This window comes from Pseudarthrobacter cellobiosi, assembly GCF_023913755.1.
GTDB classification, from domain to species: Bacteria; Actinomycetota; Actinomycetes; order Actinomycetales; family Micrococcaceae; genus Arthrobacter; species Arthrobacter cellobiosi.
Map to the genome: position 1 here is coordinate 114,821 of NZ_JAMXBJ010000046.1, position 56,011 is coordinate 170,831.

Sequence of the window (56,011 nt, forward strand, 5' to 3'; positions counted from 1 at the left end):
CCCGCCTGGACGCCCTGCTGGACCAGGTTGCGGCCGATCCGATGAGCATCGACAAGGACGACACCTACTGGACCGGCAAGGCCCTCGGTCGCGCCGCCCGCATCGTGGAGATCGCCGACCAGCTCGACCGCACGGCCGTGCGCGACACGGCATTGGCCCAGATGAAGGAGACCCTCACCAACTGGTTCACTGCCTCACCCGGCGAGACCGAACAGGTCTTCTCCTACAACTCCAACTGGGGCACCCTCGTCGGGTTCCCGGCGTCGTACGGCTCCGATAAGGAGCTCAACGACCACCATTTCCACTATGGCTACTTCGTCGTGGCGGCTGCCACCCTGGCACGGTTTGAACCGGAGTGGGCAGCCGATGCGGCCTACGGCGGCATGGTGGATGAGCTGATCGCGGATGCGAATAACTTCGAGCGCGCCGATACCCGCTACCCGTACCTGCGCGACTTCGACATCTACGCCGGCCACGACTGGGCCTCCGGCCATGGCGCCTTCGGTGCCGGAAACAACCAGGAATCGAGTTCCGAGGGACAGAACTTCGCCAACGGCCTCATCCAGTGGGGAACGGCCACCGGCGACACCGCCACCCGCGACGCCGGAATCTACCTCAATGCAACCCAGACCGCCGCCATCCAGCAGTACTGGTTCGATGAATCCGGCGCCATGCCCGACTCCTTCGGGCACACCACCGCGGGCATGATCTGGGGCGACGGCGGAACCTACTCCACGTGGTTCAGCGCCGAGGCCGAGATGATCCAAGGCATCAACACCCTGCCGATCACCGGCGGGCACCTCTACCTGGGCCTGCGCCCGGATGACGTTGTGTCCAACTTCGCCGAAATGGTCGACGTGAACAACGGCAACCCGACCGTCTGGCAGGACATCCTGTGGTCCTACCTGGCCCTCGGGGACGGGCTGGCAGCGCTTTCGGCACTGGATAACGACCGTGAATACCCCGAGGAGGAAGGGGAGAGCCGGGCCCACACCTATCACTGGATTGCCAACCTTGCAACGCTTGGAAACCTGGACAGCAGCGTCCACGCCGATGACCCGATGGCCGCCGTGTTCACGAAGGACGGCGCCAGGACCTACGTGGCGAGCAACATCACCCAGGAACCCCTCAAGGTCACCTTCTCCGATGGCACCGTGCTCGACGTCGCCGCCGGCAAGACAGTGACGTCCGGTGCGCAGACCTGGAGCGGTGGCGGAGCGCCGAGCGGCACGGAAGAGCCCACGGACCCCACGGACCCGCCCGCCCCGACCACCACCACGTTCTACCTCGGCACCGACGGATCGTTCCTGTCCCAGCCCGGCACCGCGCCGGTGGCGACACTCGCACCCCGCAGCGGACCCGACGCCGTCGGTGATCCGACAACCGGCCTCACCCTAACGGCCGAAAACCTGAACGGCACTTTCGCGGGCAGCAGGACCGCGTTCGATATCGGTGTGGACACGGCAGGTGTCGGGAACGGAACGCGCATCAGGGTCTCATATGACCTGACCGGCGACGGCACCTTCGACCGGATCGAAACCTACAACTATTTCCCCACCGACCCGGTGGCGGGATTTGAGCGGTACACCTCGGAGCTCGGCTTCACCTCCGTCGAAGGGGAGCTTGGAGCCTTGGTGGATGGTTCCATGAAGGTTGAGCTATGGAACGTCCTGGGCACTTCGCCGTCAACCATCGACTTGGCCACTTCGGTGGTCAAGGCACCCTTTGCAGGGCTCACCCTGACGGGCGGCGGTTCGGAGCCCGAGCCGGAGCCTTCAGGTCTGCCCGGTAGCCCCGCCGAAGTGAAGCTGACTCCTGTCAGTGGTTCCGCTATTGATGTCGTCTGGGCGGCCCCGACCGTCACCGGCACGGCTCCGGTCACTGACTACCGGCTGCAGTACCGTGCCACCGGTGCCACTGAGTGGGTGCCGGTGTATGACGCCGTAACGTCCACGCCGGGAGCCCGGATCCAAGGACTCAACCCCGGGACTGAATACCAGGTCCGGGTGCAGTCAGTCTCGGCAGCGGGGCTCGGCGAATTTTCCCAGCCGGTGGCGGCCAGCACCTCCCCGGCACCATCCGCCCCCCGCGGTGCGGTAATAAAGGTCCAGGGCAAGTCTTTGCTGGCGTCCTGGACCGCACCTGCCTCCGATGGCGGGTTTCCCATCACCGATTACCTGATTGAGACATCCACCGACGGCGTGAACTGGAAGACCTTCGGCGACGGGGTCAGTACCGCAACCAATACCAAGATCACGGGACTCCTCGGGAAAACCGAATACCTAGTGCGGATCGCCGCGGTCAGCGAGATCGGCACCGGAGCCTGGTTGACCACCAAGGCTACGACCAAGTAGCCCCTACAGGCAGCCAGCCGGCGGCCGCTGCGACTCTCTCATTATGGAGAGTCGGAGCGGCCGTTCGTTTGCAGACATAGTTCCGTACCCCCGCCCGCCGCCAAGGCAGAAAGGAAACCCCACGATCCTGACGAAATTCGCCCTCGTGCGCCAAGGCCGGTCCGACGGATGGGCAGCCTGCAAGGATCCACGGACACGTCGCTCAACGACGACGGCCGCCGTCAGACGCGTGACGACTCCCCTGACCGGCATTTGACTGTCACACAGGTTTGGATCGGCCCCGGTACGACCGGGGTGGATAACCCTTGCCGCAACACCCAAGCACCTTCAGGAGTTGCATTGGCTTCGGACAAAGACACCGCAGTTGAGGCCGCGGCGTGCGGGAAAGGCGGCCGTGTGGAAGCACTATGTTCGGCTCACGAGGCAAAGGGAGCATCTCCTCGGCACTGAATATTTCCTGTCCACTTCTCTCATAAAGTGACCGCTCACCGACGACGTTCCGTTAATCCGCTCGCTCGATCCTCGTCATAGGAATCTGCTAGAACCGCCATATCTAAGTGTGATTTGACCGCCAATGCCACCTAACATCCACAATTGGGTACGCCCGCATCTCGACCGCGAAACAGGACCTCGACCGGCAGATCGACGCACTGCGCAGCGAAGGCATCCCTGCCCGGCACATTTACGTGGACAAGAAATCCGGATCCACCGCAAACCGGCCTGGACTTCATGAAGCACTCGACCAGGCCCGCGACGGGGACGTGATCGTGGTGCACACCCTGGACCGGTTGGGCCGCACCGTCCGCGACACCCTGAACCTCATCCACGACCTGGCCGGTCGCGGCGTCGGAGTCCGGAACCTGGCTGACCCGATCCGGGTTGATTCCGCCAAACCGGAGGATCCCATGTCGCAGCTGGCAGTTGTGATGCTCGCGCTCTTCGGCCAAATGGAACGAACCTACGCGATCGAACGCGCAGCCCACGCGCGTGCCGTTGCTGCCGCTAAAGGCAAGAGGATCGGCCGCCCCAGCGTGGTCGATCCAGCGAAACTCGCCTACGCCGCGCACCTTCGCGACCAGGAAAATCAGTCCATCTCCGAGATCGTCAAAGCCACCGGTGTCAGCGCTCCAGCCTCTACCGTTACCTGCCGCCCCGACCACCGGAGACGCTGACCGCCGATGACCAGCCGAAAGCCTAAAAGTCCCTGACGTCGGCGGCGGTTCGTGCAGGCGGCTTCAGACAGAATGACGGTTGGTGCACGCGACTTCGAACAAAACGACGGTTTGTGCAGACGACTTCGAGCGCTTCCGTGTCAGGAGTCGTCTGCACAAGGCCCGTACTTCCACGGGATCCAGTGCAGACGACTTCTGAAACTGACAAACGGCCTGCGCTGGCTTTCCCGCCGCGGCAACGCCTCCGGGCAACAAGTTCGGTAAGTTAGGAACTGTGAAGATTGCTACCTGGAATGTAAACTCCCTCCGTGCCCGCGCCGACCGTGTGGAGGCCTGGCTGCAGCGCAGCGATTGCGACGTCCTGGCCATCCAGGAGACCAAATGCAAGGACGAAAACTTCCCCTGGGAGCTGTTCGAACGCATGGGCTACGAGGTGGCCCACTTCGGTGTGAACCAGTGGAACGGCGTGGCCATCGCGTCCCGGGTTGGCCTGGAAGACGTGGAGCGCACGTTCCTGGACCAGCCTCCGTTCGGGAAGGCCGGCAAGGATCCCGTCCAGGAGGCCCGCGCCATGGCGGCGACGTGCGGCGGCGTCCGGGTCTGGAGCCTCTACGTGCCCAACGGCCGCTCCCTGGACGACGAACACATGCCCTACAAGCTCAAATGGCTCGAATCCCTCAAGGGCCATGCCCACGGACTGGTCGCGGCGAACCCGGATGCCCAGGTTGCGCTGATGGGTGACTGGAACATCGCGCCCCTGGATGAGGACGTCTGGGACATCGGTCTCTTCCTGGCCCAGGGCTACACCCACGTCAGCCCGCCGGAGCGGGCGGCCTTCCACGCTTTCGCAGAGGCCGGCTTCACCGACGTGGCACGCCAGTACACGCCCGGTCCCGGCGTCTACACCTACTGGGATTACACCCAACTGCGCTTCCCCAAAAAGGAGGGCATGCGCATTGACTTTGTCCTTGGCTCCCCCGCGTTGGCGGCCCGCGTCACGGGCGCGTCGATCGACCGCGAGGAACGCAAGGGCAAGGGCGCCTCGGACCACGCCCCCGTTCTGGTGGAACTGGCGGACTGATGGCTGCAGCCGGGGCCCAGGAAGGGAAACTGTAATGACGGGAAACCTCTACCGGGGCCAGGCCGGGCTGCCGTTCTCCTCCACCCTGCGCGTCTACGAACCGCTGGAAGCCTTCCCGGAAGGACAGCGGGAGGCCATCCGGACCGCCGGTGCCCGCACAGCCTCCCGGGCCGCCGTCGAAAACGCCGAACTGCTGGCCTCGCTGGGCCGGATCACCCGCTCCGGTGGTGACCCGTTCCCCACCGGGCGGACGGACCTGGTCCGCGTCACCAGCATTCCCGGTGTACCCCCCGGGCGGACGCCGCAGCCAGGAACGCCCGACGCCGGTGCTGCCGCCGGCCCCGGTGGTGCTGCCGGCCCGGGTGCCGAGGCCGGGGTGGGTACCGAGTCAGGCTTGGGTACCGGGATAGGCGCCGGTTCCGACCTTGGGCCTGACGCTGGGGGCGACGGCGGGCGTGACGCTGGGTCCGGGCGCGTCCTGCTGTACTGCCCCAGCCAGCTGGTCCTGCGCGCCGGCCTCGCCGCCAATGCCCTCATGGAAGGCATCCACGGCCCGCTGGCCGAGATGCTGATTCCGGAAGAGCAGCGGGACAAGCACCAGGAACGCATTGACCAGGTCAAAGCACGTGACGGCGCCATCCGCGTGCATACCCGCGCCTCCACGTGGGGCATCCCCTTCAGCTGGTTCTCACTGTTTATGGAAGGCGACCATAAGGACGTGGTGGAATCAGGCGGGCGCATCCTCACCGTCAGGGTGTGGGCTCCCATCACCGAAGCCATGGAGCGGGCCCGGTACGCCGTAGCCCACCTGGCATTGGCCGCCCCGGACCTGGACATGCTGGACGACCTCGCCCAGCTGACCGAATGGCTGGAGCTGTTCCACATCAATTCCATGGTGGAACTCGACTATGGCGCCGTGGCGGACAAGGTGTACCCGGACGAGTCGCCGATGGACATCAGGCTGGGCATCGAATGCCTGGCAGAAGGCGACATGACGGGCGCCGCGGCGGCCTACCGCAGGCTGGCCTCCCGCTGGATTCCCATCCGGCAACTCGCCCGCGCGTCCTGACCGAGGCTTCCTGGATCAGATGCGGCGCAGCGCCTCCTCAGGAAGGAGGCGGCGCCGTCGTACGCCTGATGATGAGTTGGTGGGGCGCGACGGCGGACCGGACCGCCCCGGCTGTGCCGTCCAGTTCATCGATGAGCATCTTGGTGGCCAGCTCGGCCTGTTCGTCGGGCCGTTGTCCCACTGTGGTCAGGCCCATCGCGTCGGCGAAATCGTGGTCATCGATGCCCACCACCGAGAGGTCCTCAGGGACCCGCACGCCTACGCGTGTGGCCTCGAAGATGACGCCCATAGCCATTTCGTCGGAGGCGCAGAAGATGGCGGTTGGTTTGGGGCCTGACCGGGCCCAGAGGCGCCGGAAGGCCTCCTGGCCGCTGCGGACCGTGAAGTCTCCCCATTCGTCCCACTCGGGGCGGGTGGGCAGCCCGGCTCCTGCCATGACGTCCTTGAAAGCCAGGATCCGCACGCGGGGAACGTCGAAGTTAAGGTCCGTTTCGTCGTCGCCGTGCAGGAGGGCAATGTCGCGGTGACCGAGGTCGATCAGGTGCCGGACGGCGGTGGATGCAGCGGCGTAGTCGTCGATGCCGATGTACGCGCACTCCTCCACATGACCGCCCACCACGATCAGCGGGATATCAATCTTCTGGAGGTGGTCCAGTTCGTCGTGGCTCAACGCCATACAAAGGACAAGCAAGGCGTCAATCTGCTTGTAAACCATGGTCTTGCTGAACAGGCGCTCACGGTTGCTGCCGTGACCGCCCAGGTTAAAGAGGGAAAGGTTGTAGTGGCGGGCGTGAAGTTCGCGGTCCGCGCCCTCGATGGCCTTGGAGAAGAACCAGCGGCTCACGAACGGGGCCAGCACGCCGATGGTCTTGGTGCGGCCGGTGGCCAGTCCTGACGCCGACGACGACGCCACGTAACCCAAAGCCCCCGCCACCTCGAGGATCTTCTCCCGGGTAGCGGGTGAAACCCTGGGCAGCCCGCGAACGGCCCGGGAAACGGTGGCGGTGGATACGCCGGCGGCCGCTGCCACGTCCTCAATGCTGACGCCGCTGTGGCCACCCCGTTGAGACCTTTCAGCCATGCGTGCCACCGTTTCCCCTCATGGGCTCAAACTTAATATCCGCTATGCATTTGCCCCCAAGCCATGCTAGGTTGCGGGCCGTCCGACGTCACAGTGTTACCTGCTTGCCTCCCCTTGCATCCGGTCAGCCCTTGAGGCCGCCGGCCAGGAGACCCCGGACAAAGTAGCGCTGCAGGCCGAAGAACACAGCGAGCGGCACAATGATCGACACGAACGCAGCCGCAGGGTTCAGGTAGTCCCTGTTTCCCCGGGTACCGGAGATCTCGGCGAGCCGTTGGGTGATGGGCGCTACGTCTGCCGTTCCACCGGAGAACACCAATGCCACCAGCAGGTCATTCCAGACCCACAGGAACTGGAAGATTGCCAGGGATGCCAGAGCCGGCACGGACAACGGCAGGATGATCCGCCAGAAAATGGTGGTGTGTCCTGCCCCGTCCACCTTCGCGGCCTCGATAACTTCGCCCGGGATCTCCGAGATGAAGTTATGCAGCAGGAAGATGCCCAACGGGAGCCCGAACATCGTGTGGGCGATCCAGAGCTGGGTATAGGAACCCGGCGGAATCTGAAGCACCTGGGTGAACAGCGTCAGCAGCGGAATGAGGGCCATCTGCAGCGGGATGATCTGCAGCGCGAAAACGATAATGAACGCCCATTCGCGGCCTTTGAAGTTGCCCCACGCGAACATGTAGGCCGCCATGGAGGCGAGCACCAGGACAAAGACGGTTACCGGGATGACAATCGCCAGGGAATTGACGAAGTACTGCGAAAGGTTTGCCGACTGCGATCCCGCCGCTGCCGTGACATCGACGTAATTCTTAAAGGTGAAATCCCAGTCCGCAAAAAAGTTCCACCAGCCATCCGAACGCGGGCCCACCTGCTTGGCCGCCGGACGGATGGAGGACACCAGGAGACCGAACGTGGGCACGGTCCAGATCGTCGCAATGATCACGGCGGCCGCGGTGGCCCACCGTGAGGTCAGCTTGGTCTTGACCCGCCGCATGATCGGCGCGGAATCCTCCGGGGTCGCCGGACGGACCTTGTCTTTGCGTGACTGGGTCCGGGAAGTGTTGGCCGCCTCATCCGGCGCTGGCATCACGGTCATCGAATTTCCCTTTGCTGACGGAGTACGCGGGCGTTGTAGACCACGATTGGCAGGACGAGGAGGAACAGGATGAGGGCAAGTGCTGCGCCCCTGCCCGGTTCGCCGGCACGGAAGGCCTGCGTGTACATCTCGTTGGCGACCACTGAGGTGTCATAGTTGCCCGCCGTCATGGTGCGGACAATGTCGAAGACCTTCAGCGTGGCTATGGTGATGGTTGTCAGCACCACCACCAAAGCACCCCGGATGCCGGGAACGGTCACATTGCGAAACTGCTCCCAGGCGTTGGCTCCGTCGAGGCGCGCGGCCTCAACCAGTTCCATCGGAACGCCCTTGATGGCAGCAGAGAGGATCACCATGGCAAAGCCTGTTTGGATCCAAACCATCACGATGATGAGGAAGACGGTGTTTTCCGGGGCATCGAGGAGGAACTGCTTGGGATCCATTCCCAGCATGACCCGCAGAGCGTTAATAACGCCCGTCTGTTCGATGCCGGGGCCGCGGTAGTCGTAGACGAGCTTCCAGATGATGCCGGCGCCAACGAATGAGATGGCCATCGGCATAAAGACCAGGGCTTTGAGGACCTTTTCGCCGCGGGCTTTGTCGATGAACACCGCGTAAGCGAGGCCGAAACCGGTGGAAAGGAACGGCACCAGCACCGTCCAAATGACAGTGTTTCGCAGCGTAACCAGCGCCTCGGGCTGCGTGAACATCCAGACGAAGTTATCGACTCCGTTTGGTTGTCCGGAGGCATTCGTGAATGCCAGGAACGACGTCTGAACTGCGGGATAGACCAAGCCCACCAGCATCAGGATTGCCGCTGGCGCCAAAAAGCCAACGATCGTCAGTTTGTCTTTGACTGATTTGGGAGCCCTGTCCACAATCAGCATGATCAGCCCAATTAGCGCGGCAAAGACCGCTAAGGCGATAAAAACTTGAAGAAACTTTCCTCCAAGAAACTCCATTGCCCAACCTCCGTGGTGTGCGTGGATTAGTTTGTTCGGTATCAACATTGCGCCCTTGGGACTTGTTGTCCCAAGGGCGCGATGCGAGGAGGTTAGCTCTTAGGCCAGCTGCCTTCGATGCTGTCGGCAACCTGCTGGGCGGGAGTGCCGTTGATCCATGCAACGATGCCCTTCCAGAAGGAGTTGGAGCCTACGGCGCCGGGCATCAGGTCAGAGCCGTCGAAGCGGAAGACGGTGTCCGGATCCTGGAGCAGGGCGATGGACTGCTTGTCGAGTTCCGTCTGTGCGTTTGCCGGGTCAAGGCCCTTGTTGGCGCTGATGCTGCCGCCGAGTTTGACGCGGTTGTTGGCGAACTCGGCACTGGCCAGGTAGGCCTGGAATGCCTGGACCTCGGGGGTGTCCTTGTAAGCGCCCACCATCTCGCCGCCGCCGGTGATTGCCTGGCCCTTGCTGGCGTCAACGGGAGGCGTCATGAAGGCCCAGACGTCGCCCTCGGGAGCCACAACGGTCCCTTCCGGCCAGTTGGCTGCCTGGAAGTTGGCCTGGTGGTGCATGGCGCACTGGCCATCGAGGACAGGCTGACCTGCCTGCGCGAAGCCTGTTGTCAGGATGGAGCGCACATCGCCGAAGCCGCCGTTGACGTACTTAGAGTCAAGGAGGATCTCGCCGGTCTTGTTCATGGCATCCACGATCTTGGGATCGTTGAAGGGGATCTCATGGGTCACCCACTGGTCATACACTTCGGGGCCCTGGGCGCGGAGGACAACGTCCTCGACCCAGTCGGTGCCGGGCCAGCCGGTCGCTTCGCCGGATTCGAAACCTGCACACCAGGGCTTCATGGCGCCGTCATCAGCGATCTTCGACGACAGTGTCATCATTTCGTCCCAGGTCTTTGGAACTTCCCAGCCCTTGTCCTTGAACGTATTCGGGGCGTACCAGACGTAACCCTTGACGTTCGCGAGCATCGGTGCCGCGTAGAAGGTCCCGTCCACCGTGCCGTACTTCTTCCAGTCAGCGGACCAGTTCTTGTCCACAAGATCCGAGACTGCCTTCGGAGCCGGCTTCAGGCCGCCTGCCTTGGCCTGATCGGCCAGGAGGCCTGGCTGCGGGAAGATGGCGAGGTCCGGGGCGTTTCCTGCCTTGGCCCGGACACCGATCTGGGTCTCGAATTCCTTGCTGCCCTCGTATTTGATGGTTGCGCCGGTGCATTCCTCAAACGTTGCCCAGGCGGTTTCCAGGTTGGTAGCTTCGATGTCCACGATGGTGGAGTAGACGGAGACGGTCTTGCCGTCGTGCTTGCCGTAACTCTCGTAGGCAGAACAGTCGCTGCCGGTGGTGGTGCCGCCACCGCCACCGCCGGGACTACATGCCGTCAGGGACAGCGCCAGAATTCCGGTGGCAGCAACCGGAAGCAGGTATTTGCGGTTTTTCATGCTGAGGACTCCTCGGTGAGTTACAGAACTTCAACAGGTGAGACTAAGGTGACCGACATCTTCACGTGGTGTGAATCACACACTAATCAGGCTCCGGCAAGGAATGCAAGCGTTTACATGCGGTTGTGTCCGAAAAGATATCTAGGCCCAGTCCACGGGCGTTTGACGCCGCAGCGTTGTCGTTCGAGGCGCTAAGATGCCCTCGACTCAGTGTTCTCATGCCCGCAGGCTGCACAAAGGAATGGGCGCCGCGCTCCCTGGGGAGCGCGGCGCCCGATAAGGCCTTTTTGGGGCATGCCCCACTGATTTGGCCTACTTGCCGCCCTTGAACAATCCCGCGATTCTGGCGCCGAGGCTCTTGACGAACTGCTTGACGTTGTCAATGGCTTCGCCGGCGAACTTCCTGGCCTTTTCAGCAGCGCCTTCGATTCCGTGTTTGGGTGCTTCGGTGCCGGTTACTTCTTCGCTCATGTTGTTCTCCTTTAGTTGACCGGCATTCCAGCCGGCCGGTGAGACCCTCCGCCAGGCGAGGACCGCCGGGCAGGGATGACCAGCTGTCCCCGCATCACCTTACGGCCAGGAAGCGCGCACCATTCACCAACAGGGTCGTTTCGGGTCACTTGGCCACCTTGACATGACGCGGAGGGCATCCATGCCCTATGGGTCGTCCCCTTCAGAGCAGCTAACGGACGCGTTCGGCCCGGCTGAACCGTGTCCTGGCCCCGGCACCGATGTGGATCAGGACCGGCGTCTGCTTGCCCACGACTTGGTCCAGGGCGTCCACCAGGGCAGAGACCTCGGCCGCCAGAAGGTGCGGCGCCACGCCCTGGCGCGGCTGGAGCCGGATTTTCAAGGCGGGGCTGCCCTGGACATCGTAGGTTGCCACCGTGGCACCCGCCAGGTCGGGCCGTTCAGCCAAGGCGTGCTTCAACGCCTGCTCGGCTACTCCCCCGCTGATCCGCACATCCCCGGCCACTGTCCCGGGATCGTACTCGGCCACCAGCAGGTTGCTCCGGCCTTTGCCCTGCTGCGCGATCCAGGCAACCATCAGGCCGATCAGAACCACCAGGGCAAGCGCCATCACAATCCAGAGCCAGCTTTCCGGACGTCCCGGAAAGCGGGTGTTGTCGAAGGACTGGTTGACGCTGCGCCAGGCCGCGCCGGACCAGGCATGCCACCAGGTTCCCACGGGCGGAACCGTGGCCAGCAGGACGAGCAGGATGCCCACGGCGAGCAGCTTGAGACCGAGGAGGCCCAGCAGGATCCTGTTGAGGAGCGAGGGTGTGGCCGTCATGCTCCAATTACTCCTACGGTGGAAATGTTGACGCGGACGTCAGGCAACGGGACCAGTGACATCCCGCTGAGTTCGGCCTGGACCGCGGCCAATACCATCGCTTCGGCCACGGGAACCCCTGACGTGGGGCGCACGTTCACGATGACCTGCCGCCGGGACACCACCACCATGACCTGTTCCGGGGTGACATTGGCGGCGAGCCGTGCGCTGCGCGCCAGGGCGGAGGCGATGACTTCGTCATCGACCACCACAGCGGACGAAGATCCGGTGCCGTTCAGCACGTGCCGGGCGAGTCGTCCCGGCAGGATGGCGTTGAGTAGGAAAAACAGTCCCACCATGGCGACGACGGCGCCACTGGCACCGAGTAGCAACGGCGGGATACCCGCCGGCAGGGCAACGATGCGCTCCGCCGCCAGCTGTGGTTCGATCAGCCAGGCCGGCTGTCCAATGGCGTGCACGGCCGCTTCGAGAAGACCGTAGCCGGCCAGCCCCATCACCAGGACAGCCGCCATTGTTGCCACCGCTGCCCGGGTGGAATGCGTTTCCCGGTAGACGACCCTGCGCATATCAGGTTGCGCCTGGGCCCGGGCGCGGCTTGCTGGCCTCGAATCCGCCAGGTCCCCGTCAACTGATCCGCCGCTCACTGGACCCTGCCTCCCTCGATCGGCTTAACGCCACTGATACGGATATCTACCCTGCTCAGACGGGCGCCGCTGAGGGCCGTGACCGTCGAAAGGATCCTGGCTTTAGCATCGACCGTCCGGTCCCAAATGGATCCGCCGAACGCGGCGACCCGGCCTGCGTCCCTGAGCACGGTGGCCAGCGGCGGGATCCTGATAGGTGACACCAGCGACAAAGCCAGCAGGCCGTCGTCGTCCGTCCAGTCCGCCCGGACATCGTGGGGATCCACACCGAGGGCCTCCGCGGCCGCCGTCCTGGCAAGGCTGGTCAGGGCCTGCGTGCTGATGCGGTTGTGTCCGCTCAGGACCTGCCCGGGGACGGAAGGTGCCACTGACGTCATGACGAGGAGCGCCGGCCGATGATGGCATCCAAGACGCCGCGCAGGTCCAGTTTCCCTTCCGCAGCGCGGCCCAGGAGGGCGCCGATGGCCATAAAGAGGAGCGAGACCAGGAAGCCCCACAGCCCGAACTGGAAGGACATAAACGCCACGAAGGCGCCCATGGCGATCCCCACAACGGTCAGATTCACAGCAGTGCCTCCCTCTCGGCGACGGCAGGGGCTCCGGCCTTCACCGGCGGCGCCACGTAGACATCGGTTACTTCGACATTGACTTCAATGACCTGCAGGCCGACGAGTTCCTCGACCGCGCGGTAAACGGCTGATCTGACCTGATCGGCCAGGGAATGCAGGGGCGTGCCGTAGGAGGCCACCAGGCTGATGTCCACTGCCACCTGTGTCTCGCCGACCTCTGCGCGGACACCTGCAGCATGGTCCGAACCGCCGACGGCGTCCCGGATGGCTCCCAGCGCCCGGGACGGGGCCGAGCCCAAAGAATAGACACCGGGCACGGCACGGGCCGCAATGCCGGCAACTTTTGCCACGGCGGTCTCAGCGATCACGGTGCGGCCATGCCCGGGTACGGGCGCCTGGCTGGCGGCATTGTGGCTGGCAGCCAACTGGCGCTCGACGCCCGCATCGGGTTGTGGGTTCTGGTATTCCATCAGGCACTCCCCTTCTATTGCTCCCAACCCTATCTCCTGCGTGCGCAGGGGTGCCCGCATGGATGGTCCGGGTTGCCGATGGCCCGGGGTTAAAGAAGAAAACACCAGTTCGGAAGAACTGATGTTTCCCGGGGTCCGCATGCCGCTCGACGAGCGAGCTGGCGGCTACTTGCCGTATTCGATCGCTAGGCCCATGAGGGAATGTATCGGGCGTACTTCTTCGCTACGCCGTAGCTCACATCCTGTTTGATGAGTCCTTGTTCGATGGCAGCGCTGATTATTTGTGAGGTAGTCGAGGACTTGTCAGGTCCCAGCCCAAACCGCTTGCGCAGTGACGCATTGGTCATGTGGTCGCTGGCCAAATACCGCAAAACGCGTTCCAGAACGTGGTGCATTCCCGGAATCCTGATGGCCCCACCAGCTGCCGGGTTAAAGAAGAAAAGCACCAGTTCCGAAGAACTGATGCTTCCCAGTGGTGGCTCCGACCGGCGTCGATCCGGTGACCTTTCGATTTTCAGTCGAACGCTCTACCAACTGAGCTACAGAGCCTAGGTGACATGTCACCTTGACCGCCGGAATTTCTTCTGGCAATCAGAGCGACCCTGACGGGACTTGAACCCGCGACCTCCGCCGTGACAGGGCGGCGCGCTAACCAACTGCGCTACAGGGCCTTGATTTTTCTTGCTTCGCGGCATCGCTACCGCTTTTTTCAAGGCTTCCAGCTTACCAGACCTTTTAAGCCTGCCAGACCACTTCCTTGCGTACCCCCAACGGGATTCGAACCCGTGCCGCCGCCGTGAAAGGGCGGTGTCCTAGGCCGCTAGACGATGGGGGCCAGAACCCGTTCGGCACAAAATAAAAGGCTTCGAGCCGAGGCTCTCAGTCTTTCGTTTGCAGTTGCTCCGAACTGGACTCTAAAACTATAGGGCCTCGGCGGGAATAACTCAAAATCGGCTCCCAGACACCTGACCGAAGCCGCCGATACAGGCGAAGATGGACAGATGGATGCCGTCGCCGCGCTCAATGAAATTGCTTTCTGGTTGGAACGGGAACGCGCTGCCGCCTTCAAGGTCCAGGCTTTCCGGAAGGCGGCCGGGATCATCGCCGGGCTTGACCCTTCCGACGTGACGGCCCGGGCCCGTGACGGCAGGCTCAAGAGCATGAAGGGCATCGGTGACAGGACCTACCAGGTGGTCCGGCAGGCAGTGGACGGCGAGGTGCCCGAGTACCTTGAGGGCCTTCGCCAGCGCAGCGCGGCGCCCCTGGCGGACGGCGGGGCCGAGCTCCACGCAGCACTCCGCGGCGACCTCCACAGTCACAGCGATTGGTCCGACGGCGGCTCACCCATCCAGCTCATGGCAGACGCCGCGCGCCTGCTGGGCCGCGAGTACCTGGCCCTGACAGACCACTCTCCGAACCTGACCATCGCCAACGGGCTCAGCGCCGAGCGCCTGACCGAACAGCTCGACGTTGTGGCTACCGTCAACGCCGCCGCCGCAGTTGACGGCAAAAAGGACGGATTCCGGCTCCTGACCGGCATCGAGGTGGACATCCTGGAATCCGGCGAACTGGACCAGTCGCCGGACATGCTGGAACGGCTGGATATTGTGGTGGCCAGCGTCCACTCCAAGCTTCGGGCGGACCGCGACACGATGACCCAGCGGATGCTCCAGGGCATCCAGAACCCCCAGACCAACGTGCTCGGCCACTGCACCGGACGCCTGGTGGAGGGCTCCCGTGGCACGCGGCCGCAATCGGACTTCGACGCCCGGGAGGTCTTCGCGGCGTGCGCGGAATCCAACGTGGCGGTAGAAATCAACTCCCGCCCCGAGCGGCAGGACCCGCCGGATGACCTGATCCAGCTGGCCCTCGACGCCGGCTGCCTGTTCTCGATCGACAGCGACGCCCACGCTCCGGGCCAGCTCGACTTCCTCCAGTACGGGGCTGCCCGCGCCGCGCATAACAACATTCCCGCGGAGCGCATTGTGACCACCTGGCCCCTGGAGCAGCTGCTGGAGTGGTCGGCCCGGGATTGGCAGAAACTCGACTAGACGTGACCGATTCCCGCCAGCTGCCGGCGTCGCCCCGGGGATAGATTGGCAGCATGGCTTCAAGCACCCCTCCCAGCGCAGCAACAACAACGGCGCTTCGCCCACCACCTGGCCGAACAAATGCGCTCGGCGTCGCCGCCGTGGTGGTCACCGTGGTGCTCTGGGCTTCGGCGTTCGTGGGGATCCGGGCCATCGGCCCCACCTTCTCCCCCGGATCCCTGACCCTGGGCAGGCTGGCGGTTGCCGCCGTCGTGCTCGGTGCACTGGTGCTGCCGCAGCTGGCCAAGAGCAGAGGGCTGCCGCAAGGCCGCGAATGGTGGCCCATCCTGGGGTACGGCGTGATGTGGTTCGGCGGCTACAACGTGGCCCTGAACGCGGCGGAACACCTGCTGGACGCCGGGACCGCCGCGCTGCTGATCAACGTCAACCCCATCCTCGTTGCCATCATGGCCGGTTTCTTCCTGAAGGAGGGCTTCCCGCGCTGGCTGATTATCGGGAGCCTGGTGGCGTTCGGCGGGGTGGCGCTGATCGCGCTCGGATCCGGCTCAGGTTCCGGGGAACGTTCGACGGCGGATGTGGCGGGCGTGCTGCTCTGCCTCCTTGCCGCCGTGCTCGCCGCCGTCAGCGTCATCATCCAGAAGCCGGTGTTGCGGAAGTTCCCGGCGGGCCAGGCCACCTGGTTCGGCATCATGGTGGGGGCGGTCTGCTGCCTGCCCTTCAGCGGCCAGCTGGTGTCCGAACTGCAGTCCGCCCCGCTGCCGGCAACACTGGGCCTGGTGTATCTGGGCGTCTTCCCCACCGCCATTGCATTCACCACGTGGGCCTACGCGCTGTCGCTGATTGACGCCGGAAAACTGGCGGCCACCACCTACCTGGTGCCGGGCACCACCATCCTGATCTCCTGGCTGGTCCTCAGCGAAGTCCCCGCCGTGCTGGGCCTCGTAGGCGGGGTGGTCTGCCTGGTGGGTGTGGGCCTGACGCGCCGCAGGTCCCGGTAGGAGCGGTCCATTCAGCGTCAGGAGCGCTTCACTGCCGTGCCCGCGATGATCGGCGTGGCCAGGGCAACAGCCGGAGCCTCCAACCTGCTGACTTCCGTGAATTCGAACCCGGCTTCGCCGATGGATGCCACCGTGTTCCGGTTGAGGTGGCACCCGGGCGCCACGCAGCGGCCCCACAGACCGTCCAGCCTGTCCTGCCAGCGGGCCGCACGGCCCTGTCCGCGGACATGTTCCAGCACCGCAAGGGTACCTCCGGGTTTGAGCACCCTGCGGGCCTCCAACAGGGCAAGCCGCTGATCCGGCACCGAGCACAGCACCAGGGTGAAAACGACGGCGTCAGCTGTCCCGTCCGGCAGGGGCAGGTGCTCCGCATCAGCGTCGGAAACCTCCACCGGAACGGGCGACTCCCCCAGACGTGCCCTCAATCTGGCCCGCATGTAGGGATCCGGTTCCACAAGGATTACGCGGTCAGCATGGCGGAAGTGCCGCAGGTTGGCCCCGGTGCCAGCGCCGACGTCCACCACTGTTCCCGCCAGCGCGGAGAGCAGACGCGCCCGGCGCGGAGACAGCTCCCTGCGCTCTACAGAGGCCGACAACGTGTCGTACATGGCGGCAAAAACGCGATGGCGGACGGACATCCGGCTCCTCACAGGCGGTCAGGGATCGGATTCAGTATGCGCGCCAACCCGGCTGCGGACTAGAGTCTGCTTATGCCCGTCAACCTGCCGCCCGGCCTGCCCATCATCCCCGATGGCCCGCAAGAGTCCGGTCCGTTTGAGATGTCCGCTGACGATTTCGAAGCCGCCGTCACGGATGCCCTGGGCCTGATCCCCGCCAAGCTTGCGGCCGCCATGGACAACGTGGCGGTGTTTGTCGAGGACGACTACGTGCCCGGCCCGGGCGAGGACCCGGACACCGTTCTGCTGGGCCTCTATGAGGGTGTTCCCTTGACGGAGCGGGATTCCTGGTGGGACGCCGGTTCGCTGCCGGACCGGATCACCATCTTCCGCCAACCCATCCTGGACATCTGCGGGTCCCGCGACGAGGTGATCCAGGAAGTGGCCGTGACGGTGGTCCACGAGATCGCCCACCACTTCGGCATCGATGACCGGCGGCTGCACGAGCTCGGCTGGGACTAGCCTTGTAGGCATGGGACACGACCACAGCCACACACACGGGATCACGGCAACAGGACGGCACCGCAAACGGCTCATCGCCGTCCTGACCATCACCCTTGCGGTGGTGGTGGTCCAGGTGATCGGCGCGGCACTGTCCGGATCATTGGCCCTGCTGGCGGACGCTGGCCACATGCTCTCCGACGCGGCAGGCGTGACCATCGCGCTCCTGGCTGCCTGGATCGCCGGACGCCCGGCGAGTGACCAGCGGACCTACGGCTACCAGCGTGCAGAGGTCCTGGCCGCCCTGGCCAACGCCCTGATCCTGATTGTCATCTCGGTGGTCATCTTCACCGAGGCCATCCGGCGGATCGGCTCGGCGCCCGAGGTCCACACCGACATCATGCTCTTCGCCGCTATCCTGGGCGCGGTGGCCAACCTCGTTTCGCTGCTGATCCTGCGCGGCGCGCACCAGGACAGCCTGAACGTCCGGGGCGCCTACCTTGAGGTGCTGGGTGACCTGCTGGGCTCAGTCGCTGTCATCGTTGCTGCCCTCGTCATCATGTTCACCGGCTACCAGGCCGCCGATACGATCGCCTCCGTGCTCATCGCCCTGATGATCCTGCCTCGGGCCTGGAGCCTGCTGCGGGATGTGGTGGACGTCCTCCTGGAGGCAACCCCGAAAGGCGTGGAGGTGCAGATGATCCGCGAACACATCCTCAGCGTTGAAGGAGTAGTCGACGTCCATGACATCCACATCTGGACCATCACGTCCGGCGTGCCGGTGTTTTCGGCCCACGTGGTGGTGGAGGACGGCGTCCTTAATGCCCGCGGCGCCGACCAGCTCCTGGACAAGCTCACCACCTGCCTGGGCTCCCACTTTGACACCGAGCACTGCACTTTCCAGCTGGAACCCGCCAGCCACTCAGAGCACGAATCGCGCCAGCACGCCTGACCCTTGCGGCGGACGACACAGGGACGGCCTCCGACACGCCGGTCCAGATGTGCCGGAATCGCACTCTTGTTGTTTATGTTATTGATGTGACCAGTGTTGCCAAAGTGCACACGCTCACGTAGCCTCGGACTGCTGGGAGATCAGCAGAGGGGCCCCTTGTGCCGCCACCAGACCTCGCTCCCCCAGCCTTACTGCGTGCGAGGTTCTGCGAATGGGTTTGACCGGATCCGGCCTGAAGGCCGCCGTACTGTGCACCGCCGTCGTACTTTTCGGCACCCTGACCCTCCCCGCCCAGGCAGCGCCGCTACCGCAGGCTCCAACACTCCAGCGCCCGGCGTCGCCGGAACTTCCCACCCCGGGGGACATTGCCACGGCTAAGGCGAGTGAACGCGCGACGGCGGATCAGGTCGCCGTCATCGAGCGCCTCCTGGCCGACGCCACCAGCGCCCAGCAAGCCACGTTTGCCTTGTCGCTGCAGGCCAACAACGCCTACGGCGAAGCCTTGGTTGAACTGCAGGACCGCAGGATGACGGCGGAAGCGGCCACGGCCAAGGCCGCCGCTGCGACGCACGAGCAGGACAGGACCCGGAAGCAGGTAGGCCAGCTCGCCGGTGACCTCTACCGCAACGGCGGGCTGAACCCGACGCTGGGCACGTTCGTCAGCGGCAACGCCGAAGCCCTGCATCAGGCCGCGACGCTGCAAGCCATTTCGGCCAGCCGGAGCCGCGCCTTCGAAGCGGCCGCATCCGCAGCGTCCGCGGCGCAGTCCCTGACGGCCGCCGCCGACGACGCCAACCGGGCCTCCGATAACGCCGCCCAGAAGGCCGAAGCCCGCAAGGAAGAGGCCGAACAAGCCAACGCCACCCAGGCCAAGGCCGTAGCCGAAGCCGCGGCGCAACGGACAATCCTCGTGGATCAACTCGCCCAGCTGCGGAACACCACTGTTGCCCTCGAATCGGCACGCATTGACGCCTTGGACCGGCAGCGCGAGGACGCCAGGCTCGCTGCGGTGACGGCGGCTGCTGATCGGGCTGCGGCGGCGCAAGCAGCAGACCGGCCTGCCGCCGGACCGGCCGCCGGCGGGAACCTGCCGGCCGCGCCGGCTCCCGCTCCAGTTCCAGCACCGGCTCCAGCACCCGCCCCTGCACCCGCTCCAGCTCCAGCTCCCGCGCCTGCACCGGCTCCGGCACCCGCGCCTGCACCAGCTCCGGCTCCAGCACCCGCGCCGGCTCCAGCCCCATCGCCGGGCGGTTCCAACGAGACTGCCATCTCCGTGGCGATGTCCAAGGTGGGGGCGCCGTACTTCTACCAGTACGGCGGGACCGGCCCCAACGGCTTTGACTGCTCCGGCCTCGTGCAAACGGCGTTCGCCGCCGCGGGCAAGTACCTGCCGCGCACCGCTGCGCAGCAGTACGCGGCAGCTCCCGTTCACGTGCCGATCTCCCAGGCGCGGCGTGGAGACCTGCTGGTCTGGGGCTCAGCGCCGGGCTTCTATCACGTGGCGATCTACCTGGGGAACGGCCAGGTGGTGCAGGCGCTGAATCCGGACGAGGGCATCGGCGTGACCCAGTTGAGCTGGATGGCCGGGATGCAGCTCCACCCTTACGCAGCCCGCTACTGACCGGGCCTGGGCTCCGGCCCGGGATTCCAGGCGCAGCGCTCCAGTCTCAGGGAGGAATGGCCCCAGGAGGAAGGCGCAGGCATGAAAGCTCAGGGCATTCAGCCTCAGGACAGAACGTCCTTGGTGACGAACCGGCCATAGGCGAGCGCCCCGAAGACGGCGATGTAGCCCGCCTGCAGCAGCGCGTTGCTGGCAAAAGAGTCCCACAGCATCGGTTGGCGCAGGACGTCCGCGAAGCCGAACCAGTAATGCGTAAACAGCCAAGGGTGCAGCCATTCCAGCTGCGGCAATTGGTCCAGGACCTGCGAGACGACTGACAGCACCACAGTGGCAGCCATGGCGCCCACCGGGACCACCGTCAAGGTGGACAGGAACAGGCCGATCGCCGAGAGTCCGGCCAGGGACACCGCAAGGTAGGCAGCAATCAGGACCAGCCGCAGCGCGGCCTCAGGGGGCTGGACGACGTCGCCGGACAGGAGCGTCACCGGCCCAACAGGGAACAGCGAAGCTCCGATCGCCGCCCCGGCAAGGGCCACCGTGACGGGGGCGGCCAGGCAGAACGCCAGCGCTCCCGCGTATTTCACCAGCAGCAGGCGCACGCGCCCGGCGGGCGCCACCAACAGGTACCGCAGCGTGCCCAGGCTGGCCTCGCCGGCGATGGTATCGCCCGCCACGACGCCAATGGTCAGGGGCAGGAACAGCGGCACCGACACCAGCATCGCCGTGACCGCGACAAACAGCCCGTTCTGGCTGATCCGGTCCAAGAAGGCAGGTCCCCTTCCGGGCGGAACGGATGACGAGAGCCGGACGGCGACGGCGATCAGCACCGGTATCGCGGCAAGGGCCACCAGCATGGCCGCGGTCCGGCGACGCTGGAACAGCGTCTTCAGCTCAGACGCCAGCAGGGACAGGCTCGACGGCGCACCTGGAGCGCTCATGGGCCCGGAACCACTGCCGGTTTCGGAACCACTGCGGGCATCAGGAACGCTGCTGGCTGAAGGAAAACTACTGGCGTCGGAAGCACTATTGGGCAATGTCGAACCCCTCCCCCGTCAGCGCCACAAAGCGCTCCTCCAGGCTCTCCCGCTCAACGGAAAAGCCCCGCACGCGCACCCCGGCCGACACGAGCTCCGCCACAATGTCCTCCGGGGCCTCCAGCCGGGACGCAGCCGCGACGGCGGTCAGCACGTCCCCGTCCGGTTCAGGTGTTCCGGCCTCAGGGCTTCTTTCCGGGGACATGCCCAACCGCAGCAGGACCTCACTGGCCGTCCCGGCGTCGGGCGTTAACAGGCGGATCCGGGTTTCGCCGGCCTGGCGGAGCTCCGCCAGCGGCCCCTGGGCCACCAGCCGCCCGGCGCTCATGATGGCCGCGTGCGTGCAGATCTGTTCCACTTCTGCCAGGAGGTGGCTGGAGACGAAGACGGTGGCGCCGTCGGCGGCCAGCGACCGGACCAGGCTCCGCACTTCCCGCGTTCCCTGCGGGTCCAGCCCGTTGGTGGGCTCATCGAGCACCAGCAGTTCCCGCGGCGACAGCAGCGCGTTGGCGATCCCCAGCCGCTGCTTCATGCCCAGGGAGTAGGCGTGGACCCGCTTGCCGGCGGCGTGTGAGAGGCCCACGCGCTCAAGCGCGGCAGCAACGCGGGCGGCCCTGGTAGCGGGCGCCGCATGCCGGCTGGCGGCATCCAGGCGGTGCAGGTTGGCGGTGCCGGAAAGGAACGGATAAAACGCCGGCCCCTCCACCAGCGCACCGACGCGCGGCAGGACCTCATGCAGCCGCTGCGGCATCTGCAGGCCCAGGACGCTGACGGTTCCGGCCGACGCCGCGGCAAGGCCCAGCAGCATCCTGATGGTGGTGGTTTTGCCCGACCCGTTGGGGCCCAGGAACCCGAACACGGCGCCGTGGGGAACTGCGAGGTCCACGTTGTCGACCGCCAGCTGGTGGCCGAAACGCTTGGTCAGGCCTTGGGTCTCGATGGTCAGCCCGGCTGTCCCATTCCCTGCGGAAGTGGTCCGGGCGGCGGCTATCCCGGCGGCAGCCGTCCCCCCGGCCGCGGTCACGCCGCGCCGGCGGCGGCCTGCAGCCGCTCCGCCGGGACCATCCCCACAAAGATCCTGCCGTCGTCGGTCAGCAGGATGTTGACCAGTGCCGTGGACAGGAGCCGTCCGCCGGGAACGACGACGGCGGCCTGGGACAGGAGCGGATCTTTCAGCAAGGATTCAGTCCACGCAGCCCCTTGCCCGTTGGGTGCCGCGGGGAACCCGATCACCGTTTCCCAGCCCCGGCCGGTCACCGTTGGCCGGGGTGCATCGCGGTGCCGCAGGCTGGCGTCGCTGCCGGGAACCTTGTCCGGGGCGGGGAGCCATTCCGGCCGGGTGGACTGATCCGGCGGAACCTGATCCGGAGGTGTAGGCTGGCCCGGCGCGGCAGGCTGGTCCGGGGCTTGCTGATCGGGCGCGGCGTCCGGGACTACGCCGGGAGTAACCCCGCCGGGAGCGGGCGGGAGGGCTGGCATGCCGGGCTGGAGCGGGAGCGGTGGTACCTTCAGCTCCTTGACCGTGGCGCCCGGCGGGGCAACAAAAGTAAACACCGAGTCGTCCGGGGCCGCCAGGGACAGGCTGGTGAAGCCGGCCTCAAAGGCCGGTTCCGCCTGGCCGCGTGCCATCACAGTTACGCGCAGCGGCATTCCTGTCTCGCCGTCGACGGCGATGACAACCTTCTCCAGCAGTGTTCCCTGCGTCCTTGGCGCCAGTGCCAGGCTGTAAGCGGACCGGCCGGCGACTTCGACGTCCGGGCCCACCGTCACCTCGGTGGAGTTGTCCACGACGGCGAGGAACTTCCGGGCCAGATCCTCGGGCGTCGGCATTACGGGCGGGCCGGGCAGGTTCTCGCCGGGCAGGATGGGCAAGGGCAGGTCGGGCTTCGGAAGGTCCGGACCGGGCAAGTCCCGGCCCGGCAGGTCGCCGGGCGGTGCGGGAGGTTCAGGCAGGGCGGGAACTCCGGGCACAGGCAGCGGCAGGTCGCTGGCGAACGCCGGCAGGGCCAGGTGGGCGGCGGTGTTGTCCTTGGAGTTGTAGAACCACACGTCGTTGTCGCGCCGGATGACGTCACGTTCAGCGAGCCGGTCCATCACTTGGACCCGCATCTTGGTTGGCCCGTCCATAAAGATCCGGGCGGTGTGCTCACCGGTCAGGAACTCCAGGACCGACGCGGCCCCGCCGGCCGACACCGGTCCGGAGCTGGGACCGGCGGTCGGCAGTTCGGGCAGGCCCAGCTCGGCGGACTGCTGGACTGTTCCGGAGAATGACTTGGTGTTGTGCTGGCCCAGGAGGGTCAGGACCTCAGCCGGAGACTTTTGTGGCAGCGGATCGCCGGCCCGCGCCGGAATGGATCCCACCAGCACACCGGCGGCGATCACTGCAGGTACAGCTGCGGCAGGCACCCAGCGCAGCCATGCGCGCTTCATGCCAGCCCCGCTTCATCCTTGGAGCCCATACTTCAGGTTACGCCTGGGGACCGCCGCCGCACACGTCCCTTCTGGAAGTCAGGCCGAGGGGCACTCCGGCTACGACGGCACCACGGTTCCGGCGCCGCCGTCGACCGTTATTTCCTGCCCGGTGAAGAGCCGGAGCGTGGCGTCCGGGACGCCCACCACCGCCGGGATGCCGTACTCCCGCGCCACCACGGCCCCGTGCGAATTGGGTCCGCCCATCTCCATCACCAGTCCGCCCGCGGTGAGGAACAACGGCGTCCAGCCGGGGTCCGTGGACGGCGCCACCAGGATTTCTCCCGGTTCCAGATGCGCACCCACCGGGTCGAGGATCACGCGGGCGGCCGCTGTGACAACACCGGCCGACGCCGGGCTCCCGCTCAGTGCCCCCGGCACCTTGGATGCCGTCACAGCGTCGCCGGATGGAATGGCTTCCGGCTCCGTGCCGTCCGACAGCAGCACCCGGGGTATGTGCCGCCGTTCAAGTTCCACGGCGTAGTCCGCGCGCCGCTGCGCCACCAGGTCCCGGAGGTCAGCTGCTCCCGAATCGAGGCCGGTCCGGGCTTCATCCATGTCCAGGAAGAAGATGTCATCCGCCTCGGCTACCACCCCTGCCGCAGCCAGCGCCGCGCCGGCCAAGGCCAGTTGCTTCCGCACTTCGGCGAGGCCCACCACCAGCTGGTACTTGGGCAGCTCGCGCAGTCCGGCGAATAGCCTGGCCCGACGCAGCGCGGCCCGGACCACCGTTCCGCGCAGCCGGCCGCGGCTCCGCGCCTCCGCGACGAGGCGGCCAATGCAGGCGTCCGCTTCCTCGGCGGCGTTGCTGAACTGGACATCCGGCGCCAGCGCGGAACCCTCAAGCCGGAGATAGTTGGCCAGGACACCCAGGATATGGGTGGGATCATCAGACCAGCGCGGCATACCGACATCGATCTCGGCCACCGCCCGGTGACCGTACTGGCCCATGAACCGCGCCAGCCCGGACTGCAGCACCGCGGGCAGCTGGCCCGCGCGGAAGTCTTCGGCCAGCTCGGCGGGTTTCCGGTCCGTCACGGCGGCGCGGGAACCGCCGTCGTCCTTAATCACCTGGGCGAGGCGCCACAGCTCCAGGTCCATCTCCGTGGTGACGTTGTTAGGCAGCCCGCGGAGCACAACCTGCAGGTCATCCCACCGGCCGCCGCCCAGCAGTTTTCCGGCGAGCGCCAGGGCAGCGAACCCGAGAGCCGGAAGCGGCAGGATGGACGGCACCACCGAGAAGATGCGCGTGCCGAGTACGTGTTCAGCGTGGTCCAGGCGCTGCAGCGGGGTGAGGCCGGCGGGCGGTTCGAGGGAGCCAGCGAACTCGCGCGCCCGTCGGTTGGTCCTGCGGAGGGCCGCGTCCGGGCGGAAAACGGCCCGGAGCAGCGTCTCCGGCACCCTGGCATGCACCGCCGCCGGGACCACGTGCCGCAGCAAGCCCAGCGGCGTCCTGCGCGTCACGGAAAACCGTGGGTCCTCGAAAACCCTGCGCAGCACCGTGGCCGAGCGAGCTTCCATCACGTCAAAGACGCGGGGAACGATCCGCCGGCCGGTGGTGCTGCGGGCTACGGCGGTCAGATCAAAGTAGATCCGTTGGGCCGCCACTGCGTAAGGGGACGGACCCTTGCGCGGCTCGGGCACATCGAACTGCGCCGCGCGGGCCACCGAGGAGGCAATGAGCCGGAAGGCTGCCAGACCCATGGGCGTGATGGGGCGGGTCAGGCCCTGCGCCAGGCTGAAGCAAAGGTAAACGCGCGTGCCCGCCCCGCCGGCGGCAGTGCCCACCCCGGCCGCCCGTTGCGGGACGGGGAACAGTGTGGTGATGGGCCGCGACTGGGTCAGCCAGAAATGACCATCGCCGGCAATGGCCCATTCAATGTCCTGCGGCGAGCCAAAGTGACCCTCCACCCGGTGGCCTAAGGCTGCAAGCTCGGCGGCCTGCTTGTCCGTCAGGCACGCCGCGGCCCCGCCGTTGCTGATGGCCAGAGTCCGTGTGCCGCCGCCGGGGATGGGTCGGACCGCGATCCGTTTGTCGCCAAGCCGGCGTTCCAGCACGCGCCCGGCGAGTGGGTCAACGACGAAATGGTCCGGGTTCACGGCCCCGGACACTACCGCTTCCCCCAAGCCCGGGCTGGCATCGATCACGGCCTGTTTCCGGCGGCCCGTCAGCGGGTTGGCCGTGAAGAGCACACCGGCGGCAGTGGCGTCCACCATCCGCTGGACCACCACGGCGAGCGCCACTGCTGCCGGGTCAATCCCCCGGCTTGCCCGGTAGCTGACGGCCCGGTCCGTCCAGAGCGAGGCCCAACAGTCACGCACGGCTTCCACGACGGCGGCGGCACCCACCACATTGAGGTAAGTGTCCTGCTGGCCGGCGAAGCTCGCCGACGGAAGGTCTTCCGCAGTGGCCGAGGACCGGACGGCCACCGGAACGTTGTCCCCCAGGGCTGCATAGGCCTGTTCGACGGCGGCGGCGACCTCGGTGGGGACCGGGGCGTTTTGGATAATACCCCGGGCCCGGGACGCCAGCGCAGCCAAGGCGGGGAGGTCGCCGTCGGGCGTTGCCTGAAGAGCAGTGTGGACGTCGGCGAGCAGACCGTCCGTTCGATGCGCGTGGCCCGCGGTCGCCTCGCGGTAGGCCTCCGTGGTGAGGCAAAAACCGTCCGGCACGGGCAGCCCGGCGGCGAGCAGCTCCCCCAGGTTGGCCGCTTTGCCACCCACCAGGGGAACCATTGCTGCGGTTACCGCCTCCAATCCGAGGATGGGAGACGAACTGCCGGTGTCAGGCATTTTCATGCCTCCTGCTGCGAAGGTGATGGGTCAGGCTGCGCCGGGGATCGGTCCGAACTGCGCCCGGTCCGCCAGCCGCGGATCGTCGCGGTCCGGAACCACCAGGACCGGGCTCTTGGCGTGGTGGAGCACGCCGCCGGACGTGGAGCCCAGGAGCATGCCGGTGAACCCGCCACGGCCCCGGGTGCCCACAACCACCAGTTCTACGTGCCGGCTGGCCTCAACGAGAACATCCACGGCCGAACCGTCCAGCAGTTCCGACTCCACGGAAAGGTTGGGGTAATGGCTTTTGAGCCAGGCCATCCCGGCGTTAAGTTGGACCCGGATGTCATCGAAGAGGGCTTTGCGGTCCATGGGGGCCGGAACCCAGGCCAGGGAGCCGCTGAACTGCGGCACCGCACAGATCACGCGCAGGGTTGCCCCGAGCCGTTCAGCCTGGTCCGCAGCCTCCAGCACGGCGATGCGTGCCTGTTCGGACCCGTCCACGCCCACCACCACAACGTTCTCGACCTGCTTGTGCCCGGGCTTGGCCTGCTCGGCCCTGATGCGCTTGTCTTCGGTGGTTTCGCCCAGCCGGTCCGAACACACCAGCGGCACCGTGACCGTGGGGCACTTGGCGTGTGCCGGCAGGGCGCTGCTCACCGAGCCCAGCAGGCGTCCCACAAATCCGCCGCGGCCGCGGGTGCCGAACACCAGCAGATCCGCTGTCTCGGACATTTCCAGGAGCACGCCTGAAGCGTCGCCGTTCTCCACGGAGCCGTCAACTTCGATGTTGTAGCCGGAAACCTTGTCCAGCGCCTGCTTGACGATTGCTTCAGCGCCCTCGCGGATCACGGAATCATCCACGGTGGCGTACCCGCCGTCCAGCCCGGACGCCGCAAAGATCGGCACTGAATACGCGGTGACAATATGCAACGGCCGACGGCGGCGCTCGGCTTCCCGGGCAGCCCACACCAAAGCGCACTGGCCGTGGTCGGAACCATCCACCCCCACAACAATTCCCACCGGAGCAGCCGAATTTCCGGCCCGGTCCTGTTCCGGATCCGGATGCATCTCTTGTGCGCCCATCGGGCCGCCTCCTCGCGATACTGCCTTATGTTGCGGCTATTCTGCCAGAAGCGGCGCCCTCCGCCCGCACCGGCCGCGATGTGGGCCCCGACGGGCTGGAGAACCCTGCTTCCGCTTCTCACTATTCTCGGTCCGCAGACACTTAGCAAGCGGCTGCGGACCGCTGGATGGCGGGTTATCCACAGCCCATGGCAAACGGAGTGGCAACCGTATTCAACGATAAGAAGAATGTTTGTGTTTGGGCTATCCACGGCCCTGAATGTTCTGTAGTCTTCGAGGCACTGCCGGTCCGCCGACGCCCAATTCAGGTGCGTCCCGGGCCGGTGCTGCGGCCGGACTTTGGGGGTAACGGAACGCATGCGGGGCAACGCTGCCTGCATCCGAAAGCCTTTGAAGGAGGAAAACTGTAGTGTCAAGCATGCCTGTGAATGGCGGGACCGAACGGACCACCACGGTGATCATCGGCACGGGGCTCTCAGGCCTGGCTGTTGGCGCAGAACTGCGCCGCCGCGGCGTGGACGCCATTGTGGTGGACGGGCTCGACATCCTCGGCGCCGGACAACCGGCCAACACCGCTTCACTGCAGCGCTGCGACGCAGCAGACTCCGACTCTCTCCGGGAGCGCAACGAGATCCTCCGCCACCTGCGCAACTACGCCGCCAGCCACCACATGGATGTCCGCAACACCACCCGGGCGGTTCAGCTGACCATGGTGGGCGGCGCACCAGGCGGAAATACTGCGGGAACAGCCGCGGGCTCCCCGTCCGGCAAGTGGGAAGTCCATACGCCCAACGGAATCCTGCTGGCTGACAACATTGTGCTGACCCGGTGCGCGCACAGCCAGTTGCGGCGCATGCTCAGCGACTTCGGCATCACGGTTGGCCGCAACCTAGTGACAGCCATGCGGCAGATCGGCATCTACCTCGTGGGAGTGGGCGAGCTCATCACGCCCTCACCCAAGGAAGTCCTGCGTCAGGCGAAGACCGTGGGCCAAGCCATTTCAGCCACGGTCCAGGCCACGGTCCACCCGGAAAGCGCCGCCGCCGTCTAAGCCTGTTCGGTTTCGTCGATGTCGCTGCCCGCAGTGAGGCGGCGCTTCGCGAGGATACCGATGGCCACCAGCAGCCCGACGGCCACTGCGGCAAAGATCACCAGGCTCCAGGGGAACGGTTCGGACGCGCTTTCTGCCGGGGCCGGAGACGCCACGGTTCCCGGCTGCGCGGTTCCCATCGTGGGAATGGCGGCCGACGGCGATGCTCCCGCCGACGATGTTCCCGGGGGCGCGGCTCCCGCCGCCGCGGCGGTCGCCGTGAAGCCGAACGTCCCCTCGATCGGGTGGGAATCCGAGCTGACCACCCGCCAGGCCACCGTGTACGCCCCCGCCGGAGCGCCGGCCTTGAGCTTTTGGGTGGCAGTGCTGTCCACGATCTGAACAGCGCCGTCCGCCCACTCAGCCCCGGCGGAATCCTTGACGGAGAACTGTGCGCCGATGCCCAACGGGTTCTTGTTGAACGTGACGGACACCTGCTCCGGGGCCGTGGCCACCGTGGCGCCCTGCGCGGGGCTGCTGGACTCGGCGGCATCGTGTGCCGAGGCCGGAGCCGCGAATCCCAGGACCGCGGCTACGAAAACGAAGGTCCCGAGCACAACACTCAGCAACTGGCGGCGGATGGATCGCATAGGTGTACTGCTCCCTTGGGTTGGCGTCCTTCCAGCGTAGGCGAACTTCCGTAGGCGAGCTGCCCGGGCAGCGGCCGCGCACACAGCCCGGGCACTGGCATTCAGCCGCCGGCGTTCAGCCGGCGACGTACGCCGCGAGGTGCTTGCCGGTGAGCGTGGACTTGGCGGCCACGAGCTCGGCGGGAGTCCCCTCGAAAACGACCTTGCCGCCGTCGTGCCCTGCTCCCGGGCCGAGGTCGATGATCCAGTCGGCGTGCGCCATGACCGCCTGGTGGTGCTCGATCACGATGACCGATTTGCCGGACTCGACAAGCCGGTCAAGGAGGCCGAGGAGGTTTTCGACGTCGGCGAGGTGGAGGCCAGTGGTCGGTTCGTCCAGGACGTAGACGTCGCCCTTCTCCGCCATCTGCGTGGCCAGCTTGACGCGCTGCCGCTCGCCGCCGGACAGCGTGGTGAGCGGCTGGCCGAGGGTCAGGTAGCCGAGCCCGACGTCGACGAGCCGGTCCAGGATCTTGTGGGCCGCGGGCGTGCGGGCCTCCCCTTCGCTGAAGAAGACCTCAGCCTCTGTCATGGACATGGCCAGCACCTCGGAGATGTTGCGGCCGCCCAGGGTGTACTCCAGGACTGACACCTGGAACCGGCGGCCCTCGCAGTCCTCGCACGTGGACTCGACCGTGGCCATCACGCCCAGCTCGGTGAAGATGACGCCCGCACCGTTGCATGTGGGGCAGGCACCTTCGGAGTTGGAGCTGAACAGCGCCGGCTTCACGTTGTTGGCCTTCGCGAAAGCCTTGCGGATCGGCTCGAGCAGGCCTGTGTACGTGGCGGGGTTGCTGCGGCGCGAGCCCTTGATGGCGCCCTGGTCGACTACCACCACGCCGTCACGTCCTGCCACCGAACCGTGGATTAACGAGCTCTTGCCCGAACCCGCCACACCGGTCACCACGCAGAGCACGCCGAGGGGAACGTCGACGTCGACATCCTGGAGGTTGTGGGTGGATGCGCCACGCACCTCGAGGACGCCGGTCGAGGTTCGCACGGATCCCCGGACCTTCGCACGGTCATCGAGGTGGCGGCCGGTGATGGTGTCGCTCCGCCGCAGCCCCTCCACGCTGCCCTCGAAGCAGACGCTGCCGCCCGCGGTGCCGGCGCCCGGACCGAGATCGACCACGTGGTCGGCCATGGCGATGGTCTCGGGCTTATGTTCAACCACCAGCACGGTGTTGCCCTTGTCGCGCAGCTGCAGCAGCAGCTGGTTCATCCGCTCGATGTCGTGCGGATGCAGGCCGATGGTGGGTTCGTCGAAGACATAGGTGACGTCGGTGAGGGACGAGCCCAGGTGCCGGATCATCTTGGTACGCTGCGCCTCGCCGCCGGAAAGGGTGCCTGCCGGGCGGTCAAGGGAGAGGTAGCCCAGCCCGATTTCGGCGAAGGAATCCAGCAGGTGCCGCAGGCCCTTGAGGAGCGGCGCAACCGACGGCTCGTCGAACTCGCGGACCCACTCGGCCAGGTCACTGATCTGCATCTCGCAGAGATCGGCGATGTTCTTGCCCTGGATCCTCGACGACCTGGCCTCGGGGCTGAGCCGCGTGCCCTCGCACTCGGGGCAGGCCTGGAAAGTGATGGCGCTTTCCACAAAGCGCCGCACGTGTGGCTGCATCGCCTCGACGTCCTTGGACAGCATGGACTTCTGGATCTTGGGGATGATGCCCTCGAACGTGAGGTTGATGCCCTCGACCTTGATCTTGGTGGGCTCGGAGTACAGCATCGTCTCAAGCTGCTTCTTCGTAAATGTGGCAATCGGCTTGTCCATCGGGAGGCCCATGCCCTCGAACAGCCGGCCGTACCAGCCGTCCATGCTGTAGCCGGGGACGGTCAGTGCACCGTCGCCGAGCGACTTGCTGTCGTCGTACAAAGCCGTGAGGTCGAAGTCGGAGACCGAGCCCATGCCCTCGCAGCGCGGACACATGCCGCCCAGGTAGACAACGTTCTGCACCACGGCCTTCTCCACCCGGCCGCCGGCCTTCTCGGTGCTCATCACACCGCTGGCCTTCCGCGTCGGGACGTTGAAGGAGAATGCCGTGGGCGGCCCGACGTACGGCGTGCCCAGCCGGCTGAAGAGGATCCGGAGCATGGCGTTGGCGTCCGTGGCAGTGCCCACCGTGGAGCGAGGGTTCGCGCCCATCCGCTCCTGGTCAACGATGATCGCGGTGGTCAGCCCGTCGAGGTGGTCCACGTCGGGCCGCGCCAAGTTAGGCATGAACCCCTGCACAAAGGCGCTGTAGGTCTCGTTGATCATGCGCTGGGACTCCGCGGCGATCGTCGCGAACACCAGTGAGCTCTTGCCCGATCCGGACACCCCGGTGAACACCGTCAGGCGCCGTTTGGGGATCTCGATGCTTATGTCCTTGAGATTGTTCTCCCGGGCGCCCTGCACACTGATCAGATCGTGGCTGTCGGCAACGTGGGCTGCGGGGAGCTGCCGGACTGTCGAAGTGTCAGTAGTCATGGTGTCTCCAACATTGCTCGGCATTGTGAGGTTCCTGACAGACATTCTAGGCGCGCATACTAGGCGCGGTCCCCGCCCTCTAGGATCAAGTAACCCCAACAACACATCCCGGAGGACTAATGCTTAAGCAGGGCTCTGCCTTGGACCGGTACTTCAAGATATCCGAGCGGGGGTCCAACCTCTCCCGCGAGATCCGCGGCGGCTTTGCCACGTTCTTCGCCATGAGCTACATCGTGGTCCTTAACCCCCTGATACTCTCCGGCCCGGATTCCAGCGGCAACACACTTGGTTTTGCCGCAGTGGCCGCTGTGACGGCTTTTGTGGCAGGCATCCTCACCATCCTGATGGGCGCCTGGGGCAGGCACCCCTTCGCGCTGGCCGCGGGGCTGGGCGTGAACGCGTTTGTGGCCGTCACGGTCGCCACGAACCCGGGCCTGACGTGGCCGGACATGATGGGCCTGGTGGTCCTGTCCGGCGTGACCATGATGATCCTGGTCCTCACCGGCTTCCGGACCGCCGTCTTCAAGGCCGTCCCGGACGGGCTCAAGACCGCCATCGTGGTGGGAATCGGCCTGTTCATCGCCCTGATCGGGCTGGTGAATGCCGGCTTTGTTCGCCGGATCCCCGACGCTGCCGGCACCACCGTTCCCGTGGGCCTGGGCTTCGACGGCAAGCTGCTGGGCTGGCCCACGGCCGTCTTTGTTTTCGGTCTGATCCTCACCATCGCCCTGGTGGTCCGCAAGGTCAAGGGCGCCATCCTGATCGGCATCATCGCCTCCACCATCGTTTCCGTGATCCTGGAAATGACCCTCCACATCGGTCCCAGCTTTGACGGCACTACCGCCAACCCGCAGGGGTGGTCCCTCGTGGCGCCGTCCTTTACGGGGTGGAGCGCCCCGGACCTGTCGCTGATCGGCAAGGCCAACCCATTCGGCGCTTTTGAACACCTGGGCTTCGTGGCCGCCACACTGCTGGCATTCGTGATCCTGCTCAGCATCTTCTTCGACGCCATGGGCACCATGGTGGGCCTGGCCAACGAGGCCGGCACGGTGGACAAGGACGGCAACATCCCGGACGTGGACCGCGTGCTCCAGGTGGACGCGCTCGGCGCGATCGTGGGTGGCGGCGCCTCCGTCTCCTCGAACCAGATCTACGTTGAGGCCGGCGCCGGGATCGGCGAGGGTGCGCGGACCGGCGTGGCGTCCATCGTCACCGGCCTGCTGTTCCTGGTGGCCATGTTCTTCACCCCGCTGATCAACCTCGTTCCGTTCGAGGCGGTGGCCCCTGCCCTGGTGGTGGTGGGCTTCATGATGGTCTCCCAAGTGGGCAAGATCGACTGGCAGGACTGGGGAATCGCCATCCCGGCGTTCCTGACCTTGACCCTGATGCCGTTCACGTACTCCATCGCCAACGGTCTCGGCGCAGGCTTCATCGCCTATGTCCTGATCCGGACGTTCCAGGGCCGCATCAAGGACGTCCACCCGCTGATGTGGGCGGTGGCCGGCGCGTTCCTGCTGTTCTTCGCCGTCGGTCCGATCGAGGCTGCGCTGGGCATGCCCTAGCCCTTCAGCACATACCGCCGCTCGGGCCTGCCCACGCCGTACTTGAGCCGGACCTCCAGCACACCTTCGTCGTGGAGGTACTCCAGGTACCGGCGCGCACTGACCCGGGACGTGCCCAACTGGACGGCCACTTCGTTGGCGGACAGGTCGCCGTCGGCCTCCTTCAGGGCGGCTTCCACCAGCTTCAGCGTTTCGATGCTGCAGCCCTTAGGCAGCGGCCGATCGGTCCGGTCCAGCCCGAAAACCCGGTTCACGTCCGACTGCTCCGCCACATCCTTGGCCGAGTCGAGGCCCTGGTAGGCGCTGCGGTAGTGCTCCAGCCGTTCCTGCAGGTCAGTCTGCGAGAAGGGCTTGATGAGGTAGTGCACAATCCCGCCGCGGAGGGCCTTGCGCACCGTGTCCACCTCACGGGCCGCGCTGATCACCAGGACATCCAGCTCCGGCGCCACCTCGCGCAGTTTGTGCATAAGGTCCAGTCCGTTGATGTCCGGCAGGTGGATATCGAGCAGCACCAGGTCCGGTTGCAGCCGCCCCGTTTCGATGACCGCCTGGGCGCCGGTATGGGCCACCCCGACGACGGCGAACCCGGGGGTGCGCTGAATGAACCCTGCGTGGACCTTGGCCACCATAAAGTCGTCATCGACGATCAGGACTTTGATCATTGCTGCAGTCTCCGTGTTCGTTCCGGCGTAGTTGGTTCCGGCCGTGTTGGTTCCGGCCGGGTTCGTTCCAGCCGGGCGGTAAAGACCGCCCCGTTGTTGTTGGTTACCGTGAGGTCGCCGCCGCTGCGCCGGCAGACCACCCGGGAGAGCGCCAGGCCGAAGCCCCTGCTGCCGCCGGGGCCGGGGTCCTTGGTGGTGAAACCCTGCTGGAAGATTTCCCCCGGATCCCCGGTGACGCCGGGGCCGGAATCGCTCACGGTGACCGTCACGCCGTCGGCTGTGTCTTCCACGAGCACCCTGACCACTGCCTCCGGAAGCCCGGTGACGGCGTCGAACGCGTTGTCCACGAGGTTCCCTACGACGGTGGTCAGGTCGCGGGACAGCTCATCATCAACGCGCTTCAGCCCGGATTCCGGGTCTAGCTGCAAGGTGACCCCGCGTTCGGTGGCGAGGCTCGACTTGGCGATCAGTAGTGCGGCGAGCGCCGGGTCCTCGATGCGGCTGGTGACCTCGTCGTTGAGCCGGGTCCGGTCCAGCGTGGCACCGTTGACGAACTGGACCACGGAATCGTATTCCCCGATCTGGATGAGGCCGGATATCACGTGCAACTGGTTGGCGAATTCGTGGGCCTGGGCGCGGAGGGTGTCGGTGGCGGTCCGGGTGGCTCCGAGTTCCCGCTCAAGGGCGGACAGCTCCGTGCGGTCACGCAGCGTGGTGACGGAGCCGATGTCGCGGCCGCGCGAACGGATGAGAACCCGGTTCAGCACCACCAGCCGGTCGCCAACGAGCACCAGCTGGTCCGGCTCCGGCTGCTCGCGGGTGAGGACTTCCTTGAGCGCGGGCTCCACGGACAGGCTGGCGAGCCGCTTGCCCACGCATTCGGCGGGGAGGCCCAGCAGCGCGCGGGCGCTGTCGTTGGCCACGGTGATCCGCTCGTGCGGGTCCAGCGCCACGACGCCTTCCTTCAGGCCATGCAGCATGGCCTCGCGGTTTTCCACCAGGCCGGTGATTTCGCTCGGTTCCATGCCCAGGGTCTGCCGCTTCACCCGGCGGGAGAGCAGCAACGAGCCGGCAACACCCAGCACACTGGCCACGCCTAGATAGGTGAGAAGGTTGGGCACGGCATCCCCCAGCCGCTCCAAAGTGGAGGGGTAGTTCCGGCTGATGGACGCAATGCCGATTATTTTTCCGCCGTCGTCCAGGACCGGCACGTGCGCGGACAGTTCCTCCGTGCCGGATCCGTCCACCACGCCGGTCCACGCGCGGCCTTCCAGCACGCGGCTGGCGCCAAGTTCCAGCGGCTGGCCCAACAGGCTGGGATTGGAGGAGGCAACCACTGTGCGGTCGAGCTTCGCCAGCGCGACGTGTGAGGATCCGGAGACCGTCCGCACCGATTCGGCCACGGTGGGAAGGGCTGAGCCACCGCGGGGCTCGGCCGCCGGTAGAAGGGCCCGGACGGTTGGATTGGCACCCAGTGCTTCGGCCGCGGAGAGCGCCCGGCGGCCCTCAACGCGCTCGAACGCCGCCGCGGACTGGGCCAGGGAGATGGCCACCACGGCCACCAGGACGGCGAAAACGATAAGCAACTGCAGGACCAGGTACTGCCCCGCAAGGGACATGCCTCTTCGTCGAGTCACTGTGGTTCTTTCCTCTTGTTGCGTGGTCTTTGATTGTCGGGTCTCTGCTGGTCAGGCTACCTGAACTATGCCTGCTGCAGGGCCATGGTGTACCGCCGGAAACGTGAACGCAATGAACTTAACTTTCTCTGCGTACACAAGAGTGATGCCGATCACTTGCGGGCCTAGCATCGGATCACCAGTCAGTTTCTTGCTGATCCGATTTAGAGAAGAGGAACACCATGCGCCAGATCCGCGCATTGCGAATTGCCGCCGTCGCCGCCGGCATCGCCCTGATGGCCACCGGCTGCGGTGCCACCGGGAAAAGCTCCACCGACGGAGCCAGCTCCGGCGCCCCCGCCGGCCCGCTGACCGGGCTCCAGATCATGGTCCCCAACACTCCGGGCGGCGGCTACGACACCACCGCCCGTGTGGCGGCGAAGGTTCTCGATGACGAGAAGGTCGCCACCAACACCGAAGTCTTCAACCTCGCCGGCGCCGGCGGAACCGTGGGCCTGGCCCGCATCGTCAACGAAAAGGGCAACGGTGACCTCACCATGCTCATGGGCTTGGGGGTGGTGGGCGCGAGCTACACCAACAAGTCCGAGTCCAAGCTGACGGCCACCACTCCCCTGGCCCGGCTCATCGAAGAGCCCGGTGCCATCATGGTCAACAAGGATTCGCCCTACAAAACCATCGATGACCTGGTCACCGCCTGGAAGGCTGACCCCGGCTCCATCAGCGTCGGCGGCGGTTCCTCCCCCGGCGGCCCGGACCACCTGCTGCCGATGCAGCTCGCCGGAGCCCTGGGCATCGACGCCACCAAGGTGAACTTTGTATCCTACGACGGCGGCGGGGACCTCCTCCCGGCCATCCTGGGCAACAAGGTGGGCTTCGCGGCCTCCGGTGCAGGTGAATACCTCAAGCAGATTGAATCCGGCGAGGTCCGCGTCCTGGCCACGAGCGGCGAGAAGCGGCTCGACGGCGTGGACGCGCCCACCCTGAAGGAATCGAACATCGACCTGGTCTTTACCAACTGGCGCGGCATTGTGGCCCCTCCGGGCATCACCGACGCTGACAAGGCCAAGCTGATCGCGGCACTCGAAAAGATGCACGGAACGGCCGCCTGGAAGGAAGCCCTGAAGACCAACAGCTGGAGCGACGCCTTCATCACCGGCGCCGCGTTCGAAACCTTCCTGACCGAGCAGGACAAGCGGGTGGCGGACGTCCTCACGAAGCTTGGCCTGGCGTGAGCTCCTCACCAACTTTGGCCTCACGGCTCAAAGGCCGCTCCGAGCTGGGGGTAGCCCTCTTGCTCGGGGCGGCCGGGGCCCTGGTCATCTGGGATGCCACCCGCATCGGCACCACCTATTCCCGTGCTGATCCCGTAGGACCGAAGACCTTGCCCTTCATCGTGGGCGGCCTGCTGCTGGTCTGCGCCGTGATGCTGGCCATCAACGTCCTCCGCGGCGGCAAGGGTGAAGCGGAAGGCGGCGAGGACGTGGACCTCTCCCACCCCGCCGACTGGAAGACGGTCCTGCCGCTGGCTGGCGCCTTCATCGCGAATATCCTGCTGATCGACTGGGCAGGGTGGGTCATCTCCGGCACCATCCTGTTCTGGGGCAGCGTCTGGGCACTGGGCGGGCGGAACTACATCCGTGACGGCCTCATTTCTGTGGCTATGTCCCTCCTGACGTTTTACGGTTTCTACCTTGGCCTTGGCATCGCACTGCCCGCCGGCCTCCTGGAAGGGATTCTCTGATGGATGTCTTTGCCTCCCTGATGGACGGCTTTGCCACCGCCCTCACTCCCATGAATTTCCTCTACGCCGTGATCGGCGTCGTCCTGGGTACCGCCGTCGGCGTCCTCCCGGGCCTCGGCCCGGCCATGACCGTGGCGCTCCTGCTTCCGGTCACGTACGCCCTGGAACCCACCAGCGCCTTCATCATGTTCGCCGGCATCTACTACGGCGGCATGTACGGCGGCTCCACCACCTCCATCCTGCTGAATACGCCGGGTGAATCGTCGTCGGTGGTCACGGCCATCGAAGGCAACAAGATGGCGAAAGCCGGCAGGGCCGCGCAGGCACTGGCGACGGCGGCCATCGGCTCGTTCGTAGCCGGCACCATCGGCACCACCCTCCTCGCCGTCTGCGCGCCGATCGTGGTGAAGTTCGCCATCAGCCTGGGTGCCCCCAGTTACTTCGCCATCATGGTTCTCGCCCTGCTGGCGGTCACCGCGGTCCTCGGTTCCTCACGGCTCCGGGGCTTCGCGTCGCTTGGCCTGGGCCTCGCCATCGGCCTGGTAGGCCTGGACGTGGTCACGGGCCAGGCCCGGCTCACGTTCGGTGTGCCGCTCCTGGCTGACGGCCTGGACATCGTGGTGGTTGCAGTGGCTATCTTCGCCGTGGGCGAGGCGCTGTGGGTTGCCGCGCACCTGCGCCGCACACCCCTGCAGGTCATCCCCGTGGGACGTCCGTGGATGGGCAAACAGGACTGGAAACGGTCCTGGAAACCCTGGCTCCGCGGCACCGCGTTCGGCTTCCCGTTCGGCGCACTTCCTGCCGGCGGAGCCGAGATCCCCACCTTCCTCTCCTACGTCACCGAAAAGAAGCTCAGCAAGCACCCCGAGGAGTTCGGCAAGGGCGCCATCGAGGGCGTGGCCGGTCCGGAAGCAGCCAACAACGCTGCCGCTGCCGGCACACTGACCCCCATGCTGGCCCTGGGCCTGCCCACCAACGCCACGGCTGCGGTAATGCTGGCAGCCTTCACGCAGTACGGCATCCAGCCGGGACCGCAGCTGTTCGAAAGCCAGGGACCGCTGGTGTGGGCGCTTATCGCGAGCCTCTTCATTGGCAACTTCCTGCTCCTGATCATCAACCTGCCCCTGGCACCGTTGTGGGCCAAGCTCCTGCAGATCCCGCGGCCCTACCTATATGCCGGCATCCTGTTCTTCGCCACGCTGGGCGCCTACTCGGTGAACCTGCAGGCGTTCGACCTGGTGCTCCTGTTGGCGCTCGGCGCGCTGGGCTTCATGATGCGGCGGTTCGGACTTCCCGTCCTGCCGCTCATCCTCGGAGTCATCCTCGGACCGCGCATCGAAAAGCAGCTCCGCCAGACGCTGCAGCTCAGCGCCGGCGACCCCGCCGGCCTTTGGAGTGAGCCGATTGCCGTCGGCATCTACATCATCATCACCCTCATCCTCCTGTGGCCGCTGCTGTTCAAGCTGTTCAAGCTGATCCGCAGGAACCGGCCGGCAGCAGTGCCGGCAGGGGTGCCCGCCACCCGCTCCGGCGCATCCGAACCGACGGATGCCAGTGGCAGCGCCAGCCATGGCAGCCACCGCGCCACCACTGGCGGCGACGGGGACGGCGACGGCTAACCGGACGGCTACCCAGTCCTGGGCATCAGCCCCGCATCCGCCCAGCAGCAGCATCCGCCCCGCAGCAGAAGATCAACTGACAGAAAAAGAGGTACAGCCATGACGATTGTGGTGGGATACGTCCCTACCCCGGAGGGCGAAGCGGCCCTGACCCAGGCCATCGCCGAGGCCAGGAAGAGCAACACCACCCTGCTGGTCATCAACTCCTCCAAGGGTGATGCACTGGTGGACAACAGGTACGCCCAGGAACCTGAGATCCAGAGCATCGAGGACCGCCTGGCCACCCAGGGCATTGACCACGTGATCAAGCAGCCGGTCCGTGGGCATGACGCGGCAGCGGAAGTACTCGATGCCGCGGAGGAGCACAACGCCGAGCTCATCGTGATCGGGCTGCGCCGCCGCACCCCGGTGGGCAAACTGATTATGGGCAGCACATCGCAGCGGATCCTGCTCGAGGCTGATTGTCCAGTACTGGCCGTCAAAGCGGGCATGGCGGGCTGATCCGGGCACCACCTTCTATCCGAAGTTTGTTCGCCGGACCCCGCCTTGACGGCGTGGTCCGGCGAACAAGCTTCGGATTTTTGGCGTCTGGGCGCACGAGACAGCAGTCATCTGACATCCTAGGTCCTGTATCCGGTACAGTGGATCGAGCCCTTTGGCACGAGACACAGAAAGTTCGGCATATGACTACAGCTATTTTGGAACGCCCCCTGACCGCCGTGGCGGCCGTCGAAGCCGCGGCTTCCCTGTCCATCGACCTGCAGTTTTCCACAGCGCACGAGATGCACGAAGGACTGGAAAACGCAGTTGCCACGCTGATCGAGCCGGCAAAAGACGCCGCCTGCGGCATCCTTGTTACGCGCCTGCGCCCGGGACGCTTCACCGTGGCCCTGGACGAGTCAGTCCCCTTTGGTGAAACGTACGAAAGCATTGCGGCCTGAGCTGATTCGGCCCTAGATCCGGGCTTCAATCCAGCCCGCGATCCACGCAAGAGTCCCTGCCCTCCGGTAACGGAGGGCAGGGACTCTTTTTGCGTTTTGGTCTTGCGTTCCTAGCTCCTGCGGACTTCTACACCGTCGGATTTAAGGAAAAGTTCCCTTTCTGACGGAGTGGCCGGCACGAGCCACAGCACGTTCCCGCTCTGCGATACTTCTTCCACTTCGCCCGCCGCAATGACGTGCGCGTGTTTGATAATTTCCACCTGGTCCCCAGCTTTGAGCGTTCCCCACTCCGAGATGGTGGCCGAATGGACATTGCGCCTCGACAGGACAGCCCCACGTGCTTTCATTTGAACTACTACCCCTTTGTATACGTCCTGCGCCACAGCCTCTTTGATGTGACTTTTACTACACCTTCAGTTCTACTACACTTCCCGCCGTCGAATTGTTCGTGTTGCACCATATTTCGACATTGGACGAATATGGCGGAAGCGCCGAAGAATATTCCCACTCAGGCAAGAATTCCGACGGCGGATTCGGCGGCCTCTCGGACCTTGCCGGAGGAAACCAAACGGTCAGCCGCCTCCAGTTCAGGTGACAGGAACCGGTCGGTTCCGGGGCCTTCGACGACGGACCGCAGCACCCCGATCACGGCCGCGCCTGCCGGGCCGGGGATGAGCTCGCCGTCGGACAGCTGCGTCCGCATGTCGATGGCGCGGGCGCTCGTCACGAGTTCGATGGCCAGGACGCGGCGAAGGTTCTCCACGGCCTTGCGCAGCTTCCGGGCCGCGTGCCAGCCCATGGACACGTGGTCCTCCTGCATGGCGGAGCTGGGAATGGAATCCACCGACGCCGGGACGGCCAGTCGCTTGTTCTCCGAGACCAGCCCGGCCTGCGTGTATTGCGCGATCATCAGGCCCGAGTCGACACCCGGATCCGCGGCCAGGAACGCCGGCAGCCCGTGCGAACGCGCCGGATCCAGCATCCGGTCCGTCCGGCGCTCGGCGATGGAGCTGAGGTCCGCAACGGCAATGGCCAGGAAGTCCAGGACGTAGGCCACGGGTGCGCCGTGGAAGTTGCCGTTGGAGCTGACGCGCCCGTCCGGCAGGACCACCGGGTTGTCGATGGCCGCGGCGAGCTCGCGGGATGCCACGAGGGCGGCGTAGTCCACTGTGTCCCGCGTGGCCCCGGCCACCTGGGGTGCGCAGCGCAGCGAGTAGGCGTCCTGGACTTTGGAGTCCCCCACCCGGTGCGAGGCCACGATCGGGGAGTTGGAAAGCACACGCAGCATGTTGTCCGCGCTGGCGGCCTGGCCGGGGTGCGGACGCAGCGCCGCATGCAGCTCCGGTACAAAGACCTGGTCCGTACCCAGCAGCGCCTCGACACTGAGCGCGGCGGTGATGTCCGCCGTCGTCAGCAGTTGGCGAAGGTCCGCGATGGCCATCAGGAGCATGCCCAGCATCCCCTCGGTGCCGTTGACCAGCGCCAGGCCTTCCTTCTCGGCGAGGGTGACCGGTTCGATGCCGTGCCCGGCGAGCAGCTCGGCGACAGGCGCCTCACCCCGCCCGCCGTAAGTCACGCCGTCGGGCCCTTCCGCTTCACCCTCTCCCATCAGCACTAGGGCGCAGTGGGACAGCGGGGCGAGGTCGCCGGAGCAGCCGAGCGAGCCGAATTCGCGGACCACGGGCGTGATGCCGGCGTTGAGCACGTCCACCATAGTCTGAAGGACGACGGGCCGGACGCCGGTGCGGCCGGATGCCAGTGTCTTGGCCCGCAGGAACATGATGCCGCGGACCACCTCGCGTTCCACGGCCGGGCCCATGCCGGCGGCGTGGCTGCGGATCAGCGATTTCTGCAGCTGGGTGCGCAGCTCGCTGGGGATATGCCGGTTGGCCAGCGCGCCGAAGCCGGTGGAAATGCCGTAGGCGGGGGTCTCGCTGTGCGCGAGTTCGTCGATGTGCGCGCGGACCTTCGCCACCGTGTCCAGCGCTTCCTGGGCGATGGTCACCTGGGCGTTGTGACGGGCGACGGCGACAACGTCCTCGGGCGTGACGCCGCTGGAGCCGAGGGTGACGGTGAGCGGTGAGTGGGTTGGGGCCACGCGGACAGGGTTCCCTGGCCGAGCCTGCGAGGTTAGGGAGTTCGTGGGGATGGTCACTTTGTGATTCCTTCTTGCATCGGGATGCGGACGCCGCGTTCTTTGGCTACTTCGGTGGCGCGGTCGTAGCCGGCGTCGGCGTGGCGGATGACGCCCATGCCGGGGTCGTTGGTGAGGAGGCGTTCGAGTTTCTGGGCGGCGAGGTCGGTGCCGTCGGCGACGGAGACCTGGCCGGCGTGGATGGAGCGGCCGATGCCGACGCCGCCGCCGTGGTGGATGGAGACCCAGGTGGCGCCGGAGGCGGTGTTGAGCAGGGCGTTGAGCAGCGGCCAGTCCGCGATCGCGTCGGAGCCGTCGGCCATGGCTTCGGTCTCGCGGTAGGGGGAGGCGACGGAGCCGGAGTCGAGGTGGTCGCGGCCGATCACGATGGGCGCTGTGACCTTGCCTTCCTTGACGAGTTGGTTGAACAGCAGGCCGGCCTTGGCGCGGTCGCCGTAGCCGAGCCAGCAGATCCGGGCCGGCAGGCCTTCGAACTCCACGCGTTCCTGGGCGGCGTCGATCCAGCGGTGCAGGTGCTTGTTCTCCGGGAAGAGGTTTTTAATGGCGGCGTCGGTGACCGCGATGTCCTCCGGGTCACCGGAGAGAGCCACCCAGCGGAACGGGCCGAGACCCTCGCAGAACAGCGGGCGGATGTAGGCCGGGACGAAGCCGGGGAACTCGAAGGCGCGGGCGTAGCCGCCCGTGCGGGCCTCGTCGCGGATGGAGTTGCCGTAGTCGAAGACCTCGGCGCCGGCGTCCTGGAACTCGACCATGGCCTGGACATGCCGGGCCATGGAGGCCTGGGCTTTTTTGGTGAACCCTTCCGGGTCGGCGGCGGCCTCTGTATGCCATTCCTCGACCGTGATGCCTTCGGGCAGGTAGGACAGCGGGTCGTGGGCGGAGGTCTGGTCCGTGACGATATCGACCGTGAGCTCGCCGGCGTTGTGGCGGCGCAGGATCTCGGGGAACACCTCCGCGGCGTTGCCCACGTAGCCCACGGACCAGCCGCGGCGCTCTTCCTTGGCCGCCAGGACCTTGGCGATCGCGGTGTCGAGGTCGGTTTCGACCTCGTCGAGGTAGCGTTTGCCGGCGCGGCGGCGCAGGTGACTTTCGTCGACGTCGACGATCAGGCAGGCGCCCTCGTTCAGGGTGACGGCGAGCGGCTGGGCGCCGCCCATGCCGCCGCAGCCGCCGGTGAGAGTCAGGGTCCCGGCGAGGGTGCCGTCCTCGTCGCCGGTGAGTTTGCGGGCGATCGCGGCGAAGGTCTCGAAGGTGCCCTGCAGGATGCCCTGGGTGCCGATGTAGATCCAGGACCCGGCGGTCATCTGGCCGTACATCATCAGGCCCTCGGCCTCGAGCCGGCGGAACTCGGGCCAGTTGGCCCAGTCGCCCACGAGGTTGGAGTTGGCCAGCAGCACCCGCGGCGCCCATTCGTTGGTGCGGAAGACGCCGACCGGTTTGCCGGACTGGACCAGCAGCGTCTCGTCGTTCTCCATGGTTTCGAGGGTGCGGGTGATCGCATCAAACGCCGCCCAGGACCGGACGGCACGGCCGGTCCCGCCGTAGACCACCAGGTCATCCGGGCGTTCGGCGACCTCGGGGTCCAGGTTGTTCATCAGCATCCGCAGCGGGGCTTCGGTCTGCCAGCTCTTGGCGGTGAGCTCGGTGCCGCGGGCAGCTTTGACCGGGCGGGCACCGGTAGTGAAATCGGCGGGTGCCATGAGGGGCTCCTTCTCGTGTTGGTGCTTGGGGAAGAGGTTCTGTATCAACTAAAGCCGTTCTAAACCGGGCGGGACAGGGCTTTCGGAGGGGTGGTGTCCGGGATTCCAGACCGCTGCAGTTCCTGTCGGGCCGTCGGCGGGCAGCGCCAGCCGACGGCGGGCAGGCCTACTTGGCAGGGCGGCCGTGGATGCGCACCGACAGCTCGTCCGCCACCTTCTGGACCCGGGCGGCGAGCGCCGGCCATTGGTCCGCCGGCAATTTGTCCTCGAGGAACGTAACGGCGACTGCCGCCGTCGGCCATCCCACGTGGTCCGTGACAGCGGCGGCGATCGAGCCGAAGCCGGGCGTCACCTCGCCGTGTTCGGTGGCGTAGCCGCGCTGCCTCACCTGGTCCAGGTGCGAGGACAGCGCGGAGTACTTCATGATGGCGCCCTCCACCTCATGCCGGGCGGTAAACGCCTCGGCATTCGGGTAAAGCGCACGGACCTGCGACTTCGGCAATGCCGCGAGAATGGCGCGTCCGCTGGCGGTGAGGTGGCTGGGGAGCCGGACCCCGACGTCGGTCACCAGGGACGGGCGGTTCTTGGCCCGTTCCTCCACGATGTACAGCACGTCGCGGCCATGAAGCACGGCCAGGTGCGCGCTCTCACCGATGACGTCCACCAGCGACGCCAGCAGCGGCCGGCCCAGGCGGGACAGCGGTTCCTGCCGCGAATACGCCGAGCTCAGCTCGAAGGCACTGATCCCCAGCCCGTAGCGCTGCTCCTCGTGCAGGTGGAGGACAAAACCGTTCGCCTCCATCACCCCGAGCAGGTGGTAAACGCTGGAGCGCGGCAATCCCAAGGAGGTGGCAATGCTCGACGCCGCCATGGGCCCCCGCTTCGAGGCCAGCAGTTTGAGGATACGGAGGGTGTTCTCGGCAGCGGGGACTTTGGACGTCGCCCTTGGTTCATTGCCGGCCTCAGGCCTGGCTTCCGTGCTCGACACCACTGCACTCGACTCCACTGTGCCCTCCGTCATTTCTCGCGGGGCTTCCAGCCATGTCCGGGATCCCGTACTTAACCTTGCGCCCACGACTGGTCCCCTCATGGCCATCAAAACACGGCCGGTGTCCGGGATGCCAGACATAGCCAGGCGTGCGCCCCCTTCCCGCCTACTGGGCCTGGCCGCCCGCCGGGCCCGCCCGGGTCCGGCGGCGCTGGTCGTAGGCTGAAGCGTATGGCCTCAACCACCGATATTCTTGCCGCGTACGATTCCCAGCTCCGCCGGCTGGTTCCCCCAGCCGTTCCGGCAGGCCACGAGTATCAGCTGCTGGGCCCCCTGCTACGCGTGACCGGACAGCGGCGGGGCTTCATCGAATCGGCTCGTGACCTCGGTGTGGAGGGCGGGATGCTCGACCTGCTGATCGCCGAGCAGCGTGACTACTTTGCCGGCCGCGGGGAGGCCGTCGAGTGGAAGACAAGGGCGCATGACCTCCCGGATGATCTTGAGGCCCGCCTCCGCGCAGCAGGCTTCGTACCGGAAGACCGCGAGACCGTCTTGGTGGGTGAGACGGCCGCGATGGCCGGTGACCCGGCGGTCCCGGAAGGTATTCGGGTGAGGCTGGCCAGCGAACGCCCGGACCTGGAGCGCATTGCGGCGATGAAGTCTGAGGTGTGGGCGGCCGACTACAGCTGGGTGGCCGCTGATCTGCAGCACCGGCTGGCCTCGGACCCAGAAAACCTGGTGGTCTTCCTGGCCGAGGCCTCGGGGGAAGTGGTTTCGGCGGCCTGGCTCGAGATCAATCCCGGCACGGACTTCGCCGGTTTGTGGGGCGGGTCAACTTTGCCTGCATGGCGCGGGCGCGGGATCTATAAGGCTCTGGTTTCCGCACGCGCCCAGGTGGCGGCCGCCCGGGGAGTGAAGTACCTGCAGGTGGACGCGTCCGTTGACAGTGAGCCGATCCTGCGAAGGTTGGGATTCAGGGCAGTCACCACCACCACTCCGTTTGTGTGGACACCTCCTGCGACGGGACGCTGAACCGCAGAGCGACTCACCGTCCTAGATGTTCCAAGACGCTGACGTTCGATGTGGTCGGAGACGGCCGCTCATCCGGGGACGCGTCTTCTGTCCGGGGTTGGTCGGGCTGGTGGTCCTCGGGCAGGGACAGGTCGCCGGGCGGGTTTTGAGGATCCGGGCCAAAATCTTGACGTCTTAGCCATTCGCCAATTTCTTGATGCCCCAGCTGTTCTTCGATCTGGTGTGGCCAGGTTGGTGGTTCCCAGTCGGGGTATTCGCTGGCGCAGTGCCGTCCGGTGGGAGATATCCAGCCCGGTGGTTCGTTCTTGGTGGCGGTGGTGGGTTTCCAACTGGTGGTGTGGCGGAGTCTGTGATGTTTGGGGCAGGGCTGGCCGAGATTTGAGATGCCGGTGCTGCCGCCATGGGCCCAGGCGAGGAGGTGGTCGGCTTCGTTGTCCAAGGACTGGTTGCTGCAGCCGGGGAACGGGCATTTCCCGTCGCGCAGCCGTAGCCATTGGCGTTGGGCTTTCGTCACCCGGTAGCTGGTCCGCCCGATCTCCAGCGGTGCACCGTCGCGGGGATCTGTCAGGACCCGGTGGAAGGACTCGGCGCCGTCGGCGGCGAGCGCGCTGGCCATGGACGGCGGTATGGGCCCGTACCCGTCCAGCATGGCGGGTTCATCGGTCAGGCCCATCAGCGCGAACACCGGCACGGTCACGAGGACCTGGGCCTTCGGTGACGGGATCAGATCGGCTTCGCCGCCCAGAAGCCAGGCCGCGGCCACGTCCGCCCGCAGCTGGGTGAGGGTCCGGGATTCGTCGGGGCCCTGCAGGGCCCGGGCTGCGGTGGTGGTCCGGTTCCAGATCCCGGCTGCTTGGTCGGCGGGGAGGTAGGCGGAGAGCCAGGCCATGCCGTCCCGGTCCGGGGAATACTCCACCCGCCGGTCAGCGGCGCTGCGGGTGTGGCGTTTTTCGATGCTGTCCGTGTGGTGGCGTTCGCGCCAGGCCCGTGCCTTATGCCGGAACCGGCCTGGGACCATTTCCCCGGCCGGGCAGCCCCGCGCCGGGTTCACCGCGTCAGGATCCAAGAAATGCTGCTCCAACGCGTGCTTGCCGGCAGGGTCCAGGTTCACGGTTTCATCGACCATAATCCTCGCGTGCTGCCACGAGATCGTGCCGGCCTGCAACGCCGAGAACGTCAACGGCAAGGCCATGGTTAGCGCGTGCGATTCGCCGAGCAGCGCGCTGGCCGTGCGTTCACTGACCGTCATGGCGCAGGCGACCTCGGCCTGGATGCCCATGTCCTGGGCGGTCTGGTCTGCCGGGGATGTGATAGGTGCGGCGATGGCCTGGGCCGCCTCATCGAAACCGTTCACTGCATGGACCTTCACGGCAGCCATCATGGCTTCCATCCCGGCAGTTCCGGACAGAACGGTCAGGCACGCCTCAGCCTGCCAACGCAGCAGGTCCGAGCCCGTAGCGGGGCCGGTTGTGGAAGGGGCATCAGCCGGGCAAGCGGCCGACGGTCCAGCCGCCAATGAGCCTGTTGCCAGGCCCTCAGCCGGATTTACGGCTGCCCCACGGAGCACACCGGCCATCTGCAAAGCAGAAGCCGCGATGGCCTCCAAAACCCCTGCAGCTGCCGTGTTATCCATACTCACGTCATCCTGCGAGGCACTGACAATAACCGGGCAGAAGATGGCTCATGTGGATATCCCGCGGCCACCCTGGCCTTCAAAGCAGCGAGCTCAGCTTTCACCCGAGCGATGTCGGCGAGAATGGCCAAGAACACGCCCTGACGGGCCACTGAATCAATGTATGGCCCATAGCGCGACGGCTGGTCAGGCGCGGCCGCGACTATTCTCCTCGCGAGAGCGTAGGCCGTCGAGCGGATTGCCTCCACGGCTTTTCGATTTTCGGCTTCCCAGGCTTCTCGTCTTTCCATACCTCCAGCTTTCCGCGGGAGTCCGGCAAAAGCATCGTGCCCTCTTGCCTATGTGGATAACGTGACCCATTCAGACTCTGACAATCGCTCAGATGCTGACAACTACTTTGCCGCGGGCCCGGCCCTCGTGCATGTATTCAACGGCGGCTGGCGCCTCAGCGAGCGCGTAGACCTTGTCCACGGCAGGCTTCACACTGCCGGCTTCAATAAGCGTGGTCAGCGCCTCGAGATCGCGATAGTTCTCCGTCGAAACAAGCCCTTTGAATTTCTGGCCGGAGAACAGCGACACCAGCGGCGCACCCATCGAACGCTCAAACCCGCCGGTCAGCTTCCCACCGCCCTCGCCGCCGACGATCACCAGCGTCCCCCGCGGGGTCAGCACGCGCCTCAGGACTGAGAGCGGCCGGTTGCCGGCGGTATCCAGGATGACATCGTAATGCTGGCCGGCGCGGGAAAAATCATCTCGGGTGTAGTCGATGACGTGATCAGCGCCGAGCGACCTGACCAGCTCCACTTTTCCCGTGCTGCAGACGCCTGTGACCTCCGCCGCCCCGAATGCCTTTGCCACCTGCACCGCAAAGGACCCTACTCCCCCGCCAGCACCGATGATCAGCACTTTCTGGCCAGTAGTTACCTGTCCGGCATCGCGGACAGCCTGCAACGCGGTAACAGCCGAAATGGGGGCCACAGCGGCCTCCTCAAACGTGAGGTTCGCGGGCTTTGTGGCCACCCTGCCCTCCCTGGCGCAGACAAATTCCGCGAAGGACCCCTCACACGTGCCGAACACTTCGTCGCCCAGCTGGAAGCGCGTGACGCCAGCCCCCACAGCCTCCACGACGCCAGCAACCTCACGGCCGCGGACCGGAAACTTGGGCTTCTTCAGCCCGAAGCCGAAGAGGCGGAGAAGGTACGGCCGCCCGGTCATGAGGTGCCACACACCCTGGTCGACGCCGGCCGCGCGGACCCTGATCAGCACTTCCCCATCGCCGGGCACCGGCTGCGGAGTATCCCGTAGCTGAAGCACATCGGAATTCCCGTAAACGTCCTGCACGATAGCTTTCATGATGCGTCTCCTTGGTGATTCGGGTACTGGAACACGTCCTCAAGCGGCACGCTGAGCACATGGGCGATCTGGAACGCCATCTCCAGGGACGGTGAGTACCGGCCCTGCTCTATGGCGATGACGGTCTGGCGGGTGACACCCACACGTTCGGCGAGTTCGGCCTGCGTCATCTCGCCCCGTTCGAACCGCAGGCGGCGGATGGAATTGGTCACCCGCGTTGGCTTCACCACGGCTGGAACCCCCGGCGGTAGGCAACGATTTTGGCCACGGAGCCCAGGATCGCGGACAGCACAAACGTCAGGTAGATGACGTTTGCGATCCAGAAGTGGTCCACCTCGGCCATCGCCAGGAGCAGCGCCGCGACTCCCCCGATGACCACAAACGACTGCCCGATGTACTCGCCGAAACGGTAGATCTCCCTGTCGCGCTGGTCCTTCTTCCCGGCTTCCTTGGGCGAAATAATGCCCAGGAGTATGTTCAGTGCGATGGACGCAGCAATGGATGCCCCGATGGTCCACAGCAGCGGAGCCACGTACGGAACCTCGGCAACGGGCATTGTGCCGGCCATGCCCAGGACGATGGCCAGATACACGCCATAAGAGCCCGTGGCCACCACCCCCATGATCCAGGCGCTCTTCTCTTCGAAGGACATTTCCGCTCCCGCCATTCCCAAAAAGATGTAAAACAAAGCTGACATCTCAAAAGTAAAGAAAACCAGACATGATGTCAATAGTTTTGGACTACGTGCCACGCGAAGTTCAAATGCCAGCCCCAAGTCTGAGATCGAAGACACGAACCTCCAGTGAGTCTCATCACGTAAGGCGCCAAAGTGATCTGCTGGTTGGCGATCCCCCTCCCAATGACGAGAAGGTATTCGTATGCAGCAAGCACCAAGCGCCGCCCAAGACGCAAGCCCGGCCGAAAAGCTCAGGCCGGGATCCGCCGTCGCGCACGTCCTGAACCGAGGATTGAACGTCCGCCATATCCGCTTTATGGCCCTGGGATCGGCGATCGGCACCGGCCTGTTCTACGGCTCAGCCTCCGCCATCCAAAAGGCGGGCCCGGCGGTACTGCTCGCCTACATCATCGGCGGCGCGGCGGTGTTTATGGTCATGCGGGCCCTCGGCGAGATGGCCGTCCGCCACCCCGTGTCAGGCTCGTTCGGCCAGTACGCCAGCCGCTACCTCGGGCCCCTGGCAGGGTTTGTAACCGGCTGGACCTATGTCTTTGAGATGGCGATTGTGGCCATCGCCGATGTCACGGCCTTCAGCATTTACATGGGCTTCTGGTTTCCGCAGGTGGACCGCTGGATCTGGATCCTGGCCATCATCTGCTTCCTCGCCGCCTTGAACCTGCTCAGCGTGAAGGTCTTCGGCGAGCTCGAGTTCTGGTTCTCGCTGATCAAGGTGGTGGCCATCATCGCCATGATCGTCGGCGGCGCCGCCATCATCGCGTTCGGTTTCCAGGCCGGCGGGTCCACGGTAGCTCCGGGACTCGGCAACCTCGTGGAGCACGGCGGGCTGTTCCCCAACGGCTTCGAAGGGCTACTGGCGTCGTTCGCCGTCGTGATGTTCGCGTTCGGCGGGATCGAGACGCTCGGCATCACCGCCGGCGAGGCCGCGGACCCCAAGAAGGTCATCCCCAAGGCCGTGAACACCGTTCCGGTCCGCGTCCTGCTGTTCTACGTCCTGACCCTCGGCGTCCTGATGAGCCTCTTCCCCTGGAACGAGATCGGCACCAACGGAAGCCCGTTCGTCCAGATCTTCAGCGGGCTGGGCATCCCGGCCGCACCGCACATCCTCAACGCCGTGGTCATCACCGCCGCTCTGTCCGCCATCAACAGCGACATCTTCGGCGCCGGCCGCATCCTGTTCGGGCTGTCCAACCAGGGCCACGCGCCGGCAGTCTTCGGCAAGGTCTCGCGCCATGGCGTGCCGTGGATGACGGTGGTGATGATGGCCGGCATCCTTCTGGTGGGCGTGGTTCTGAACGCGGTCATTCCCGAAGACGTCTTTATCCTGATCGCCTCGATCGCCACGTTTGCCACTGTCTGGGTGTGGGTCATGATCCTGGCTTCCCATGTCGCGATGAAGCGGGAGATCGCACGCAAGGGACTGCCGGCGTCGGAATTCCCGTCCCCATGGTGGCCGGCGGCCTCCATCCTGACCATCGCGTTTATGGCGCTGGTCATCGCCGTCCTGGGCGCCTTCGAAGACACCCGCGTAGCGCTGTACGTGGGAGCGGTGTGGCTTGGGCTGCTGGTCCTCGCCTACCGACTCTGGGTCAGAGGGGACGGACGACGCCGGGCCGAACTTGTGGACGAAACCTCACCGCTCCCGGTGGTCGCCTCAGCCCGCCGGAGCTAAGATCAGGCATGGTTCAGCTCTCAAACCTGCTGGCGTTTGCGCTGGCATCCGTGGTGCTGATCGCTGTCCCCGGACCCAGCATGCTGTTCGTAATAGGCCGTTCCCTGGCCCTTGGCTGGAAGGGCGGCGTCCTGACGGTGCGGGGCAACGCGACCGGGCAACTGGTGCAGGTGGCTGCAGTCGCGCTCGGCGTGGGCATCATCGTGGCGCAGTCCGTGGTCCTCTTCAGCGTGGTGAAGCTGGCCGGTGCTGCCTACCTGGTCTATCTGGGCATCAAGGCCATCCGGAACCGTCGGCACAACTCCTTCACCGATCGTCAGCCAGTGGCCTCCTCGCCACGACGGCTGGTGGCGGAAGGCCTGGTGGTGGTATCACCAACCCCAAGTCAGTGGTGTTCTTCGTAGCGGTGCTGCCGCAGTTTGTTGACTACCCTTCCGGGGCCGTTCCGTTCCAGCTGGCGCTGCTGGGGGCGGTGTTCCTGCTGATCGCCATAGTCTCAGATAGCCTCTGGGCCGTCGCCGCAGGTTCAGCCCGCCAATGGTTTGCCCGTTCGCCCAGCCGGGTTTCAACGGTGGAGGCAACAGGGGGGCCTTGATGATCGGCCTCGGCGGGACGTTGGCCCTGACCGGCAGCAAGTCCTAGGGACCACCCCCCAACGCTCTCTCGCTTTTGGGGCGATTTGCCGCACCGCTCTCTCATATGAGGTGAGAGAGCGTTGGCGCAAACAGTGCAGGATGTGAGAGAGCGTTGGGACGTCCGCCAGGCCGCGTGCTGCTTAGGCCGAAGCGAGCGCCGAGCGGACCGCAGCCGACATCGGCGTGGTGGGCCGGCCGATCAGGGTGCGGAGGTCCGAGCCGCTGACCAGGAGGTCGCCACGGGCAATGCCAAGGTCCGAGTCCGCCAGGATGTCAGCGAAGAGCTCCGGCACGCCGAATCCGGCAAGAAGTCCGGCGTAGTCGCTGGCCGGAAGGTCTTGGTAAACCACGGGCATGTTGGCCGCAGTGCTGATTTCCTGGGCCAGTTCGGTGAGCGTGAAGGCGTGGTCCCCGCCGAGCTCGTAGACCTTGCCGGCCTGGTTTTCGGCAACAAGCACGGCGGCGGCGGCTTCGGCGTAGTCCGCCCGGGACGCGGCACTGATCTTGCCTTCCCCGGCGCTGCCGGCAAGCGCGCCCTGGGCCAAGGTGCCCTGCAGCTGGTCGGTGTAGTTTTCGAGGTACCAGCCATTGCGGAGGATGGCGAACGGCACGCCTGCATCCTTGAGGATGGCCTCCGTTGCCTGGTGCTCGGCGGCCAGCTTCATGCCGGTGGTGTCTGCGTTGGCGATGCTGGTGTATGCGATCAGCTCGACGCCCGCCGCTGCAGCTGCCTCAATCACCGTGCGGTGCTGGTCAACGCGCTGGCCAACCTCGCTGCCGGAAATCAGGAGAACCTTGCTGGCGCCGTCCAGCGCCTGTGCCACGGACGCGGCGTCCGTGTAGTCCATTGCCCTGACCTGAACGCCGCGCGCTGCGAAGTCGGCAAGCTTTTCAATGGACCGGCCGGCGGCCACGATCTCTGCTGCCGGAACGTTGCGCTCCAGGAGGGCCTCGACGACGTGGCGGCCAAGCTGTCCGGTTGCTCCGGTGATGACGATGCTCATGGTTGGTTCCTTTCACTATTTCTTAGGGGGTCACCCTCCACAACCAGCCGCCGCGCCGATTACTTCCTGGAAGACAGTACGCACTTAGAGGTAAGGTACTCACCTTTTGGTAAGTTATGGGTATGGAAGCAACTGTATGGCCCGCCAGCCTGCCGGCAGATCTCCGGGCACACCTGCCGGAAGGATTGGCCGACGGCGTGTTCCCGGCCGGGTGCCCCAGCCGCACTGTCCTGGACCACATCACCAGCAAGTGGGGCGTGCTGATCCTGCTGGCGCTCTCGGAAGGTGAGCAGCGCTGGAGCGAACTCCGGCGCCGCGCCGAGGGAATCAGCGAGAAAATGCTGGCGCAGACCCTCAAGACCCTGGAGCGCGACGGCTTGGTGCTGCGGAAGGCCCAGCCGGTCATCCCGCCCCGCGTGGACTACAGCCTGACCGAACGCGGCTATGAACTGTCCGGCCTGCTGGTTCCCCTGGTCACCTGGGCCTACAACAACGCTGATGACATCCTCAACGGCGAGGGCTGATTTCCGGCCGCCCCGATTCATTGCCAACGCTGATTTCGGCCCACGCCGACCCCAAAATCCCCTAAGTAGTACTCGTCCGCAAAGACGAGTATATGTTACTGGTGTGACTGGTGTGAATAGCGTCTAGCGTAAATGTGAGGTGCCAGCCAGGAATAGGAGGACCATCCTCTGCTGGGAGCTTTCCGGCTACCGCACCAAAGTGGGCGGCTCCACGCCGCTTCAAGGAGTGGTTCGCATGGTGAAAGCACATGTCCAGGACCTGGCCAGCATGGGGCGGCCCGTCAAACTTTCTACCCTCGTCCACCGCGCCTGCGGCCGGGTCTTCGCGGCGTTCCGCCCGCGGTGCCCCTATCGCGTGGGCGATGCCGTGGTGGGCGACGATCCGTTCAACGGCCGGCACGAGGGGATCATCATGTCCCACCGCGGTCCATCCGTAGAACTCGGCGCCGCGGCTGGGGTCTTCTTCTACGACCACCGCCACCTGAGGCCGCAGGATTAGCTGCCTCAGGTGGCGGGTTTGCAACGGGCCGAAGTCGGCAGGCCGGACTGCGCGTGCGGACTGCGGAGGCGCCGGATGTCAGCGCGCCGACCAGCCGCCGTCCATCGCGTAGCTGGCCCCGGTGACCATGCCGGCGTGATCGGACGCCAGCCAGGCCACCAGGGAGGCCACTTCCTCCGGTTCCACCAGGCGTTTCACGGCGGACTCGGTGAGCATCACCCTGGCCAGGACCTCGGACTCGGGGATGCCGTGCACCTTCGCCTGGTCCGCGATCTGCTTCTCGACGAGCGGGGTCCGGACGTAGCCAGGGTTGATGCAGTTGGACGTGACTCCGTGCCCCCCGCCCTCAAGCGCCGTCACCTTGCTTAGCCCTTCCAGTCCGTGCTTGGCGGAAACGTACGCGCTTTTGAAAGGAGAGGCCCGGATTCCGTGCACGGATGACACGTTGATGATGCGGCCAAAGCCGTTGGCGTACATGTGCGGCAGCGCGGCCCGGATCAGCAGGAACGGGGCCTCGAGCATCAGCGCGATGATCCGGCGGAAGTCCGCCGGATCGAACGCTTCGATGGGGCTGATGCTCTGGATCCCGGCGTTGTTCACCAGAATGTCGCAGTCCAGGCTCAGGGTGGCGAGCACGTCAACGTCCAGCAGGTCAACGGCCCAGGCGGTGCCGCCCACTTCATCGGCGAGGGCGGCAGCGCCGGTGGAGTCGACGTCGGCCACCACCACTTTCGCCCCGCGGGCGGCGAGTTCCCGGACACAGGCAGCGCCGATTCCGCTGGCGCCGCCGGTCACCACGGCCTTGCGGCCGTTCAGTGTGTTTTCCATTGCAGATCTGTTTCCCATCGTGTGCGCGCTCAATTTCCCTGCGGTGAACTGCTCAAGCAGTTCAGCGTGAGCCGGCCGGGAGCAGTCCCTCGCGGGCGGCGTCGGCCTTGTCCACGTCTTCCAGGGCAATGCCCTTGGTTTCCTTCAGGCTCAGCACCGCCACCGTAGTGATCGCGCAGGCAACCACCAGGTAGATCGCCGTGGGCAGCCAGGAACCGGTGTCCTTGAGCCACTGGGTAGCCAGCAGCGGGGCAAGCGAACCGGCGAAGATCGAGGTGACCTGCGAGCCCAGCGAAACGCCCGAGTAGCGCATCCGGGTGGGGAAGAGCTCGGCCATGATGGCGGGCTGGCCGGCATACATAAACGCGTGCAGGCACAGGCCGATGGTCACGGCCAGGACAATCACCACGGCGTTGCGGGTATCGAACATGGGGAAGGCGAAGAACGGCCAGGCCGCACCGGAGATGGCGCCGATGAGGTAGACGGGCTTGCGCCCCAGCTTGTCCACGAGCCGGCCCACCTGTGGGATGACCAGGAAATGGATGACGTGGGCGATCAGGAGTGCCAGCAGGAGCGAGGACGTGTCGTACTTGTGCACGCTCTTGAGGTAGACGATCGCGAAGCTGACCACCAGGTAGTACATGATGTTCTCCGCGAAGCGCAGCCCCATGGCCTGCAGGATGCCCTTGGGGTACTTGCGCACCACCTCGAAGACGCCGTAGCTGACAGCCTGCTCCTTCTCCACGAGGGCTTTGGCCTCCAGGAAGATGGGCGCCTCGGTGACGTGGGTGCGGATGTAGTAGCCAACGAAGACGATCACGGCGGAGAGCCAGAAGGCCACACGCCAGCCCCAGCCGAGGAATGCCTCGGGGCTCAGGGCGGTGGACATAATGAACAGCACCAGCGTTGCCAGCAGGTTGCCCACCGGCACTGCGGCCTGCGGCCAGCTGGACCAGAATCCGCGGGACTTGTTGGGGCTGTGTTCGGCAACCAACAGCACCGCGCCGCCCCATTCACCGCCGAGCGCGAAGCCCTGGATGAAGCGGAGGGCCACCAGCAGAGCCGGAGCGAGGTAGCCGATGTCGGCAAAGCCCGGGAGGCAGCCCATCAGGAAGGTGGCCACGCCGACGATCACGATGGTCAGCTGCAGCGTGGGCTTGCGTCCCAGTTTGTCGCCGATCTGGCCGAAGACGATGCCGCCGAGGGGGCGTGCCACGAAGCCCACCGCGTAAGTGAGGAACGCCTGGATGATGCCGTCCAGCTCGTTGCCGGTGGCGGGGAAGAAGTACTTCCCGAAGACCAGGGTAGCGGCGGTGGCGTAGAGGAAGAATTCGTACCATTCCACCACCGTGCCCACCATCGAGGCGGCCACAATCTTCTTAAGTCCGGATCCCTTGGGTGCGGATCCGGCGGCGTTGTCCGCCGAGCGTTGCTCTACGCTCATGAGTTTCTCCTTAGTGTCCACTTTGACACGCGCTGTGATCCACAGCACTAATGGCTCCACTGAGTATTACTGCACAAACATGCGCCTTCAATACCCAATCCAGCACCTGCTGTGTGCACAATTGCAGACATGAAGGCGAATCCCGATGACCTCCTGGTCCTGCTG

At 65.9% G+C, this 56,011-nt stretch carries 53 protein-coding genes, 3 tRNA genes and 1 pseudogene (2 of these 57 cut by a window edge); 22 read left to right on the forward strand and 35 right to left on the reverse strand.

The genetic code is table 11. From position 1 onward, the window contains the following. The 4 genes from NG696_RS12735 to NG696_RS12750 all read left to right on the forward strand — a co-directional run. Positions 1 to 2,354, forward strand: partial view of a glycosyl hydrolase gene (locus NG696_RS12735; RefSeq protein ID WP_252575652.1) — the 3' portion only. 1,180 nt of this gene lie to the left of the window's left edge; the window shows 2,354 of its 3,534 coding nt (coding positions 1,181–3,534); the start codon falls outside the window, past its left edge; the stop codon is at positions 2,352 to 2,354. 650 nt (positions 2,355 to 3,004) lie between these two features. Further along, positions 3,005 to 3,526, forward strand: coding sequence for a recombinase family protein (locus NG696_RS12740; RefSeq protein ID WP_252575732.1), 522 nt, complete (start codon positions 3,005 to 3,007; stop codon positions 3,524 to 3,526). A gap of 274 nt (positions 3,527 to 3,800) precedes the next feature. Beyond that, positions 3,801 to 4,607, forward strand: coding sequence for an exodeoxyribonuclease III (locus tag NG696_RS12745; RefSeq protein WP_252575654.1), 807 nt, complete (start codon positions 3,801 to 3,803; stop codon positions 4,605 to 4,607). Positions 4,608 to 4,641: 34 nt separating this feature from the next. Next, positions 4,642 to 5,676: a DUF8083 family protein gene (locus NG696_RS12750; RefSeq protein ID WP_252575656.1), complete on the forward strand. Its 1,035-nt coding sequence runs from the start codon at positions 4,642 to 4,644 to the stop codon at positions 5,674 to 5,676. A gap of 37 nt (positions 5,677 to 5,713) precedes the next feature. On the opposite strand, the gene NG696_RS12755 is transcribed toward NG696_RS12750, so the two are convergent. The 14 genes from NG696_RS12755 to NG696_RS12820 all read right to left on the reverse strand — a co-directional run bounded on the left by NG696_RS12755 (position 5,714) and on the right by NG696_RS12820 (position 14,065). Next, positions 5,714 to 6,766, reverse strand: a complete 1,053-nt coding sequence (locus NG696_RS12755; protein WP_252575659.1) for a LacI family DNA-binding transcriptional regulator — start codon at positions 6,764 to 6,766, stop codon at positions 5,714 to 5,716. A 115-nt stretch (positions 6,767 to 6,881) separates the two neighbouring features. Continuing rightward, a complete protein-coding gene (locus NG696_RS12760; RefSeq protein WP_252575660.1) occupies positions 6,882 to 7,859 on the reverse strand; it encodes a carbohydrate ABC transporter permease in 978 nt (325 codons plus the stop codon). Next, positions 7,856 to 8,821, reverse strand: coding sequence for a carbohydrate ABC transporter permease (locus NG696_RS12765; protein ID WP_252575662.1), 966 nt, complete (start codon positions 8,819 to 8,821; stop codon positions 7,856 to 7,858). Before NG696_RS12765 ends, NG696_RS12760 begins: the two co-directional genes overlap by 4 nt. A 92-nt stretch (positions 8,822 to 8,913) precedes the next feature. Then, positions 8,914 to 10,254 carry an ABC transporter substrate-binding protein gene (locus NG696_RS12770; RefSeq protein ID WP_252575664.1) on the reverse strand — a complete coding sequence of 447 codons (1,341 nt, stop codon included), beginning with the start codon at positions 10,252 to 10,254 and terminating at the stop codon, positions 8,914 to 8,916. Between the two features lie 312 nt (positions 10,255 to 10,566). Then, positions 10,567 to 10,725 carry a hypothetical protein gene (locus NG696_RS12775; RefSeq protein WP_156380383.1) on the reverse strand — a complete coding sequence of 53 codons (159 nt, stop codon included), beginning with the start codon at positions 10,723 to 10,725 and terminating at the stop codon, positions 10,567 to 10,569. A 211-nt stretch (positions 10,726 to 10,936) separates the two neighbouring features. After that, a complete protein-coding gene (locus NG696_RS12780) occupies positions 10,937 to 11,548 on the reverse strand; it encodes a hypothetical protein (protein ID WP_252575666.1) in 612 nt (203 codons plus the stop codon). Next, positions 11,545 to 12,114 carry a DUF6286 domain-containing protein gene (locus NG696_RS12785; protein WP_252575734.1) on the reverse strand — a complete coding sequence of 190 codons (570 nt, stop codon included), beginning with the start codon at positions 12,112 to 12,114 and terminating at the stop codon, positions 11,545 to 11,547. The genes NG696_RS12780 and NG696_RS12785 overlap by 4 nt, the downstream gene beginning before the upstream one ends. Positions 12,115 to 12,188: 74 nt before the next feature. Then, the gene (locus tag NG696_RS12790; protein ID WP_252575668.1) at positions 12,189 to 12,569 is read right to left on the reverse strand and encodes a hypothetical protein; all 381 of its coding nucleotides are present in this window, start codon (positions 12,567 to 12,569) and stop codon (positions 12,189 to 12,191) included. After that, entirely contained in the window at positions 12,566 to 12,757 is a 192-nt protein-coding gene (locus NG696_RS12795; RefSeq protein WP_111907359.1) for a hypothetical protein, read from the reverse strand. The genes NG696_RS12790 and NG696_RS12795 overlap by 4 nt, the downstream gene beginning before the upstream one ends. Continuing rightward, a complete protein-coding gene (locus NG696_RS12800; protein WP_252575736.1) occupies positions 12,754 to 13,230 on the reverse strand; it encodes an Asp23/Gls24 family envelope stress response protein in 477 nt (158 codons plus the stop codon). Before NG696_RS12800 ends, NG696_RS12795 begins: the two co-directional genes overlap by 4 nt. Before the next feature lie 185 nt (positions 13,231 to 13,415). Next, positions 13,416 to 13,625, reverse strand: coding sequence for a hypothetical protein (locus NG696_RS12805; RefSeq protein WP_252575669.1), 210 nt, complete (start codon positions 13,623 to 13,625; stop codon positions 13,416 to 13,418). Positions 13,626 to 13,703: 78 nt separating this feature from the next. After that, positions 13,704 to 13,779, reverse strand: a tRNA-Phe gene (locus NG696_RS12810). Positions 13,780 to 13,827: 48 nt separating this feature from the next. Then, a tRNA-Asp gene (locus NG696_RS12815) sits at positions 13,828 to 13,901 on the reverse strand. A 91-nt stretch (positions 13,902 to 13,992) separates the two neighbouring features. Continuing rightward, positions 13,993 to 14,065 (reverse strand) — tRNA-Glu (locus tag NG696_RS12820). 166 nt (positions 14,066 to 14,231) lie between these two features. On the opposite strand from NG696_RS12820, the gene NG696_RS12825 reads away from it, so the two are divergent. Both NG696_RS12825 and NG696_RS12830 read left to right on the forward strand, forming a co-directional pair. Beyond that, a complete protein-coding gene (locus tag NG696_RS12825) occupies positions 14,232 to 15,281 on the forward strand; it encodes a PHP domain-containing protein (protein WP_252568313.1) in 1,050 nt (349 codons plus the stop codon). Positions 15,282 to 15,334: 53 nt separating this feature from the next. Beyond that, positions 15,335 to 16,279 carry a DMT family transporter gene (locus NG696_RS12830; RefSeq protein WP_252568311.1) on the forward strand — a complete coding sequence of 315 codons (945 nt, stop codon included), beginning with the start codon at positions 15,335 to 15,337 and terminating at the stop codon, positions 16,277 to 16,279. A gap of 17 nt (positions 16,280 to 16,296) precedes the next feature. Here the strand turns inward: NG696_RS12830 and NG696_RS12835 are convergent, their stop codons facing one another. After that, positions 16,297 to 16,917: a class I SAM-dependent methyltransferase gene (locus tag NG696_RS12835; protein ID WP_252568309.1), complete on the reverse strand. Its 621-nt coding sequence runs from the start codon at positions 16,915 to 16,917 to the stop codon at positions 16,297 to 16,299. 72 nt (positions 16,918 to 16,989) lie between these two features. Here NG696_RS12835 and NG696_RS12840 point away from each other — a divergent pair, with 72 nt between their 5' ends. The 3 genes from NG696_RS12840 (at position 16,990) to NG696_RS12850 (ending at position 19,970) form a co-directional block, all read left to right on the forward strand. Further along, positions 16,990 to 17,418, forward strand: coding sequence for a metallopeptidase family protein (locus tag NG696_RS12840; RefSeq protein WP_056348808.1), 429 nt, complete (start codon positions 16,990 to 16,992; stop codon positions 17,416 to 17,418). 10 nt (positions 17,419 to 17,428) lie between these two features. After that, positions 17,429 to 18,349 carry a cation diffusion facilitator family transporter gene (locus tag NG696_RS12845; protein ID WP_252575671.1) on the forward strand — a complete coding sequence of 307 codons (921 nt, stop codon included), beginning with the start codon at positions 17,429 to 17,431 and terminating at the stop codon, positions 18,347 to 18,349. 211 nt (positions 18,350 to 18,560) lie between these two features. Then, a complete protein-coding gene (locus NG696_RS12850) occupies positions 18,561 to 19,970 on the forward strand; it encodes a C40 family peptidase (RefSeq protein ID WP_252575673.1) in 1,410 nt (469 codons plus the stop codon). Between the two features lie 104 nt (positions 19,971 to 20,074). Here NG696_RS12850 and NG696_RS12855 read toward each other — a convergent pair whose 3' ends face one another. From NG696_RS12855 to NG696_RS12875, 5 genes are all read right to left on the reverse strand, one after another. Next, positions 20,075 to 20,908, reverse strand: a complete 834-nt coding sequence (locus NG696_RS12855) for an ABC transporter permease (RefSeq protein WP_252568301.1) — start codon at positions 20,906 to 20,908, stop codon at positions 20,075 to 20,077. An 85-nt stretch (positions 20,909 to 20,993) separates the two neighbouring features. Then, positions 20,994 to 21,950 (reverse strand): ABC transporter ATP-binding protein, encoded by a 957-nt coding sequence (locus tag NG696_RS12860; protein ID WP_252568368.1) that lies wholly within the window; start codon positions 21,948 to 21,950, stop codon positions 20,994 to 20,996. A gap of 74 nt (positions 21,951 to 22,024) precedes the next feature. Further along, complete coding sequence (locus NG696_RS12865) at positions 22,025 to 23,434, reverse strand: LolA family protein (RefSeq protein ID WP_252575675.1); 1,410 nt, start codon at positions 23,432 to 23,434, stop codon at positions 22,025 to 22,027. Positions 23,435 to 23,533: 99 nt separating this feature from the next. Further along, a complete protein-coding gene (locus tag NG696_RS12870; protein WP_252575677.1) occupies positions 23,534 to 26,266 on the reverse strand; it encodes a PEP/pyruvate-binding domain-containing protein in 2,733 nt (910 codons plus the stop codon). A 30-nt stretch (positions 26,267 to 26,296) separates the two neighbouring features. Continuing rightward, positions 26,297 to 27,334, reverse strand: a complete 1,038-nt coding sequence (locus NG696_RS12875) for a universal stress protein (protein WP_104063147.1) — start codon at positions 27,332 to 27,334, stop codon at positions 26,297 to 26,299. Between the two features lie 418 nt (positions 27,335 to 27,752). Between NG696_RS12875 and NG696_RS12880 the strand changes: the two genes are divergently transcribed. Further along, entirely contained in the window at positions 27,753 to 28,385 is a 633-nt protein-coding gene (locus NG696_RS12880) for an NAD(P)/FAD-dependent oxidoreductase (RefSeq protein WP_252575738.1), read from the forward strand. Here the strand turns inward: NG696_RS12880 and NG696_RS12885 are convergent. Next, positions 28,382 to 29,014 carry a copper resistance CopC family protein gene (locus NG696_RS12885; protein WP_252568294.1) on the reverse strand — a complete coding sequence of 211 codons (633 nt, stop codon included), beginning with the start codon at positions 29,012 to 29,014 and terminating at the stop codon, positions 28,382 to 28,384. The two genes, NG696_RS12880 and NG696_RS12885, sit on opposite strands and share 4 nt — an antisense overlap. A 115-nt stretch (positions 29,015 to 29,129) precedes the next feature. Continuing rightward, positions 29,130 to 31,523 carry an ATP-binding cassette domain-containing protein gene (locus NG696_RS12890; protein ID WP_252575679.1) on the reverse strand — a complete coding sequence of 798 codons (2,394 nt, stop codon included), beginning with the start codon at positions 31,521 to 31,523 and terminating at the stop codon, positions 29,130 to 29,132. Between the two features lie 119 nt (positions 31,524 to 31,642). Between NG696_RS12890 and NG696_RS12895 the strand changes: the two genes are divergently transcribed. Further along, the gene (locus NG696_RS12895) at positions 31,643 to 33,085 is read left to right on the forward strand and encodes an NCS2 family permease (RefSeq protein WP_252575681.1); all 1,443 of its coding nucleotides are present in this window, start codon (positions 31,643 to 31,645) and stop codon (positions 33,083 to 33,085) included. Here NG696_RS12895 and NG696_RS12900 read toward each other — a convergent pair. Together NG696_RS12900 and NG696_RS12905 are read right to left on the reverse strand one after the other, a co-directional pair. Next, positions 33,082 to 33,747, reverse strand: a complete 666-nt coding sequence (locus NG696_RS12900) for a response regulator (protein ID WP_252568287.1) — start codon at positions 33,745 to 33,747, stop codon at positions 33,082 to 33,084. The genes NG696_RS12895 and NG696_RS12900 overlap by 4 nt on opposite strands. Continuing rightward, entirely contained in the window at positions 33,744 to 35,366 is a 1,623-nt protein-coding gene (locus tag NG696_RS12905) for a sensor histidine kinase (RefSeq protein WP_252575740.1), read from the reverse strand. Before NG696_RS12905 ends, NG696_RS12900 begins: the two co-directional genes overlap by 4 nt. 239 nt (positions 35,367 to 35,605) lie before the next feature. Between NG696_RS12905 and NG696_RS12910 the strand changes: the two genes are divergently transcribed. From NG696_RS12910 to NG696_RS12930, 5 genes are all read left to right on the forward strand, one after another. Further along, positions 35,606 to 36,616, forward strand: coding sequence for a Bug family tripartite tricarboxylate transporter substrate binding protein (locus NG696_RS12910; protein WP_252568282.1), 1,011 nt, complete (start codon positions 35,606 to 35,608; stop codon positions 36,614 to 36,616). Next, positions 36,613 to 37,125: a tripartite tricarboxylate transporter TctB family protein gene (locus NG696_RS12915; RefSeq protein ID WP_252568280.1), complete on the forward strand. Its 513-nt coding sequence runs from the start codon at positions 36,613 to 36,615 to the stop codon at positions 37,123 to 37,125. The genes NG696_RS12910 and NG696_RS12915 overlap by 4 nt, the downstream gene beginning before the upstream one ends. Further along, positions 37,125 to 38,744: a tripartite tricarboxylate transporter permease gene (locus NG696_RS12920; RefSeq protein ID WP_252568277.1), complete on the forward strand. Its 1,620-nt coding sequence runs from the start codon at positions 37,125 to 37,127 to the stop codon at positions 38,742 to 38,744. The genes NG696_RS12915 and NG696_RS12920 overlap by 1 nt, the downstream gene beginning before the upstream one ends. A gap of 99 nt (positions 38,745 to 38,843) precedes the next feature. Next, positions 38,844 to 39,245: a universal stress protein gene (locus tag NG696_RS12925; RefSeq protein ID WP_252568275.1), complete on the forward strand. Its 402-nt coding sequence runs from the start codon at positions 38,844 to 38,846 to the stop codon at positions 39,243 to 39,245. 182 nt (positions 39,246 to 39,427) lie between these two features. Next, a complete protein-coding gene (locus NG696_RS12930; protein WP_252568273.1) occupies positions 39,428 to 39,685 on the forward strand; it encodes a hypothetical protein in 258 nt (85 codons plus the stop codon). 110 nt (positions 39,686 to 39,795) lie between these two features. Here NG696_RS12930 and NG696_RS12935 read toward each other — a convergent pair whose 3' ends face one another. The 4 genes from NG696_RS12935 to NG696_RS12950 all read right to left on the reverse strand — a co-directional run bounded on the left by NG696_RS12935 (position 39,796) and on the right by NG696_RS12950 (position 44,561). Beyond that, positions 39,796 to 40,032 carry a hypothetical protein gene (locus NG696_RS12935; RefSeq protein WP_252568270.1) on the reverse strand — a complete coding sequence of 79 codons (237 nt, stop codon included), beginning with the start codon at positions 40,030 to 40,032 and terminating at the stop codon, positions 39,796 to 39,798. 161 nt (positions 40,033 to 40,193) lie between these two features. Next, the gene (gene hutH, locus NG696_RS12940) at positions 40,194 to 41,783 is read right to left on the reverse strand and encodes a histidine ammonia-lyase (RefSeq protein WP_252575683.1); all 1,590 of its coding nucleotides are present in this window, start codon (positions 41,781 to 41,783) and stop codon (positions 40,194 to 40,196) included. A gap of 53 nt (positions 41,784 to 41,836) precedes the next feature. Then, complete coding sequence (hutU, locus tag NG696_RS12945) at positions 41,837 to 43,540, reverse strand: urocanate hydratase (protein ID WP_252575684.1); 1,704 nt, start codon at positions 43,538 to 43,540, stop codon at positions 41,837 to 41,839. A gap of 166 nt (positions 43,541 to 43,706) precedes the next feature. Further along, a complete protein-coding gene (locus NG696_RS12950) occupies positions 43,707 to 44,561 on the reverse strand; it encodes an IclR family transcriptional regulator (protein WP_252568262.1) in 855 nt (284 codons plus the stop codon). A 198-nt stretch (positions 44,562 to 44,759) separates the two neighbouring features. On the opposite strand from NG696_RS12950, the gene NG696_RS12955 reads away from it, so the two are divergent. After that, positions 44,760 to 45,560, forward strand: a complete 801-nt coding sequence (locus tag NG696_RS12955; protein ID WP_252575685.1) for a GNAT family N-acetyltransferase — start codon at positions 44,760 to 44,762, stop codon at positions 45,558 to 45,560. Between the two features lie 13 nt (positions 45,561 to 45,573). Here NG696_RS12955 and NG696_RS12960 read toward each other — a convergent pair whose 3' ends face one another. The 4 genes from NG696_RS12960 to NG696_RS12975 form a co-directional block, all read right to left on the reverse strand. After that, positions 45,574 to 47,193, reverse strand: a complete 1,620-nt coding sequence (locus NG696_RS12960; protein WP_252568257.1) for an HNH endonuclease signature motif containing protein — start codon at positions 47,191 to 47,193, stop codon at positions 45,574 to 45,576. Positions 47,194 to 47,571: 378 nt separating this feature from the next. Continuing rightward, positions 47,572 to 48,546 carry an NAD(P)-dependent alcohol dehydrogenase gene (locus NG696_RS12965; RefSeq protein ID WP_252575688.1) on the reverse strand — a complete coding sequence of 325 codons (975 nt, stop codon included), beginning with the start codon at positions 48,544 to 48,546 and terminating at the stop codon, positions 47,572 to 47,574. Further along, positions 48,543 to 48,776 (reverse strand): helix-turn-helix transcriptional regulator, encoded by a 234-nt coding sequence (locus NG696_RS12970; RefSeq protein WP_058930270.1) that lies wholly within the window; start codon positions 48,774 to 48,776, stop codon positions 48,543 to 48,545. The genes NG696_RS12965 and NG696_RS12970 overlap by 4 nt, the downstream gene beginning before the upstream one ends. Next, positions 48,770 to 49,243, reverse strand: coding sequence for a hypothetical protein (locus NG696_RS12975; protein ID WP_252568249.1), 474 nt, complete (start codon positions 49,241 to 49,243; stop codon positions 48,770 to 48,772). Before NG696_RS12975 ends, NG696_RS12970 begins: the two co-directional genes overlap by 7 nt. A gap of 181 nt (positions 49,244 to 49,424) precedes the next feature. Between NG696_RS12975 and NG696_RS12980 the strand changes: the two genes are divergently transcribed. Then, positions 49,425 to 50,912, forward strand: a complete 1,488-nt coding sequence (locus tag NG696_RS12980) for an amino acid permease (protein ID WP_252575689.1) — start codon at positions 49,425 to 49,427, stop codon at positions 50,910 to 50,912. Positions 50,913 to 50,920: 8 nt separating this feature from the next. Next, positions 50,921 to 51,554 (forward strand): annotated as a pseudogene (locus tag NG696_RS12985) (LysE family translocator). Positions 51,555 to 51,687: 133 nt separating this feature from the next. On the opposite strand, the gene NG696_RS12990 reads toward NG696_RS12985, so the two are convergent. Then, a complete protein-coding gene (locus tag NG696_RS12990) occupies positions 51,688 to 52,551 on the reverse strand; it encodes an SDR family oxidoreductase (RefSeq protein WP_252575692.1) in 864 nt (287 codons plus the stop codon). A 122-nt stretch (positions 52,552 to 52,673) separates the two neighbouring features. Here NG696_RS12990 and NG696_RS12995 point away from each other — a divergent pair, with 122 nt between their 5' ends. Both NG696_RS12995 and NG696_RS13000 read left to right on the forward strand, forming a co-directional pair. Then, positions 52,674 to 53,075, forward strand: a complete 402-nt coding sequence (locus NG696_RS12995; RefSeq protein ID WP_252568240.1) for a winged helix-turn-helix transcriptional regulator — start codon at positions 52,674 to 52,676, stop codon at positions 53,073 to 53,075. Between the two features lie 235 nt (positions 53,076 to 53,310). Further along, on the forward strand, positions 53,311 to 53,574 hold the full coding sequence (locus NG696_RS13000) for a hypothetical protein (RefSeq protein WP_252568238.1): 264 nt from the start codon (positions 53,311 to 53,313) through the stop codon (positions 53,572 to 53,574). 78 nt (positions 53,575 to 53,652) lie between these two features. On the opposite strand, the gene NG696_RS13005 is transcribed toward NG696_RS13000, so the two are convergent. Both NG696_RS13005 and NG696_RS13010 read right to left on the reverse strand, forming a co-directional pair. Continuing rightward, the gene (locus NG696_RS13005; RefSeq protein WP_252568235.1) at positions 53,653 to 54,402 is read right to left on the reverse strand and encodes a 3-hydroxybutyrate dehydrogenase; all 750 of its coding nucleotides are present in this window, start codon (positions 54,400 to 54,402) and stop codon (positions 53,653 to 53,655) included. Positions 54,403 to 54,463: 61 nt separating this feature from the next. Continuing rightward, a complete protein-coding gene (locus NG696_RS13010; RefSeq protein ID WP_252568232.1) occupies positions 54,464 to 55,846 on the reverse strand; it encodes an MFS transporter in 1,383 nt (460 codons plus the stop codon). Between the two features lie 129 nt (positions 55,847 to 55,975). On the opposite strand from NG696_RS13010, the gene NG696_RS13015 reads away from it, so the two are divergent. Continuing rightward, positions 55,976 to 56,011 carry the 5' portion of a LysR family transcriptional regulator gene (locus tag NG696_RS13015; protein WP_252568230.1) on the forward strand. Its footprint extends 882 nt past the window's final position, so 36 of the gene's 918 nt are visible here — the first part of the coding sequence; the start codon lies at positions 55,976 to 55,978; the stop codon falls past the right edge of the window.

Coding starts and splice junctions, on each gene's coding strand:
- NG696_RS12750 (WP_252575656.1), top strand. CDS start 4,642: ATGACGGGAAACCTCTACCGGGGCCAGGCCGGGCTGCCGTTCTCCTCC.
- NG696_RS12760 (WP_252575660.1), bottom strand. CDS start 7,859: ATGACCGTGATGCCAGCGCCGGATGAGGCGGCCAACACTTCCCGGACC.
- NG696_RS12765 (WP_252575662.1), bottom strand. CDS start 8,821: ATGGAGTTTCTTGGAGGAAAGTTTCTTCAAGTTTTTATCGCCTTAGCG.
- NG696_RS12770 (WP_252575664.1), bottom strand. CDS start 10,254: ATGAAAAACCGCAAATACCTGCTTCCGGTTGCTGCCACCGGAATTCTG.
- NG696_RS12775 (WP_156380383.1), bottom strand. CDS start 10,725: ATGAGCGAAGAAGTAACCGGCACCGAAGCACCCAAACACGGAATCGAA.
- NG696_RS12780 (WP_252575666.1), bottom strand. CDS start 11,548: ATGACGGCCACACCCTCGCTCCTCAACAGGATCCTGCTGGGCCTCCTC.
- NG696_RS12785 (WP_252575734.1), bottom strand. CDS start 12,114: ATGCGCAGGGTCGTCTACCGGGAAACGCATTCCACCCGGGCAGCGGTG.
- NG696_RS12790 (WP_252575668.1), bottom strand. CDS start 12,569: ATGACGTCAGTGGCACCTTCCGTCCCCGGGCAGGTCCTGAGCGGACAC.
- NG696_RS12800 (WP_252575736.1), bottom strand. CDS start 13,230: ATGGAATACCAGAACCCACAACCCGATGCGGGCGTCGAGCGCCAGTTG.
- NG696_RS12805 (WP_252575669.1), bottom strand. CDS start 13,625: ATGCACCACGTTCTGGAACGCGTTTTGCGGTATTTGGCCAGCGACCAC.
- NG696_RS12825 (WP_252568313.1), top strand. CDS start 14,232: ATGGATGCCGTCGCCGCGCTCAATGAAATTGCTTTCTGGTTGGAACGG.
- NG696_RS12830 (WP_252568311.1), top strand. CDS start 15,335: ATGGCTTCAAGCACCCCTCCCAGCGCAGCAACAACAACGGCGCTTCGC.
- NG696_RS12835 (WP_252568309.1), bottom strand. CDS start 16,917: ATGTCCGTCCGCCATCGCGTTTTTGCCGCCATGTACGACACGTTGTCG.
- NG696_RS12840 (WP_056348808.1), top strand. CDS start 16,990: ATGCCCGTCAACCTGCCGCCCGGCCTGCCCATCATCCCCGATGGCCCG.
- NG696_RS12845 (WP_252575671.1), top strand. CDS start 17,429: ATGGGACACGACCACAGCCACACACACGGGATCACGGCAACAGGACGG.
- NG696_RS12850 (WP_252575673.1), top strand. CDS start 18,561: ATGGGTTTGACCGGATCCGGCCTGAAGGCCGCCGTACTGTGCACCGCC.
- NG696_RS12855 (WP_252568301.1), bottom strand. CDS start 20,908: ATGAGCGCTCCAGGTGCGCCGTCGAGCCTGTCCCTGCTGGCGTCTGAG.
- NG696_RS12865 (WP_252575675.1), bottom strand. CDS start 23,434: ATGAAGCGCGCATGGCTGCGCTGGGTGCCTGCCGCAGCTGTACCTGCA.
- NG696_RS12870 (WP_252575677.1), bottom strand. CDS start 26,266: ATGCCTGACACCGGCAGTTCGTCTCCCATCCTCGGATTGGAGGCGGTA.
- NG696_RS12875 (WP_104063147.1), bottom strand. CDS start 27,334: ATGGGCGCACAAGAGATGCATCCGGATCCGGAACAGGACCGGGCCGGA.
- NG696_RS12880 (WP_252575738.1), top strand. CDS start 27,753: ATGCCTGTGAATGGCGGGACCGAACGGACCACCACGGTGATCATCGGC.
- NG696_RS12885 (WP_252568294.1), bottom strand. CDS start 29,014: ATGCGATCCATCCGCCGCCAGTTGCTGAGTGTTGTGCTCGGGACCTTC.
- NG696_RS12890 (WP_252575679.1), bottom strand. CDS start 31,523: ATGACTACTGACACTTCGACAGTCCGGCAGCTCCCCGCAGCCCACGTT.
- NG696_RS12895 (WP_252575681.1), top strand. CDS start 31,643: ATGCTTAAGCAGGGCTCTGCCTTGGACCGGTACTTCAAGATATCCGAG.
- NG696_RS12900 (WP_252568287.1), bottom strand. CDS start 33,747: ATGATCAAAGTCCTGATCGTCGATGACGACTTTATGGTGGCCAAGGTC.
- NG696_RS12905 (WP_252575740.1), bottom strand. CDS start 35,366: ATGTCCCTTGCGGGGCAGTACCTGGTCCTGCAGTTGCTTATCGTTTTC.
- NG696_RS12910 (WP_252568282.1), top strand. CDS start 35,606: ATGCGCCAGATCCGCGCATTGCGAATTGCCGCCGTCGCCGCCGGCATC.
- NG696_RS12920 (WP_252568277.1), top strand. CDS start 37,125: ATGGATGTCTTTGCCTCCCTGATGGACGGCTTTGCCACCGCCCTCACT.
- NG696_RS12925 (WP_252568275.1), top strand. CDS start 38,844: ATGACGATTGTGGTGGGATACGTCCCTACCCCGGAGGGCGAAGCGGCC.
- NG696_RS12930 (WP_252568273.1), top strand. CDS start 39,428: ATGACTACAGCTATTTTGGAACGCCCCCTGACCGCCGTGGCGGCCGTC.
- NG696_RS12935 (WP_252568270.1), bottom strand. CDS start 40,032: ATGAAAGCACGTGGGGCTGTCCTGTCGAGGCGCAATGTCCATTCGGCC.
- hutU (WP_252575684.1), bottom strand. CDS start 43,540: ATGGCACCCGCCGATTTCACTACCGGTGCCCGCCCGGTCAAAGCTGCC.
- NG696_RS12950 (WP_252568262.1), bottom strand. CDS start 44,561: ATGACGGAGGGCACAGTGGAGTCGAGTGCAGTGGTGTCGAGCACGGAA.
- NG696_RS12955 (WP_252575685.1), top strand. CDS start 44,760: ATGGCCTCAACCACCGATATTCTTGCCGCGTACGATTCCCAGCTCCGC.
- NG696_RS12960 (WP_252568257.1), bottom strand. CDS start 47,193: ATGGATAACACGGCAGCTGCAGGGGTTTTGGAGGCCATCGCGGCTTCT.
- NG696_RS12965 (WP_252575688.1), bottom strand. CDS start 48,546: ATGAAAGCTATCGTGCAGGACGTTTACGGGAATTCCGATGTGCTTCAG.
- NG696_RS12975 (WP_252568249.1), bottom strand. CDS start 49,243: ATGTCAGCTTTGTTTTACATCTTTTTGGGAATGGCGGGAGCGGAAATG.
- NG696_RS12980 (WP_252575689.1), top strand. CDS start 49,425: ATGCAGCAAGCACCAAGCGCCGCCCAAGACGCAAGCCCGGCCGAAAAG.
- NG696_RS12990 (WP_252575692.1), bottom strand. CDS start 52,551: ATGAGCATCGTCATCACCGGAGCAACCGGACAGCTTGGCCGCCACGTC.
- NG696_RS12995 (WP_252568240.1), top strand. CDS start 52,674: ATGGAAGCAACTGTATGGCCCGCCAGCCTGCCGGCAGATCTCCGGGCA.
- NG696_RS13000 (WP_252568238.1), top strand. CDS start 53,311: ATGGTGAAAGCACATGTCCAGGACCTGGCCAGCATGGGGCGGCCCGTC.
- NG696_RS13005 (WP_252568235.1), bottom strand. CDS start 54,402: ATGGAAAACACACTGAACGGCCGCAAGGCCGTGGTGACCGGCGGCGCC.
- NG696_RS13010 (WP_252568232.1), bottom strand. CDS start 55,846: ATGAGCGTAGAGCAACGCTCGGCGGACAACGCCGCCGGATCCGCACCC.